54 protein-coding genes and 6 tRNA genes (2 of these 60 only partly in view) are annotated in these 56,392 nt (G+C 60.0%); 26 read left to right on the forward strand and 34 right to left on the reverse strand.

From position 1 onward, the window contains the following. Positions 1 to 16, reverse strand: the start of a protein-coding gene (locus LCH97_RS07985) for a response regulator transcription factor (RefSeq protein ID WP_227304872.1). It extends 614 nt beyond the left edge of the window; 16 of the gene's 630 nt are visible here — the first part of the coding sequence; the start codon lies at positions 14 to 16; the stop codon falls past the left edge of the window. Beyond that, the gene (locus LCH97_RS07990; protein ID WP_227304874.1) at positions 13 to 2,652 is read right to left on the reverse strand and encodes a PAS domain S-box protein; all 2,640 of its coding nucleotides are present in this window, start codon (positions 2,650 to 2,652) and stop codon (positions 13 to 15) included. Before LCH97_RS07990 ends, LCH97_RS07985 begins: the two co-directional genes overlap by 4 nt. Positions 2,653 to 2,732: 80 nt before the next feature. Here LCH97_RS07990 and LCH97_RS07995 point away from each other — a divergent pair, with 80 nt between their 5' ends. Further along, positions 2,733 to 3,896 (forward strand): ABC transporter substrate-binding protein, encoded by a 1,164-nt coding sequence (locus tag LCH97_RS07995; protein ID WP_227304876.1) that lies wholly within the window; start codon positions 2,733 to 2,735, stop codon positions 3,894 to 3,896. A 62-nt stretch (positions 3,897 to 3,958) separates the two neighbouring features. Here LCH97_RS07995 and LCH97_RS08000 read toward each other — a convergent pair whose 3' ends face one another. The 5 genes from LCH97_RS08000 to LCH97_RS08020 all read right to left on the reverse strand — a co-directional run bounded on the left by LCH97_RS08000 (position 3,959) and on the right by LCH97_RS08020 (position 5,239). After that, on the reverse strand, positions 3,959 to 4,630 hold the full coding sequence (locus LCH97_RS08000; RefSeq protein ID WP_227304879.1) for a GntR family transcriptional regulator: 672 nt from the start codon (positions 4,628 to 4,630) through the stop codon (positions 3,959 to 3,961). Positions 4,631 to 4,835: 205 nt separating this feature from the next. Beyond that, a tRNA-His gene (locus LCH97_RS08005) sits at positions 4,836 to 4,911 on the reverse strand. 46 nt (positions 4,912 to 4,957) lie between these two features. Next, positions 4,958 to 5,033: transfer RNA gene (locus LCH97_RS08010), tRNA-His, on the reverse strand. A 35-nt stretch (positions 5,034 to 5,068) separates the two neighbouring features. Beyond that, positions 5,069 to 5,145: transfer RNA gene (locus LCH97_RS08015), tRNA-Arg, on the reverse strand. 17 nt (positions 5,146 to 5,162) lie between these two features. Continuing rightward, a tRNA-Pro gene (locus tag LCH97_RS08020) sits at positions 5,163 to 5,239 on the reverse strand. A gap of 230 nt (positions 5,240 to 5,469) precedes the next feature. Between LCH97_RS08020 and folD the strand changes: the two genes are divergently transcribed. From folD to LCH97_RS08035, 3 genes are all read left to right on the forward strand, one after another. Further along, on the forward strand, positions 5,470 to 6,321 hold the full coding sequence (gene folD, locus LCH97_RS08025) for a bifunctional methylenetetrahydrofolate dehydrogenase/methenyltetrahydrofolate cyclohydrolase FolD (RefSeq protein ID WP_026107623.1): 852 nt from the start codon (positions 5,470 to 5,472) through the stop codon (positions 6,319 to 6,321). A 96-nt stretch (positions 6,322 to 6,417) separates the two neighbouring features. Further along, on the forward strand, positions 6,418 to 7,278 hold the full coding sequence (purU, locus tag LCH97_RS08030) for a formyltetrahydrofolate deformylase (protein ID WP_227304882.1): 861 nt from the start codon (positions 6,418 to 6,420) through the stop codon (positions 7,276 to 7,278). Between the two features lie 3 nt (positions 7,279 to 7,281). Next, positions 7,282 to 7,863: a hypothetical protein gene (locus LCH97_RS08035; protein WP_227304885.1), complete on the forward strand. Its 582-nt coding sequence runs from the start codon at positions 7,282 to 7,284 to the stop codon at positions 7,861 to 7,863. 467 nt (positions 7,864 to 8,330) lie between these two features. Here the strand turns inward: LCH97_RS08035 and LCH97_RS08040 are convergent, their stop codons facing one another. Next, positions 8,331 to 8,669, reverse strand: a complete 339-nt coding sequence (locus LCH97_RS08040; RefSeq protein ID WP_227304889.1) for a thioredoxin domain-containing protein — start codon at positions 8,667 to 8,669, stop codon at positions 8,331 to 8,333. 2 nt (positions 8,670 to 8,671) lie between these two features. Next, entirely contained in the window at positions 8,672 to 9,049 is a 378-nt protein-coding gene (locus LCH97_RS08045; RefSeq protein WP_017507019.1) for an NUDIX domain-containing protein, read from the reverse strand. A gap of 279 nt (positions 9,050 to 9,328) precedes the next feature. Between LCH97_RS08045 and LCH97_RS08050 the strand changes: the two genes are divergently transcribed. Continuing rightward, positions 9,329 to 10,606, forward strand: a complete 1,278-nt coding sequence (locus LCH97_RS08050) for a TIGR03862 family flavoprotein (protein ID WP_227304892.1) — start codon at positions 9,329 to 9,331, stop codon at positions 10,604 to 10,606. A 37-nt stretch (positions 10,607 to 10,643) separates the two neighbouring features. Here the strand turns inward: LCH97_RS08050 and LCH97_RS08055 are convergent, their stop codons facing one another. The 4 genes from LCH97_RS08055 to LCH97_RS08070 form a co-directional block, all read right to left on the reverse strand. After that, positions 10,644 to 11,432, reverse strand: a complete 789-nt coding sequence (locus LCH97_RS08055) for a transporter substrate-binding domain-containing protein (RefSeq protein ID WP_227304895.1) — start codon at positions 11,430 to 11,432, stop codon at positions 10,644 to 10,646. A 124-nt stretch (positions 11,433 to 11,556) separates the two neighbouring features. Then, positions 11,557 to 13,359 carry a methyl-accepting chemotaxis protein gene (locus LCH97_RS08060; protein WP_227304898.1) on the reverse strand — a complete coding sequence of 601 codons (1,803 nt, stop codon included), beginning with the start codon at positions 13,357 to 13,359 and terminating at the stop codon, positions 11,557 to 11,559. A gap of 111 nt (positions 13,360 to 13,470) precedes the next feature. After that, the gene (locus tag LCH97_RS08065; protein WP_227304901.1) at positions 13,471 to 14,085 is read right to left on the reverse strand and encodes a TPMT family class I SAM-dependent methyltransferase; all 615 of its coding nucleotides are present in this window, start codon (positions 14,083 to 14,085) and stop codon (positions 13,471 to 13,473) included. A 61-nt stretch (positions 14,086 to 14,146) separates the two neighbouring features. After that, positions 14,147 to 14,554 carry a DUF1289 domain-containing protein gene (locus tag LCH97_RS08070; protein WP_227304904.1) on the reverse strand — a complete coding sequence of 136 codons (408 nt, stop codon included), beginning with the start codon at positions 14,552 to 14,554 and terminating at the stop codon, positions 14,147 to 14,149. Between the two features lie 81 nt (positions 14,555 to 14,635). Here LCH97_RS08070 and LCH97_RS08075 point away from each other — a divergent pair, with 81 nt between their 5' ends. After that, positions 14,636 to 14,881, forward strand: a complete 246-nt coding sequence (locus tag LCH97_RS08075; protein ID WP_227304907.1) for a hypothetical protein — start codon at positions 14,636 to 14,638, stop codon at positions 14,879 to 14,881. A 474-nt stretch (positions 14,882 to 15,355) separates the two neighbouring features. On the opposite strand, the gene yfcF is transcribed toward LCH97_RS08075, so the two are convergent. Further along, entirely contained in the window at positions 15,356 to 15,730 is a 375-nt protein-coding gene (yfcF, locus tag LCH97_RS08080; RefSeq protein WP_227304910.1) for a glutathione transferase, read from the reverse strand. After that, positions 15,628 to 15,987 (reverse strand): glutathione S-transferase N-terminal domain-containing protein, encoded by a 360-nt coding sequence (locus LCH97_RS08085; RefSeq protein WP_227304914.1) that lies wholly within the window; start codon positions 15,985 to 15,987, stop codon positions 15,628 to 15,630. Before LCH97_RS08085 ends, yfcF begins: the two co-directional genes overlap by 103 nt. A gap of 120 nt (positions 15,988 to 16,107) precedes the next feature. Here LCH97_RS08085 and LCH97_RS08090 point away from each other — a divergent pair, with 120 nt between their 5' ends. Next, on the forward strand, positions 16,108 to 17,013 hold the full coding sequence (locus tag LCH97_RS08090; RefSeq protein WP_227304917.1) for a LysR substrate-binding domain-containing protein: 906 nt from the start codon (positions 16,108 to 16,110) through the stop codon (positions 17,011 to 17,013). A 53-nt stretch (positions 17,014 to 17,066) separates the two neighbouring features. Here the strand turns inward: LCH97_RS08090 and LCH97_RS08095 are convergent. The 10 genes from LCH97_RS08095 to LCH97_RS08140 all read right to left on the reverse strand — a co-directional run bounded on the left by LCH97_RS08095 (position 17,067) and on the right by LCH97_RS08140 (position 24,805). Beyond that, positions 17,067 to 17,143 (reverse strand) — tRNA-Pro (locus tag LCH97_RS08095). A gap of 30 nt (positions 17,144 to 17,173) precedes the next feature. Beyond that, positions 17,174 to 17,527 carry a MerR family transcriptional regulator gene (locus LCH97_RS08100; RefSeq protein WP_017507009.1) on the reverse strand — a complete coding sequence of 118 codons (354 nt, stop codon included), beginning with the start codon at positions 17,525 to 17,527 and terminating at the stop codon, positions 17,174 to 17,176. Further along, on the reverse strand, positions 17,508 to 17,810 hold the full coding sequence (locus LCH97_RS08105; protein ID WP_017507008.1) for an integration host factor subunit alpha: 303 nt from the start codon (positions 17,808 to 17,810) through the stop codon (positions 17,508 to 17,510). Before LCH97_RS08105 ends, LCH97_RS08100 begins: the two co-directional genes overlap by 20 nt. Positions 17,811 to 17,875: 65 nt before the next feature. Then, on the reverse strand, positions 17,876 to 20,236 hold the full coding sequence (gene pheT / locus LCH97_RS08110) for a phenylalanine--tRNA ligase subunit beta (RefSeq protein WP_227304920.1): 2,361 nt from the start codon (positions 20,234 to 20,236) through the stop codon (positions 17,876 to 17,878). A gap of 18 nt (positions 20,237 to 20,254) precedes the next feature. Next, positions 20,255 to 21,241 carry a phenylalanine--tRNA ligase subunit alpha gene (gene pheS / locus LCH97_RS08115; RefSeq protein WP_227304923.1) on the reverse strand — a complete coding sequence of 329 codons (987 nt, stop codon included), beginning with the start codon at positions 21,239 to 21,241 and terminating at the stop codon, positions 20,255 to 20,257. 120 nt (positions 21,242 to 21,361) lie between these two features. Continuing rightward, positions 21,362 to 21,718, reverse strand: a complete 357-nt coding sequence (gene rplT / locus LCH97_RS08120; RefSeq protein WP_017507005.1) for a 50S ribosomal protein L20 — start codon at positions 21,716 to 21,718, stop codon at positions 21,362 to 21,364. Between the two features lie 13 nt (positions 21,719 to 21,731). Further along, entirely contained in the window at positions 21,732 to 21,929 is a 198-nt protein-coding gene (rpmI, locus tag LCH97_RS08125) for a 50S ribosomal protein L35 (RefSeq protein WP_017507004.1), read from the reverse strand. 152 nt (positions 21,930 to 22,081) lie between these two features. Then, on the reverse strand, positions 22,082 to 22,606 hold the full coding sequence (gene infC / locus LCH97_RS08130) for a translation initiation factor IF-3 (protein WP_081600533.1): 525 nt from the start codon (positions 22,604 to 22,606) through the stop codon (positions 22,082 to 22,084). Positions 22,607 to 22,637: 31 nt separating this feature from the next. After that, positions 22,638 to 24,539 (reverse strand): threonine--tRNA ligase, encoded by a 1,902-nt coding sequence (gene thrS, locus LCH97_RS08135; protein WP_017507002.1) that lies wholly within the window; start codon positions 24,537 to 24,539, stop codon positions 22,638 to 22,640. Between the two features lie 189 nt (positions 24,540 to 24,728). Next, positions 24,729 to 24,805: transfer RNA gene (locus tag LCH97_RS08140), tRNA-Val, on the reverse strand. 124 nt (positions 24,806 to 24,929) lie between these two features. On the opposite strand from LCH97_RS08140, the gene tgt reads away from it, so the two are divergent. The 6 genes from tgt (at position 24,930) to mutL (ending at position 32,200) form a co-directional block, all read left to right on the forward strand. Then, positions 24,930 to 26,045 carry a tRNA guanosine(34) transglycosylase Tgt gene (gene tgt, locus LCH97_RS08145; protein ID WP_227304926.1) on the forward strand — a complete coding sequence of 372 codons (1,116 nt, stop codon included), beginning with the start codon at positions 24,930 to 24,932 and terminating at the stop codon, positions 26,043 to 26,045. Positions 26,046 to 26,191: 146 nt separating this feature from the next. Next, a complete protein-coding gene (gene yajC / locus LCH97_RS08150) occupies positions 26,192 to 26,509 on the forward strand; it encodes a preprotein translocase subunit YajC (protein ID WP_147684299.1) in 318 nt (105 codons plus the stop codon). Between the two features lie 42 nt (positions 26,510 to 26,551). Further along, a complete protein-coding gene (gene secD / locus LCH97_RS08155) occupies positions 26,552 to 28,399 on the forward strand; it encodes a protein translocase subunit SecD (RefSeq protein WP_227304928.1) in 1,848 nt (615 codons plus the stop codon). Positions 28,400 to 28,410: 11 nt separating this feature from the next. Then, positions 28,411 to 29,346 carry a protein translocase subunit SecF gene (secF, locus tag LCH97_RS08160; protein WP_227304931.1) on the forward strand — a complete coding sequence of 312 codons (936 nt, stop codon included), beginning with the start codon at positions 28,411 to 28,413 and terminating at the stop codon, positions 29,344 to 29,346. Between the two features lie 121 nt (positions 29,347 to 29,467). Then, a complete protein-coding gene (locus tag LCH97_RS08165) occupies positions 29,468 to 30,106 on the forward strand; it encodes a DedA family protein (RefSeq protein ID WP_227305290.1) in 639 nt (212 codons plus the stop codon). A 180-nt stretch (positions 30,107 to 30,286) separates the two neighbouring features. Next, positions 30,287 to 32,200 carry a DNA mismatch repair endonuclease MutL gene (gene mutL, locus LCH97_RS08170; protein WP_227304934.1) on the forward strand — a complete coding sequence of 638 codons (1,914 nt, stop codon included), beginning with the start codon at positions 30,287 to 30,289 and terminating at the stop codon, positions 32,198 to 32,200. A 60-nt stretch (positions 32,201 to 32,260) separates the two neighbouring features. Here mutL and LCH97_RS08175 read toward each other — a convergent pair whose 3' ends face one another. From LCH97_RS08175 to rpmB, 3 genes are all read right to left on the reverse strand, one after another. Then, a complete protein-coding gene (locus LCH97_RS08175; protein ID WP_227304937.1) occupies positions 32,261 to 32,503 on the reverse strand; it encodes a hypothetical protein in 243 nt (80 codons plus the stop codon). 202 nt (positions 32,504 to 32,705) lie between these two features. Beyond that, entirely contained in the window at positions 32,706 to 32,861 is a 156-nt protein-coding gene (gene rpmG, locus LCH97_RS08180; RefSeq protein ID WP_017506994.1) for a 50S ribosomal protein L33, read from the reverse strand. 29 nt (positions 32,862 to 32,890) lie between these two features. Continuing rightward, positions 32,891 to 33,124, reverse strand: a complete 234-nt coding sequence (rpmB, locus tag LCH97_RS08185; protein ID WP_026107616.1) for a 50S ribosomal protein L28 — start codon at positions 33,122 to 33,124, stop codon at positions 32,891 to 32,893. Between the two features lie 476 nt (positions 33,125 to 33,600). On the opposite strand from rpmB, the gene LCH97_RS08190 reads away from it, so the two are divergent. From LCH97_RS08190 to LCH97_RS08210, 5 genes are all read left to right on the forward strand, one after another. Next, the gene (locus LCH97_RS08190) at positions 33,601 to 35,241 is read left to right on the forward strand and encodes a CTP synthase (protein ID WP_017506992.1); all 1,641 of its coding nucleotides are present in this window, start codon (positions 33,601 to 33,603) and stop codon (positions 35,239 to 35,241) included. Between the two features lie 96 nt (positions 35,242 to 35,337). Beyond that, a complete protein-coding gene (kdsA, locus tag LCH97_RS08195) occupies positions 35,338 to 36,189 on the forward strand; it encodes a 3-deoxy-8-phosphooctulonate synthase (RefSeq protein ID WP_017506991.1) in 852 nt (283 codons plus the stop codon). A gap of 85 nt (positions 36,190 to 36,274) precedes the next feature. Further along, a complete protein-coding gene (gene eno / locus LCH97_RS08200; RefSeq protein WP_227304940.1) occupies positions 36,275 to 37,561 on the forward strand; it encodes a phosphopyruvate hydratase in 1,287 nt (428 codons plus the stop codon). A 2-nt stretch (positions 37,562 to 37,563) separates the two neighbouring features. After that, entirely contained in the window at positions 37,564 to 37,860 is a 297-nt protein-coding gene (gene ftsB / locus LCH97_RS08205) for a cell division protein FtsB (protein ID WP_227304943.1), read from the forward strand. Between the two features lie 75 nt (positions 37,861 to 37,935). After that, positions 37,936 to 39,735 (forward strand): diguanylate cyclase, encoded by a 1,800-nt coding sequence (locus tag LCH97_RS08210; protein ID WP_227304945.1) that lies wholly within the window; start codon positions 37,936 to 37,938, stop codon positions 39,733 to 39,735. Between the two features lie 83 nt (positions 39,736 to 39,818). Here LCH97_RS08210 and LCH97_RS08215 read toward each other — a convergent pair whose 3' ends face one another. Both LCH97_RS08215 and LCH97_RS08220 read right to left on the reverse strand, forming a co-directional pair. After that, positions 39,819 to 40,124: an RnfH family protein gene (locus tag LCH97_RS08215; RefSeq protein WP_227304948.1), complete on the reverse strand. Its 306-nt coding sequence runs from the start codon at positions 40,122 to 40,124 to the stop codon at positions 39,819 to 39,821. Then, on the reverse strand, positions 40,117 to 40,554 hold the full coding sequence (locus tag LCH97_RS08220; protein ID WP_017506986.1) for a type II toxin-antitoxin system RatA family toxin: 438 nt from the start codon (positions 40,552 to 40,554) through the stop codon (positions 40,117 to 40,119). Before LCH97_RS08220 ends, LCH97_RS08215 begins: the two co-directional genes overlap by 8 nt. A gap of 152 nt (positions 40,555 to 40,706) precedes the next feature. On the opposite strand from LCH97_RS08220, the gene smpB reads away from it, so the two are divergent. The 5 genes from smpB (at position 40,707) to LCH97_RS08245 (ending at position 46,817) form a co-directional block, all read left to right on the forward strand. Beyond that, positions 40,707 to 41,153, forward strand: a complete 447-nt coding sequence (gene smpB, locus LCH97_RS08225; RefSeq protein ID WP_017506985.1) for an SsrA-binding protein SmpB — start codon at positions 40,707 to 40,709, stop codon at positions 41,151 to 41,153. A 2-nt stretch (positions 41,154 to 41,155) separates the two neighbouring features. Next, a complete protein-coding gene (locus tag LCH97_RS08230; protein ID WP_227304951.1) occupies positions 41,156 to 41,497 on the forward strand; it encodes a hypothetical protein in 342 nt (113 codons plus the stop codon). A 59-nt stretch (positions 41,498 to 41,556) separates the two neighbouring features. Next, positions 41,557 to 43,134: a glutamine-hydrolyzing GMP synthase gene (gene guaA, locus LCH97_RS08235; protein WP_227304954.1), complete on the forward strand. Its 1,578-nt coding sequence runs from the start codon at positions 41,557 to 41,559 to the stop codon at positions 43,132 to 43,134. A gap of 96 nt (positions 43,135 to 43,230) precedes the next feature. Beyond that, on the forward strand, positions 43,231 to 44,571 hold the full coding sequence (locus LCH97_RS08240; RefSeq protein ID WP_227304957.1) for a leucine-rich repeat-containing protein kinase family protein: 1,341 nt from the start codon (positions 43,231 to 43,233) through the stop codon (positions 44,569 to 44,571). Positions 44,572 to 44,687: 116 nt separating this feature from the next. Further along, positions 44,688 to 46,817, forward strand: coding sequence for an ATP-binding protein (locus LCH97_RS08245; protein WP_227304961.1), 2,130 nt, complete (start codon positions 44,688 to 44,690; stop codon positions 46,815 to 46,817). 197 nt (positions 46,818 to 47,014) lie between these two features. Here the strand turns inward: LCH97_RS08245 and phhA are convergent, their stop codons facing one another. Then, complete coding sequence (gene phhA / locus LCH97_RS08250) at positions 47,015 to 47,905, reverse strand: phenylalanine 4-monooxygenase (RefSeq protein WP_227304964.1); 891 nt, start codon at positions 47,903 to 47,905, stop codon at positions 47,015 to 47,017. A 132-nt stretch (positions 47,906 to 48,037) separates the two neighbouring features. On the opposite strand from phhA, the gene LCH97_RS08255 reads away from it, so the two are divergent. Next, on the forward strand, positions 48,038 to 48,523 hold the full coding sequence (locus LCH97_RS08255) for an Lrp/AsnC family transcriptional regulator (RefSeq protein ID WP_038296625.1): 486 nt from the start codon (positions 48,038 to 48,040) through the stop codon (positions 48,521 to 48,523). A gap of 48 nt (positions 48,524 to 48,571) precedes the next feature. On the opposite strand, the gene LCH97_RS08260 is transcribed toward LCH97_RS08255, so the two are convergent. From LCH97_RS08260 to LCH97_RS08270, 3 genes are all read right to left on the reverse strand, one after another. Further along, positions 48,572 to 49,453 carry a DMT family transporter gene (locus LCH97_RS08260; protein WP_227304967.1) on the reverse strand — a complete coding sequence of 294 codons (882 nt, stop codon included), beginning with the start codon at positions 49,451 to 49,453 and terminating at the stop codon, positions 48,572 to 48,574. A gap of 63 nt (positions 49,454 to 49,516) precedes the next feature. Continuing rightward, entirely contained in the window at positions 49,517 to 52,150 is a 2,634-nt protein-coding gene (gene pepN, locus LCH97_RS08265; RefSeq protein ID WP_227304970.1) for an aminopeptidase N, read from the reverse strand. Between the two features lie 80 nt (positions 52,151 to 52,230). Then, a complete protein-coding gene (locus LCH97_RS08270) occupies positions 52,231 to 54,021 on the reverse strand; it encodes a M61 family metallopeptidase (protein WP_227304974.1) in 1,791 nt (596 codons plus the stop codon). Positions 54,022 to 54,443: 422 nt separating this feature from the next. Here LCH97_RS08270 and ccoN point away from each other — a divergent pair, with 422 nt between their 5' ends. Then, entirely contained in the window at positions 54,444 to 55,868 is a 1,425-nt protein-coding gene (ccoN, locus tag LCH97_RS08275) for a cytochrome-c oxidase, cbb3-type subunit I (RefSeq protein WP_017506976.1), read from the forward strand. Between the two features lie 18 nt (positions 55,869 to 55,886). After that, positions 55,887 to 56,392: the 5' portion of a cytochrome-c oxidase, cbb3-type subunit II gene (gene ccoO, locus LCH97_RS08280; protein ID WP_227304978.1), read on the forward strand. It continues 109 nt past the right edge of the window; the window shows 506 of its 615 coding nt (coding positions 1-506); the start codon lies at positions 55,887 to 55,889; its stop codon lies off the right edge, out of view.

The raw sequence follows: 56,392 nt of genomic DNA on the forward strand, positions 1-56,392 counted from the left end.
TCTTGGCTACGGTCATGGCTCAAACACCGGCAATGTGAAACGGAAAATAGTACCACCCAATGGGTGATCTTCCACTGAGAGTTGACCCTGATGGAACTCGACAATCGAGCGGCAAATATTCAGGCCCATGCCCATGCCGTCGCCCTTAGTGGTAAAGAATGCGTCGAATAGCTGCGACTTCAGCGCGTCCGGCACGCCATGGCCGCGGTCTACGATGGCCACCTCTATGCGCTTGCTGTGCTGGCGCTGCACGCTGATTTCCAGTTGGCGCTGGTCTGGCGGCAGCTGCTGCATGGCTTCCATGCCGTTTTTGATCAGGTTGAGCAGCACCTGCTCGATCAGGATAGGGTCCACATGCACCAGCGGCAAGTTGGCCGCCAGGTGCACATTGATGCTGCTGGCCAGGCGGCGCGCTTCGATTTCGGCAATCGCCAGTGCGGCATCGATGATCTCACCGACGTCGGCCGCTTTGCGCACCGGCTCGCTCTGCTTCACAAATTCGCGCACGCGGCGCACGATCTTGCCAGCACGCTCGGCCTGCGCCGTGATTTTTTCCATCACCGGGATCAGCGACGCCGGCGTGGCTTTGCCCTGGCGCAGCCGCTCGACACAGCCGGCCTGATAGTTGGCAATAGCCGATAGTGGCTGGTTCAGCTCGTGCGCCAGCGTAGACGCCATTTCGCCCATGGTAATCAGGCGCGAGGTCGCTTGCAGTTTCTGCATCTGCTCTTCGTAGCGCTGCTCGGCGTCATGCTGCTCGGTGATATCGGTCAGAATCAGCATCTGCACATTGTGGCCATCCACCCAGCGCACCGGGCGGCTGCGCAGCAGGTACCAGCGCCCCGGGTCATCCAGCCATAGTTCCTGGTCGGTATTGGCGTGCTGCAGCATCTGGCGCAGGCGCAGATCGCAGTATTCGTACTCGTGCTCTTCGCTGGCTGCGGCCAACCATTGCCGGTAACGCTTGTTGCAGAACAGCAGTTGCTGGCTATCGGGCCGCACCACGGCTACGGCCGCATCCAGGCCCTCGATCACCGCGATAAAGCGCTCGTTGGCCGCCTCCAGCGCCTGCTGTGCCTCGCGCTTGTCGGTCATGTCGGTAAGCGCCGCCATCCAGCCGGTATGAATGCCATCGGCGTCGATCAGCGGCGAAATCAGCATCTGTCCGTAGAATTTTTCGCCACTCTTGCGCTGCATCACCGACTCGAACAGCTGGTGGCTGTTATCGCCCGACAGTGTCTGGCGTAGCGCGTCGTAATTCAGCGGCGCCACATCGGGCGACCAGTAGGGGTAAGGCGGGCGCAGCCCGATCAGCTCGTCCTCGCCATAGCCGGTAATGCGGCAAAAAGCCGGGTTCACATAGCTGATCTGGCCATCCAGGTCGATGGCGCGTATGCCCACCACCAGAGAATCTTCCATGGCCTTGCGGAACATATACTCGTGGCGCAGCGCCTGTTCGGCCTGCTTCTCGGCGGTAATGTCACGGCCGGACAGATACAGCACCCCTGCATCCAGCAGCGGGCTCATGGCCCAGGCCAGCGACAGCACACGGCCATCGCGGCTTAACATGCGCGTTTCCACATAGCGGTCCACGCTGCCGGCTTCCAGTAGCTGGCGAATCAGCTGGCGCGTCGGCTCGCGCTGCTGCGGGTCGACATAGTTCAGAAAAGAGGTACCCTGCAGCTGCTCGGCGCTGTAACCCAGCCCCTGCACAAACGCCGGGTTCATGTGCAGCAAGGTGGTATCTTCACGCATCACCCCCAGCCACTCGCGCGACAGCTTGTACACCCTGTCGCGCTCGCGTTCTGCCTCGATACGGCGGCGGATATGCCGCGACAGGCTGAATAGCGACAGCAAGGTCAGCACGGACAAACCGGTAATCAGCCCCAGCTGGATCAGGCGGTTTTTGTTGACATCCCCCCGCACCGGACGCGCCACCAAAGCCAGCGACGTGCCGCCCAGGCGTATGCTCTGCATCACACCCAGCGGTGGCTGGCTTTGTGCATTTCGCGCCAGGTTCAGGCCTCCAGACTGCAGGGCCAGGTGATATTTTTCGGCAAACCATGACGGCGGCACGCGGCGCACAAACGCACCGGCCTGATAAATGCCGATAACCATGCCGCGAAATTGCGTATCGCGGTACACCGGCACCATCAGATCAAAACGCCAGTCCCCGCCCTCGCTCTGATACGGCTGGCTAAAGCGCGGGTGGCCATCGTTGCGTGCCGCCAGGTAGGCGTCCACGCGCTGGCCGGAAATACCTGCGCCGGCGGACAAGCCGGATTCCTCATACGGTGCCACCCAGCGCACGATATAGCTAGCGTCGGCCCACACCACCGCAGCCATCTCCGGTGTATTACCCAGAAACTGCGAGGCCTGCACCAGAAAGCCTTCCTCCCCCATCTCCTCGCGCCCGATATCGCGTGCGATTTGTGCCAGCTCGGCCTGATGCCCATCCAGGCGCAAACGCATGGTCTGCTCGGCCCACAGCGTATCTTTGGCCAGATCGGTACGTTGCTGGTCGCTTTCACGCGCGTCCAGCGTCCACAACATCACCGCCATGGTGAGGAAAAACAGCACGATGGTGCTGTTGGGCATCAGCCGGTAAACGGGGCTGCGCCGCAGCGAGGTATAAAAGCGGGAGGTACGCATGGGCAAGACAGGTTGGCCGCAAGGGTCGATGGAATGCGATAATAAGCGCCCCCTTGCGATAACGCTATCAGGAGCAGCCCGTGCGCCGTCTGTTAAGCCTTTGTCTGTTGATCATGGCCAGCACCCACGCGGCAGAGCCTATCCGCATCGGCCTGTCCGGCCCGTTCAGCGGCGGCTCCTCCCCCATGGGGCTGTCGATGCGCAATGGCATACGGCTTGCCGCACAGGAAATCAACAGCCAGGGCGGGCTGCTGGGGCGGCCAGTACAACTGATAGAGCGCGACGACCGTGGCCGGCCGGAGCTGGGCCTGCGCATCGCCAGCGAGCTGATAGACAAACAGCGGGTAGTGGCCAGCGTGGGCTTTGCCAATAGCGGCGTGGCGCTGGCATCGCAGATACGCTACCAGCAGGCGCGCATCCCGGCCATTACCGCGGTTGCCACCGCCCACATCATTACCCAGCAGTTCACCCCGCCGCGCCATGCGGCCAACTATGTTTTCCGCGTGGCCGCTTCGGACAGCATCCAGGCACCGCTCATCGTGCGCGAAGCGCTGCGCCGCGGCTTTAGCCGCGTAGCCGTACTGAACGACAGCAGCAACTACGGCCGCCTGGGCCAGCAGGACTTGCTGAAATCGCTGGCCCAAAAAGGGCTGCAACCGGTCAGCGTCAACCAGTTCAACAATGGCGAGCTGGACATGAGCGTTTACCTGAAACAGGCTCGGGCAGCCGGTGCACAGTGCATCCTGACCTATACCATTGGCCCGGAGCTGGCCCAGATCGCCAATACCCTGGCGCAAATGGAATGGCGGGTTCCCATCATCGGCAGCTGGACGCTATCGATGTCCAACTTCATCGATAATGCCGGCCCCAACGCCGTGGGCGCCCGCATGGTGCAAACCTTCATCCAGGACGGCAACACCCCGGCACGGCTACAGTTCATTAACCGCTATCTGCATGCCAATGGCGGCCTGCACATTCCTTCGCCCCCCTCGGCAGCGCAGGGCTACGACAGCATGCTGCTACTGGCTGCAGCCATCCGCCAAGCGGGCAGCACCGACGGCCCCGCCATCCGCCAAGCGCTGGAAAACCTGAAACAGCCGGTAGCTGGCCTGATTACCACCTATCGCAAACCTTTCTCGGCCACTGACCACGAAGCGATCGAGCTGGACGTACCCGTAATTGGCGAAGTACGCCAGCAGCAGGTGATGTACGCCTACCCGCAAGACCGGCAGCGCCAGCCCTGAAGCCACAGTAATAAAAAAGCACCGCCTAAGCGGTGCTTTTCTCAAACCGATTTGGCCGCAGCCTAGCGGCGCTCTTGCGTCAGCAGGTAGGACTCCAGCGCGTGGCCGGCAGACAGGATATGGAAGCGCAGAAACTCGGCCGCTTCATCAGCCGCACCCTTGCGGCACAGATCCAGTAGCTTGCTGTGCTCTTCGTGCGCGCGCTCCATGGTACGGGTGAACAGGATCTGCATGCGCGTGTAGCGGTCGGTCTTGTTATGCAGCTGCTCGATCAGCGCCATGGTATTGGGCCGTTTGGCTGCGCGGTATAGCGCCAGGTGAAAGCGCGAGTTCAGCTCGCCCCAGTGGCGGATGTCATTGGCAGCCAGCGCCTGCTCGAATTCGTTCAGCGTCGCTTCGGCTGCATCATGGTCGGCAGCCACCTGACAGGGAATGGCCGCGCGCAATACTTCGCTTTCCAGCATGGCGCGAATTTCCAGCAGCTCCAGCACGTCGTCCAGCGACAGCTTGGACACCAGCGCGCCCTTGTGGTCGATAATCTGGATCAGGCCTTCGGCCTCCAGCTGGCGCAGTGCTTCACGCACCGGCACGCGGCTGACGCCGTATTCGTTGGACAGAGCCTCCTGACGCAGCTGTTGTCCGTCGGCAAACTCGCCCGAAAGAATGCGCTGGCGCAAGGATTCGGTCACGGCACTGGTGAGGGTTTGTCGCTTGATGGGCTGCATAGTGGTCATGGTCACGCTCTGGCTATCGGATACATGCAAATGTATTCGATTATACGGTGAAATACGCGTGCGACAAGAGAATACAGAAAAGGGACATCGAATTAGCAGAAGTGCATAGCAAAACGGCACCAGGCGACCGTTCATGCGCAATAGAAGCCTGACCGGCGCAAACGGCAGGCAAAGAAAAACCCGGCCACGCGGACCGGGTTTATTCTGGGGTGGATGATGGGGCTCGAACCCACGACAACAGGAATCACAATCCTGGACTCTACCAACTGAGCTACATCCACCGCTGAGCGGTGTGTCTGACGCACATTGTGCGGCAAACCGAATTTTTGGGGTGGATGATGGGGCTCGAACCCACGACAACAGGAATCACAATCCTGGACTCTACCAACTGAGCTACATCCACCACAGATACTACATTTCTTACTACCACATCGCCACTGGCGCGCCCGACAGGAATCGAACCCGTAACCCCCGGCTTAGAAGGCCGGTGCTCTATCCGGTTGAGCTACGGGCGCTCTATCGGGTGTGGCTGTGGTCGGGGCGGTGGGATTCGAACTCACGACCCTCTGCTCCCAAAGCAGATGCGCTACCAGACTGCGCTACGCCCCGACGACAGGAAGCGAAATATACAGGGCTGGTTTATTGCTGTCAACACCCAATGCTAAAAAATTGCATAGTAGGGCGTAGTGCCCCCCCTGCTGCCGGCAAAACACGACAGCACCGGCTGCTGCAATGCAAAAAAGAATGACGCACAAGCCCTTGAAGCGATTGAGCAGATACCCCAAAAAATGAGAAAATCCGGCTTTCGTTCACTTCTAACCTTAATGGTGGATAGCAGCATGGCGGCACAACTCATCGACGGCAAGGCCGTTGCCGAAACCCTGATCAACCGCGTACGCGTGGGCGTGGATGCCCGCCTGGCTGCAGGCAAACGCGCCCCGGCCCTGGCAGTGATTCTGGTCGGCGACGACCCGGCTTCCGGTATTTACGTGAACAACAAGAAGCGCTCCTGCGAAAAGGCGGGCGTGCGCTCCCTGTCTTACGAGCTGCCGGGTAGCACCAGCCAGGAGGAACTGCTGGCCATCATCGACCAGCTGAACGCCGACGACAGCGTGGACGGCATCCTGGTGCAGCTGCCGCTGCCCAAGCAGATCGACCCGCAACTGGTGATCGAACGCATCAACCCCAAAAAGGACGTAGACGGCTTCCACCCCTACAATATGGGCCGCCTGGCGATCAAGATGCCCCAACTGCGCCCGTGCACCCCGCGCGGCGTGATGACGCTGCTGGAAGAGTACAACATCGACCCGAAAGGCAAGAATGTGGTGATCGTGGGCGCCTCCAATATCGTAGGCCGCCCACAAGCGCTGGAAATGCTGCTGGCGCGTGCCACTGTTACCGTGTGCCACAGCGCCACCGCCGACCTGGCCGGTGAAGTTGGCCGCGCTGACATCGTGGTAGCCGCCGTGGGCATCCCCAACTTCGTGAAGGCCGCCTGGCTGAAGCCGGGTGCCGTAGTAATCGATGTGGGTATCAACCGTCTGGATAGTGGCAAGATCTGCGGTGACGTTGAATTCGACGCTGCCCGCGAAGTGGCCAGCTACATCACCCCGGTTCCTGGCGGCGTTGGCCCGATGACCATTGCTACCCTGTTGCAGAACACGCTGGATTCGGCCAATCTCAACGCCTGACGCAGACACGAAACACGCACGCCGCCGTCTGCCGCTGCAGCCGGCGGCGTTTTTTATCTGCCCTGAAGACAAAACCTACAGACAAAGAGTCAAACCATGAGTAACCGCCATTCTGCCACCCTGCTGATCAGCTGCCCGGACAGCCACGGCCTGGTTGCAGCCATCGCCAATTTCCTGCTGACCTATAACGCCAACATCCTGCACGCCGACCAGCACCAGGACCCGGTGGAAAACCTGTTCCTGATGCGCGTGCAGTGGGACCTGAACGGCTTTACCCTGCCGATGGACAGCTTTGCCGCCGCCTTTGCGCCGATCGCCGAAAAGCACAATATGCAATGGCAGGTATCGCTGTCGGTACGCAAGCCACGCATGGCGATTTTTGTCTCCAAGTACGAACATTGCCTGGTCGACCTGCTGCACCGCTACAGCATCGGCGAGCTGGATTGCGATATCCCGCTGATTATCTCCAACCACGAAGACTGCCGCCGCCTGGCCGAATTCCACGGCATCCCTTACCACGTGATTGCCGTCACCAAAGACAATAAGGCCGAGGCAGAGGCGCACCAGTGGGCACTGCTTGAAGAAGCCGATGTCGACCTGATCGTGCTGGCGCGCTACATGCAGGTACTGTCGCAAAAGTTTGTCGAGCGCTACCCGCACCGCGTCATCAACATCCACCACAGCTTCCTGCCGGCCTTCGACGGTGCCAAACCTTACCACCGCGCCTTTGCCCGCGGCGTGAAGCTGATCGGCGCCACCAGCCACTACGTGACCGAAATCCTGGACGACGGCCCGATTATCGAGCAGGAAGTCACCCGCATCTCGCACCGCGACGATGTAGAAGACCTGATCCAGAAAGGCCGCGACCTGGAGCGCGTGGTGCTGTCCCGAGCTGTGCGCTGGCACCTGGAAAACCGCATCCTGGCCTACAACAACAAGACCGTGATTTTTGACTAAGCCATGAACCTGCCCCTGATCCACGACGCCATCGACCTGCTGCGCCTGCGCGTTGGCCGCCTGGAACAATACCAGTACCCGCTGGGCCAGCTCATGGGGGTGTTTACCGCACTCGGCATCATGTCGGCCGCGGCCGCCCACGCTGACGGTGCCAGTGGCGACCCGCTGGCACTCACGCTGTTCTTTTCGCTGTATACGCTGATGGAAACCTCGCTGTACGCCACCTTCATGCGCTGGTGGTTGCGGCGTGCCGGCTGTCGTATCGAGTTCCCCCTGATAGGGCTTGTTGCTGCGGCCAGCCTGATCAAGCTACTGGACCCGCTGGTAAGCTGGCTGCCAGATGATGTGGCGCAAGGCTTATCGTTAGTCATGGGGGCCGTGGCGCTGTATATCGTGGTGAAGGCACTAGCGCTCACCACCGGCGCCAGCGTGTTGCGCGTACTGGGCGGCACCCTGCTGTTTTCGCCTGTTGCCATCATCCTGATGGTAAACATGGTGACGGTAGCGGCCAGCATGGGCGTAGAAGTGTTCCCGCCCGAGGTGATGCAGACGGCCACACTCAAGGCTGGCGAAAGCGCCCCTTGAGTGTATTTGCTAGCAAAACAAAACGCTGCCACCAGGCAGTGTTTTGTTTTGCAAAGACCCGGCTCAGGGCTAATGCCAGTCAGTTAACGCTGACTGGCGTTTTTTGTTTAGGGTTTGTTGCATTGAAGTACGCTAGTGTGTCCTCTATGCGGGCGATGATTAAATGCCGGTTCCGCCCGGCAGACGGGAAAGGGGGCGGATTGCCGCCCCCTTTTCATTCCCCCGCAACCCGGGGCTGCTCGAAACCCCGTCCAAAATGGCACGCCCCAGGCGCCGCCGAACTCGCCCCTCGCTAACGGCTCGGGGCTCAAACAAATCGGCGTCTTGCGCGTGCGAATCTTCGATTCGCTCAGCACAACCCTGGGGCGCACCATTTTGACCAGCTCGCGCCAACGGGATAGGGCGCTTCACTCACGTCCTGCTACGTGAAAACCAAGCACATTCGCTTAACTGACTGGCATTACGGCTCAGGGCTCCTCTTGCGGGCTGGCCGCCAGCGCCTCGGCCAACGCTTGCTGCACCGCCTGCCCACTGAAGGCACTTTGCCACATGGCGTGAAACTGGCCATCTCGATAAAGTGCAAAAGCGGGCAGCTGAAACAACTCAAAGCGGTATGCCAGCGCCTGCGCCCGGGCAACGTCGGCATACCACAGCTGCACACCCAGGCCTGCCAGCCACGATGGCAGCTGTGCCTGCCAGCCACGGCAAGCACCACAATGCGGCTGGCCAAACATCACCAGGCTGACACCAGGCGTTGCGGCCAACGTGGCATCAAAGCTGAACTCGTCCAGCGCTTGCCAGGGCACGGCTAGTCCATTTTGGCGATATAACGCGCCAACTGCAAAATGGCGCGCACTGCGTCACTCTTCGGGCCCTCTTCACCACGCAGCTTGGCGTAGCGGCGCAAAATGGCGCGGGACTCCACGTGCACGTCCATCTCGCTATCCGGCGAGGTAATCAGCGTCATGCGCGCCCCGCCCTCCTGCATGCGCGGCTGGCCTTGGGCGATGCACAGGTACACCTTGTGGGCATTGTGCTGGGTAATATGATCGTACAGGTAGAGCATGGAATTGATACGCAAACCGGTCTGGTCGCGTACCTGGCGTAGCAGTGCTTGCGAGCGCAGCTCGCCGCGTTGCGACACCCCGCCAGGCAAGCTGAAACGCCCACCAGCAGAGGCCGTCATCAATACACCATCAGGAAGCTCGATAATTGCCGTGGCACGGCGGGGCAAGGTGGGAGAAAGGCGGGATTCAAAGCGGTTTTCACGCGTAAAACTCATAATATGCAGATACAGCCCAATAGATGAAAGAACAAAAGAAACAACAAAATAGCGTGGCTTCATTTTAATCAAGCACTTGCCAGGCAGCAAATACCGTCCGCATCAAAGCGCGGCCAACGGTTGGTTTTTCTGCTGCTTTCGGTAACAATCGCACGCCCAGCCTAAAACTATGCGGATTACCCCATGACCTCCTCACCCGTTTCTACAAGCACACATCACCGCATCGCCGTGATTGGCGGCGGCCCTGCCGGCCTGATGGCCGCCGAAATGCTACTGGCAGCGGGCGTACAGGTTGACGTGTTTGATGCCATGCCCTCGCCAGGGCGAAAATTCCTGCTGGCAGGCGTAGGCGGCATGAACATTACCCACAGTGAAGCGCCAGCGGACTTCTACCGCCGTTACGGCCCGCGCGAGGCTGCGCTGGCACCCATGCTGGACGCGTTCAATGCCGATGCCCTGCGTGACTGGGTACACGGCCTGGGGATCGAAACCTTTGTCGGCAGCTCGGGCAAGGTATTCCCGCGCGAGATGAAAGCCGCCCCGCTACTGCGTGCCTGGCTGGCGCGCCTGCGCGAGGCCGGCATGCAGCTGCACGTGCGCCACCGCTGGGAGGGCTGGCTTCTCGATGGCAGCCTGCGCTTTAGCACCCCGACAGGGGAAACACATTGGCAAGGCAGTGCCGTTGTGCTGGCATTGGGCGGTGGCAGCTGGGCCAAACTGGGTTCCGATGGGCGCTGGCTACCCTTGCTCAGCGAAAAAGGCGTGGACACCCGGCCACTGGCACCATCGAACTGCGGCTTCGACCGCCCATGGAGCGAACACTTTGCCAGCAAGTTTGCCGGCCAGGCGCTTAAGGGGGTAACCCTGCAGTTTGCCGATGCATGCGGCCAACCCAGCCAGCGACGGGGCGAGTTTGTCGTCACCGCCAGCGGGGTGGAAGGCAACCTGATCTACGCCTACAGCGCAGCCATCCGCGACGCCATCGCCCGCGACGGCCAGGCCACCATCACGCTGGACTTGTTACCGGACCGCAGCCTGGAACGCCTGCTGGGCGAGCTGCAGCGCGGCCGTGGTGCCGCCTCGCTGGCTAACCATCTGCGCAAACAGTGCGGGCTGGATGGCGTAAAGGCGGGCTTGCTGCGTGAGCTGCTGGATAAAGACAGCTTTAACGATATGGTCACACTGGCACAAGCCATCAAGGCCTTACCACTCACCTTGCACGCCGCGCGCCCCATCGACGAAGCCATCAGCACCGCGGGGGGCGTACGCTTCGAGGCCATGGACGAATACGGCATGCTCAAAGCCCTGCCTGGCGTATTCTGCGCCGGGGAAATGCTGGACTGGGAAGCGCCAACCGGCGGCTACCTGCTGACTGCCTGCTTTGCCAGCGGCCGCGCTGCGGCGCTAGGGGCACTGAACTGGCTGCAGGCAAACCAGAAAGGCGAAGCAAGCCGCGGCTGAGTGCCGATGCCTATGGGCTTGCACTGACAAGGCAGCATCATGGTGGTGAAGACAAGTGAATCTGCACACGCTTGTCCAAGGCCAGCTCGGAGAGTGCCGTGCCGTAGTACTGGCGGAATAGCTTTTGCCGTAAGCCGCTTTGTTCGGCCTGCTGCATAGCCAATTGCAGCTTTGCGTGTAACTGTGGCATGGCGGGTGAGACATAAAAGTAAAAATCTTGCGGGTAAATCAGCACGATCCCAGGCAAAGGTACCAGGCCTGCACGCAAGTCATGCTCCGCGGCGACCTCGATACTGCCACGCGGAAAGTAATGTACCCCGCGTTTGCCACTAGCCACCTGACGGTATAACTCGCCCACAGAAAAGCGCTGCTGCATCGCCGGCAAGCCATTGTGCTGCCAGATGGTGGCATCCGCCCAGCCAAATGCCATCGCAGCCACACGCCGGCTACGCCGCAAATCGGCCAGCGTACGCATACTGGCATAGTCAGCCACATCGGCTGGCGGCACCATCAAAATACGCCAGCCTATCATGCCGCCAGTCAGACCCTGGCTTACGCGCAGAAATCGTTTGTCGCGCTCGGGCGTACGCAAGAACCAGTGCACGCCAAGCCGCCCTTGCACCAGCATCTGTTCGATACGCGCATTGGGCATATCTGGCACGGGCTTCAACCTAGCCGACACACCGCTGTCAGCCAGCGCTGCCACCAGCAAGTTATGATAATAAGCTTGCCCCTGGCCTGTCCGTGTCGCCACGGTTAGCGACAGCTCATCAGCCACCGCCGTGGCCATCAAGCCAAAGACCAACAATACGCCATACCACCGCATCCATCGCCCTCCTCTGCCTGCTAGCAATATAGCCTGCTATCAGGCAGAGGAGGCTTTTAATGGATACGCCAGCATGACAAAGCCCCCCGCGCCTTGCGGCACGAGGGGTTTATCGCGTCACCGCTCAGTTCTTGGTGACAAACAGGGAGCTAGGGTCAAAGCCGACACGAATCGCGCCCCAGTGACGCTCGTTTATCATCACCGGCAAGGCAATTTCAGACAGGATCTCGCCGGTGTCACGCATATAGGTTTGCAGCAGGAATGGCTGCTTACTGCGCGCCGATTTCAAACCGGTAGGATCGTTGAAAATGCGTTTATCGCGGCTACCCACCAGGTCTTGCTGGGGGTCGCCCGTTTGCGGCTTGGAATAAAAACTGTTGTGCGTGGGCGCGTAGCCATTGTTATCCACCAGCAGGCAGAAACGCCCGCCAGTAACATTCTGCACGACGCGGTCGTACACCTTCTGCAATGGCAACTCCAGTTTGGTGTCGTACTGGGTGTGATACTTGGGCGGGTTGGTACCCGCGATAGGCTGGTAGCGCTGGTCGAAAATATCACAACCGTCTTGCTGCGCCTGCTGCAGCAGCTGCACCAGCTCGACGCAAGCATGGCGTGCCTGGCTGATGGTTTCATCCAGAATGCCTTCGCCCAGCACAAAGCGCGCCACCAGCTCCTGCACCTCTTCTGCAGCACGGGACAGGGCCACAGAGTCTTGCTCGGACTGCTTCAGGCTAGAGGAAACCGAGTGGCTCAGCGTGCTGATTTCGCTGACGTTGGCTGCAATCTGCTGGTTGGAGCTGGCAAACTCGCCCATGGTGGTGGCAATCTGCCCCATGCGGCTGGCGGTACTTTCGAAATCGCCCATCATACGGCCGAAGTGGTGCGAAGAACGATCCACCACCTCGCGAGCCTGCGCGGTATCTCGCGTAATGACAGAGGTTTCGTCCTTGGTGTTTTGCACCAGGCTCAGCATGCCGTCGATATTGCCGCTGATCTCGTCCGTTGCCACTTTTACCCGCTCGGCGAGCTTGCGCACTTCGTCGGCCACCACGGCAAAACCACGACCAGCCTCACCCGCCCGGGCGGCCTCGATCGCGGCATTCAAGGCCAGCAGGTTGGTTTGTTCGGACACATCCTTGATCAGGTCGGCAATGGTCTTGATGCTGGCGGAGCGGCTATTGAGCTCGTCCACCGTGCCATTGAAGGTATTTACGCGCTGGCTGACACCACCGATCTTTTGCGCCGCATCCTGCAGCTCGGCATAGGACGCCTTGGCCACATCCAGATTATGCAGCGTGGTAGCGGAAATCTGCTGGGTATCGCCCGAGACCTGGATAACCCCTTGCGTGGAACGGGCGCTGGCATCGCTCACCTGCCCTGCCAAGGCAGCCTGCTGCGTAGCATGGCTCACCGAGGCACTGATGTGCTTGCGAGTGCGTGCCGAATCCATGGCAATGCGCATCGTCATGGTGCGTACATTGCTGATGATTTCACGCATCTTTTGCAGAAAATCGTTGTAAGACAACGACAAATCGCGAATTTCGTCGTAAGTGATGGTCGGAATCTCGCGCGACAGATCGCCCTCGCCCGCACCGATTTCGCGGAAAATCGTAATGATCATCTTCAGCGGACGTACGATCAGATAGCGCAAGTACCACACCATGAAAGCAATAAATACCAGCGACACCGTCCAGATAGCCAGCGACCAGTAAATGGTACGATCCAGCAGCGCATGCACCTGCTGCAAGTTCTCGGGCCCCAGCGGCTGCGCACTCACCAGACTACGAATTTCTTCAAGCGAATTATAGACATAGGCAATGAGCACCAGCTGGAACAGGCTGATGAAGAAGAAGCTGCAAAGCTTTTTGGTGAGAGAATTCCAGAAGGTTTTCTCGATCAGGAAATACGTCTTCCAGAACCATTCCATCACATGCTCTCCTCTTGCGTTTTTATTTAGGCTCTTCGCGTGCGACACCACTAATCTATACATGTTATCTATAAATTAGCGCAATGACTATTCAGTAGCTGTTGATAGTAATCAAGCCAACGGCAGCTTTCGCCACTCTAGCCAGTGTTCATCAGGGTGGAATACCGACAGCGAGCCAGAAATCCTCTCCTGCTTTTGCAGCATAAAGTATGGGCCCAGAGACTGCTGCAAATTGAACAAAGAGGTACCAAAAGGTGGCCCTTTGGCTTGATCGCGCAAAAAGAAGTAACCTGCCAGCACGCCGCCAGCCGGTATCAGCGACGCCATACGCTGCGCATAACGTGCGGCCAACGCAGGTGGCAGAGCACATAGAAAGGCTCGTTCGTACACCCAGTCCCACGTACCGGACACGGTATCGGCAAAAAAGTCGGCTTCGATGATGCGGGATGCCAGTGCCGGGCAAGCAGCCTGCGCGCGCGCTACTGCGGCCGGGCTGAAATCCAGCGCTAGCGCATCACAGCCTTGTGCAACCAGCTGCTGCAACTCGTAGGCGCTGCCACAGCCGGGGATGAGCACGCGTCGAACCGGGCCATCAGCCAGCAAAGTGCTGGCGTGCTCGACAAACCCCGCCGGCAAGCCCGCACTATCCCACGGGGTGACATTACTCTGGTAGCGGGTTTCCCAGAAATCGGCCTTGCTGCTGTCCTGTGCCATATCGCATTCCATGATTGATCCGAACGAACATAGCACTCGGCAAAGTGATACCTCAATCTAAATCTGTCATCTACTAGCAAGGCTTCACCAGCCAGGCCTGCAGCTGCTGCGGCCAACTATCGAGTGATACCTCCAGCATCAATTCACGATCGCCATGGGTCAAAGGCAGCAAGCGTCTGTCGCCGTCCAGATACGGCTGCCCCAGCAAGAGTTCGCCACCATCACGCAGGGTAAATCTGGCCGATTCGCTGCCATCATGCGGCAATATCTCCAGATGGCCATGCAAGGGGCGCACCACAGCCAGCCATACCTTGCGTATGGACAGGCAAGCCCAGCAATGGGCTTTTTCTGCCTGGCTGAGCTCCCCCCAGAAACTGATCTCGCAAAAGGTTCGCGCACAGCCACGGCATACATCGTCGCCGATGGCCGTGGAACAAATGCCGATGCACGGCGTATCAGGCTGCTGGCTTAATGATGACATGTAACAATAAATTCATGTTTCTTGACGTATAACGCCATATGATTGATAAATAAATGTAACTAATAATTCACACGCACACACATGCAACGCGACGAATCCCTGATCTACAGCATCCTCAGAATGCTGCGCAGCCGCGCCCCCGGCAGCCTGGAAGAAAACCGCATCGTCAGCACGCTAGGGCAGGCATCCCCAGGACGCATCGCCCACATCCGCGAGCAGCTGCAATACCTGCATAGTACCGGCATGCTCAAGCGCATTCTGGTCGCTAAAAACCGCACCGCCTACCAGCTGGATTGGCCAGGCTACGACTATCTGGATGGCGCCTGAATCCCGATGCAAACATGCTGCCGTCGGCAACATAGCAGAAAGCAGCCAGACCAGCCAAACTACCAGCACTGCCGGCCCATAGGCAGCCAATAGTCATGCCGTGGGCAAGAGCGCGGCATACACCGGCTGCGTCTTGGGGTGGATCACCAGACCTGGTGCACTACCTGCACGCCCTACTTCAAAGTCAACGCTCCTGCAGTACGAGCGCTAGCCGCCTCCCCACCTGCACCAAGCCACATGTAATAGCCCGGCCGGCACAAAAAGGCTGCGCCGGCCAAGCGCAAAGCCGGCAACCAGCCCGTTAAATCTGGCACAGCCAGCCCGATGCGGCCAACATGGCAAAGCAGACCGCCTCTTTGCCCCAACCCAAGGCAGCCCCACGGCCACTCTTGCATGGCTGCCCCGCCCAGCCCAAAGCTGGGGCCTGGGCTTAGCGCCCCCAATAGTAAAGCGCCACCAGCGCACCCGATTGCATCAGTTCGCCGCCTGCTGCTGCAGCGCTAGCCAGGCTTGTACCGACGGGCGCTGCCATTGTTGGCGCGCATAGTCGGCCAGCGCTGGCGGTACAGGGTCGCCGTTATTGACCAAGCGCAGCAGCATCAGCGCCAGGTCAGTATCGGCAATACACCATTCACCGAACAGGTTGGCCGCACCGGGCGCCAGACAAGCTTCTGCCACTCGAACCAGTTTCGCTGCCGCCTGCTGCCCGGCGCTATCCAGCGGCACTGCAGATGGGCGCAGGAATACTACTTCAGTTGTGCGCTGTTGGCGCAGAGGCAGCAAGTCGCTACGCAACCAGGCCTGCAACTGGCGAGCACGCGCACGCCGCTGTTCGTCTTGCGGATACACCGCGGCATACGCTGGCGCCGGGTAGCGCGTCTCCAGGTACTCGGCAATGGCGCGGACAAGCGAAAATCGCCCTCTACCAGCAAAGGCACCCGCGCAGTGAGCGATGCGGCAGCGTAATCGGGCTGCAGGTTGGCACCACCATCCAGATCTACGCCGTGACACTGAAACGGCAGCCCCTTTTCGTGCAGCACCACGAACACAGACATGGCGTAAGGGCTAAGAAAACGGCTATCAACATACAGTTCTAAATCATTCATATACGCTCCGGGCCGCAGTGCGGTAAGCAAGGCTAATCAAAACAACACCAGACCAGTCTAAATGACAGCATTCATGCTGAAAATCGATCATTTTTGGCCACTTACGTTAGCATTACTTACATGAAAACCCTTCCGCCGCTCGCTGCCCTACGCACTTTCGAAGCCGTGGCACGCCTGGGCAGTGTCAGCCGCGCCGCTAACGAGCTGTGTATTACCCACTCAGCCGTGAGCCAGCAGCTGAAACTGCTGGAAAACCAGCTGGCTGCGCCGCTATTCAGCAAGGTTGGCCGCAAGCTGCAGCTAAGCGAAGCCGGGCGTACGTATGCGCTGAAAGTAAGAGTCACGCTGGCCGAGCTGGCGGATGCCACTCGCCAGTTACAGCAGCAGACAGCCCAACAGGAACTGGTGCTCGCCGTCTTGCCCTCGTTCGCTCAGCAGTGGCTGCTACCGCGCTTGCCCGGTTTCCGGCAGCGCTACCCGCAATACAGCCTCACGCTGCACGCCAGTCTGGATATCCAGCCGCTGGCCTATGGCCAGATTGATATGGGTATCCGCATGGGCCGCGGCGGCTGGCAAGGCCTGCAACAGGAACAACTGCTGCAGGAACATCTAGTCGTGGTGGCCGCACCGCACTTCCGCCACGGCCAACTACCCGCTAGCGCCGAAGAAATCGTTACCAGCCCCATCGTACATACCGTGGAGTCTTGGCACAGCTGGTGCCAGCAAGCACACGTCACCGAGCCACCACCCGGCACACTCTGGATCAACGACAGCAACCTGCTACTGGCCGCCGTGCTGCAAGGAGAAGGGCTGGCGCTGATGCGACACAGCCTGATCGCACGCCATCTGGCGGATGGCAGGCTATGCCAGCTCAGCCCGATAACCGTGCCCCACCCGTCGGCACTCTGGCTGGTCTGGCCACAACACCCGCAACTCAGCCAGAAACAGGCCGACTTCCGCCACTGGCTACACAGCGAAATGGCTACTTACCGGCAAGGGCTGCCTGCAGGCTTGCAGGACAGCTAGAAACCAAAAAAGCCACCCGCTATGCGGATGGCTTTTTTGCTGAATTGGTTCTTTGGTCGGGGCGAGAAGATTCGAACTTCCGACCCCCTGCACCCCATGCAGGTGCGCTACCAGGCTGCGCTACGCCCCGACTAAAGAGGTAAAAATTATAGAGTCATTCTCACTCTTTGCCAAGCGAAATATCCAGCCAGTCTACAATCGACTGTAGCTCGGTACGTACTTGCTGGGCTGTCAGCGGTGCCTGCTCGGCACTGCCACCCTGCAAGCGCTGGCGCGCGCCCTGCAGGGTAAAGCCATCGTCGTACAGCAGATCGCGAATCTTGCGCACCAGCAGCACTTCACCGTGCTGGTAATAGCGGCGGTTGCCACGGCGCTTCACATTGCGCAGCTCGGAAAACTCCTGCTCCCAGTAACGCAACACGTGCTGTTTGACGCCGGTCAGCTCGCTGACCTCACCGATCGTGAAATAGCGCTTGGCCGGAATCGCCGGCAGCTCAGCCTTGTTTGTCGGCATGATGTTGTTCAACCATTCCCTTGAGTTTCTGACTTGCATGGAAAGTTACCACGCGTCGGGCGGTGATGGGAATCTCTTCCCCGGTTTTCGGGTTACGGCCGGGGCGCTGCGGCTTGTCGCGCAGCTGGAAATTACCGAAACCGGACAACTTTACGCTGGTACCGGTTTCCAGGGTGGCGCGGATCTCTTCAAAAAAAGACTCCACCATGTCCTTGGCTTCGCGCTTGTTCAGGCCCACCTTGTCAAACAGCAGATCGGCCAACTCGGCTTTGGTCAAAGTCATGACAATTCCTCACTACAACATCAGATAAAACGCCACCCGCCCTGCGGGTGGCCTACAGAGATAAATCAGGCGCGCAATACGGCACCGGCAGCCTGGGCGGCAGCCAGCATCGCAGCCACGGCCTGCTCGACTTCGTCATCCACCAAGGTGCGGTCGGCAGCTTGCAGCACAATGCGGAACGCCAGGCTCTTCTTGCCGTCGTCCACGCCCTTGCCACGGTACACGTCGAACAGCGCCAGCTCACGCACAAAGGCACTGGCGGCAGCTTTCATCGCCAGCTGGATGGCGGCAGCGCTTACGTCTTCCGCCACCACCAGCGCCAGGTCGCGGCGTACCGGCTGGAACTTGCTGACCGGCGCCAGCTGCACGCGGCCAACCTGCTCGACGGCTTCTACTGCCAGCTCGAACAATACCGGTGCATTGGTCAGGCCATAAGCTTGTACCCACTGCGGGTGCAGCTCGCCCAGCACGCCGACCACGGCGCCACCAAGCAGCACCTCGGCGCAGCGGCCCGGATGGAATGCAGGATGCGCGGCCTTGCGGTATTCCGCCACGCGCGGGTACAGCAGGGCTTCCACATCGGCCTTGATGTCATAGAAATCGACGCGCTCGGCCTTGCTGGCCCACTGCTCATCCACACGGCCGCCGTGCGCCAGACCTGCCACCACTTCGGGTTGCTGTACGCTGCCGTCAGCCTGTTTGTGGAACACACGGGCAATTTCGAATACGCGCACACGGCTGTGTTTGCGGTTCAGGTTGGCCGCAAGCGTGTCCACCAGGCCACCAATCAGGCTGGAGCGCATCACGCTCATCTGGCTGGCGATCGGGTTGATCAGGCGTACCGGATTAGTATTACCGGCAAAGTCGCGCTCCCATTTTTCTTCCACAAAGGCGTAGCTGACGATTTCCTGGAAATCGCGGCCAGCCAGCAGGCGGCGCACTTCGCTGCGCACGCGCAGGCCTTCCGGCTGCGGCAGCATGGTTTGCGCGGCCACCGGCGCATCGGCAGGAATATTGTCGTAGCCGTATACGCGGGCGATTTCTTCGATCAGGTCTTCTTCGATCTCGACATCGAAACGGAAGCTCGGCGCGCTCACCACAAAGCCGGCTTCGTTTTGTTCGAAAGCCAGGCCCAGGCGGGTAAAGATGGCAGCGATCTGCTCGGCAGCCAGCGCCACACCCAGTACACGGGCAACGCGGGCGGTGCGTACTGTTACGCTGCTACGTTGCGGCAGCGTGCCCACGGTTTCGGTCAGCGGGCCGGCTTCGCCACCGCAGATTTCCAGCACCAGCGCAGTCGCGCGCTCGATGGCTTCGGTCTGCAGGGCAAAATCCACACCGCGCTCGTAGCGGTAGCTGGAGTCGGAGCCGAAGCCCAGTGCGCGCGCTTTGCCGGCGATGGCTTCAGGCTGGAAGAAGGCGCTTTCCAGGAAGATGTCGCGGCTGGCGGTGGTCACGCCACTGTCGAGGCCGCCCATGATGCCGGCGATGGCCAGCGGCTGCTGGTCGTCGGCAATCACCATCAGGTCAGGTGTCAGCGCCACTTCTTTTTCGTTCAGGCACACCAGCTTCTCGCCTTCGGCAGCCATGCGCACGGTGATGCCACCGTTGATCTTGCCCAGATCGAAGGCGTGCATCGGCTGACCCTGCTCCAGCAGGATGTAGTTGGTGATATCGACGATGGCGGAAATGGAACGCAGGCCGGAACGCTCCAGACGGCGCTTCATCCAGTCTGGCGTCGGCGCGGCAGCGTTAACGTTTTTCACCACGCGGCCAACGTAGCGGCCGCACGGCGCGTTATCGGCAATAGCGACGGCCAGTTTGCTGTCGATTTGCGGCGCTACGGCGGCGATGTTCCAGGCGGCCAGCGGGCTACCGGTCAGCGCGGCCACTTCGCGGGCGATACCGCGGATAGACAGGCAATCGGCGCGGTTCGGCGTGATCTTCAGCGTGAACAGGCTGTCGTCCAGGCCCAGGTAGTCGCGAATATTCTGGCCTACCGGCGCGTCGGCCGGCAGCAGCATCAGGCCGTCGACGTCTTCCGGTACACCCAGCTCTTTGCCGGAGCACAGCATGCCGCCGGATTCGACGCCACGCATCTTGGTTGGCTTGATCTTGAAATCGCCGGGCAGGATGGCGCCTGGCAGTGCGCATGGCACCTTCACGCCCACGGCCACGTTTGGCGCACCGCACACGATCTGCACCAGCTCGCCAGTGCCCACGTCAACCTTGGTCACACGCAGGCGGTCGGCGTTTTCGTGCTTTTCACATTCTTTGACTTCGCCCACTACCACGCCGGTAAAGGCCGGGGCAGCGGCAACAACGTCTTCTACTTCCAGGCCTGCCATGGTCAGCAGGTAGGACAGCTCATCTGTGCTCAGCGACGGGTTAACGCGGCTGCGCAGCCATTGTTCGGAAAATTGCATGTGGTCTCTCCGTCGCGATCAGTTGAATTGTTTCAGGAACGTCAGATCGTTCTCGAAGAACAAACGCAGGTCGTTCACGCCATAACGCAGCATGGCAAAACGGTCCAGGCCGATACCGAAGGCAAAACCGGTGTATTTTTCCGGGTCGATGCCGACATTGCGCAGCACATTCGGGTGCACCATGCCGCTACCGCCCACTTCCAGCCAGCGGCCTTGTTCGTCCAGCACGTCAATCTCGGCCGAAGTCTCGGTGAACGGGAAGAAAGACGGACGGAAACGCACCTGCATGTCGTCACGCTCGAAGAAGCGGCGCAGGAACTCGGTAATGGTGGCTTTCAGGTCGGCAAAGCTCACGTTCTGGTCGATCCACAGGCCTTCCATCTGGTGGAACATCGGCGAGTGGGTGGCATCGGAGTCCACACGGTACACACGGCCGGGCGCCACGATCTTGATTGGCGGCTGGTGGTCCAGCATGTAGCGTACCTGGATCGGGCTGGTATGCGTACGCAGCACGTCGCCACCTTCCACGTAGAAGGTGTCCTGCATGGCGCGGGCGGGGTGGTTTTCCGGGATGTTCAGCGCCTGGAAGTTGTGGAAATCGGTTTCGATTTCCGGGCCGTCGGCCACTTCAAAACCCATGGTGGCAAACAGGCTGGTAATGCGTTCCAGCGTGAGGGTCACCGGGTGCAGGCCAGCCGGGGTGGTACCACGGCCAGGCAGGGTGACATCCAGCGATTCTGCGGCCAACTGCGCCGCCAGCTTGGCAGCGTTAAAACCATCACGCACTTCGTTATGGCGGGTCTCGAAAGCCTGCTTGGCGGCGTTGATGGTAGCGCCGGCGGTCTTGCGCTCGTCGGGCGACAGTTTGCCCAGCTGTTTCAGAAGCTCGGTCAGCGCGCCACTTTTACCTAGAAAGCGGGCCTTGACCTGTTCCAGTTCAACGAGATCGGTAACAGCATCGAGTGCTGCCAGACCTTCCTTGAGAATCACGTCAACATTGCTCATGGGTCGCACCAGTATGCGTAAGAAAACTGACCGGAGCGCAGCCGCTCGAATCAGCATTCTTCATGGGGAGTAAACCGAAAAAAAAGGGAGGCATCAGCCTCCCTTTTTAGTGTCCTGCGATTAAGCGAGGGCGGCTTTCGCTTTTTCAACGATCAGCGCAAATGCCGGCTTATCGAACACGGCCAGATCGGCCAGGACCTTACGGTCGATTTCGATCAGCGCTTTTTTCAGGCCGTTCATGAATTTGCTGTATGGCAGGCCGTTTTCACGAGCAGCTGCGTTGATACGGGCAATCCACAGTTGACGGAACTGACGCTTTTTCTGACGACGGTCGCGGTATGCATATTGACCGGCTTTCATCACCGCCTGTTTGGCGATGCGATAGACGTTCTTGCGACGGCCGCGATAGCCTTTCGCCAGGGCGAGGATTTTCTTGTGACGAGCACGTGCGGTTACACCGCGTTTTACGCGTGGCATTCTTCAGGTCTCCTTAAGCGTAAGGCATCATGGCGCGTACAGAAGCCATGTTGGTAGCGTGAACCATGGTGGTACCACGCAGTTGACGTTTGCTCTTGGTGGTTTTCTTAGTCAGGATGTGACGTTTGAAAGCCATGGAGCGCTTAACGCCACCATTGCCCAGCACTTTGAGACGCTTTTTCGCGCTCGATTTGGTTTTCATCTTCGGCATGGAAATCTCCTGCTGAATTTCATTAGATTAGACACAGGGTGGCCACCGGCACTTGAAACCACTGCGTCACGCTTTTGTTGCAAGCTGTTTCCGGCTTACAAAATCAACACGGCAGGCGAACCTGCCGTGTTGAAGTCGATGATTATAACCGATTATTTCTTTTTCGGGGCAATCATCATTACCATCTGGCGACCTTCCAGTTTCGGGAACTGCTCGACAGTCCCTACTTCTGCCAGATCCGCCTCGACACGCTTGAGCAGTGCCAGGCCGATATCCTGGTGAGCCATTTCACGACCGCGGAAACGCAGCGTGATTTTGGCCTTGTCGCCTTCAGTCAGGAAGCGGATCAGGCTACGCAGCTTGACGTTGTAGTCGCCATCGTCCGTACCAGGGCGGAACTTGATTTCCTTAACCTGGATCTGTTTCTGCTTCAGCTTGGCTTCATGCTTCTTTTTGGACTGTTGGTATTTGAACTTACCGTAGTCCATCAGTTTGCACACAGGCGGCTGGGCTGTCGGGGAAATCTCGACCAGATCAACTTCGCGCTCTTCGGCCATCGCCAGTGCTTCACGCACGGTCACGATACCAAGTTGTTCGCCTTCTTCACCTACCAAGCGGATTTCACGGCCGGTAATTTCACCGTTGATCCGTGGTTCACGTTCCTGAGCTATAGCAATTACTCCTAAAGAAATTCATCGTATCCGTGCGTTAAGCCTGCGCCATGGCAGCATCAAGATGCTGGATGAACGCGTCGATTGGCATCTGGCCCAGGTCTTCGCCCCGGGCGCGCACGGCAACCAGCCCGCCTTCCATTTCTTTATCGCCGATAACGATCTGATACGGAAGCTTTTGCAAGCTGTGCTCGCGGATTTTATAGCCGATCTTTTCGTTTCTCAAGTCAAGATCAACGCGGTAGCCATGTTTACGCAATGTCGCGGCAACATTCGTGGCGTATTCGGCCTGCGAACCGGTGATATTCATCACCACCATCTGCACCGGCGCCAGCCACAACGGGAAAGCACCTGCATGATTTTCGATCAGGATGCCGATAAAGCGCTCCAGCGAACCCAGCACTGCGCGGTGCAGCATTACCGGGCGTTTGCGGCTGTTGTCGTCGGACACGTATTCGGCGTCCAGGCGCTCTGGCAGCACGTAATCGAGCTGCAGGGTACCACACTGCCATGAGCGGCCCAGCGCGTCCTTGATGTGGTATTCGATTTTCGGGCCATAGAACGCGCCTTCGCCTGGCAGCTCTTCCCACTCGATACCGCAGGCGCGCAGTGCTTCGCGCAGGCCTTCTTCGGCACGGTTCCAGGTTTCCAGGTCGCCGGCGTATTTCTCCGGGCGCAGCGACAGCTTCACCGACACCTTGTCAAAACCGAAGCGCTGGTACACCGACATGGTCAGCTCGTTAAACGCCTTGGCTTCGCTGATGATCTGGTCTTCGGTACAGAAAATGTGCGCATCGTCCTGCACAAAGCCGCGTACGCGCATGATGCCGTGCAGCGCGCCGGACGGCTCGTTACGGTGGCAGGCGCCAAATTCGGCCAGGCGCATCGGCAGGTCGCGGTAAGAACGCAGGCCGCTATTGAACACCTGCACGTGGCCCGGGCAGTTCATCGGCTTCACGGCGTAGTCGCGTTTTTCCGACTCGGTGGTGAACATGCCTTCGCGGTAGTTTTCCCAGTGGCCGGATTTTTCCCACATCACGCGATCCATCACCATCGGGGTGCGGATTTCCTGATAGCCGGCTGCGGCCAAGGTTTTACGCATGTACTGCTCGATGCTTTGCCACAGCGCCCAGCCTTTGGGGTGCCAGAACACCATGCCCGGTGCTTCGTCCTGCAGATGGAACAGGTCCAGTTGCTTGCCCAGCTTGCGGTGGTCGCGCTTCTCGGCCTCTTCCAACATGTGCAGGTACTGTTCCAGGTCTTCTTTCTTGGTCCAGGCGGTACCGTAGATACGCTGCAGCATTTCGTTATTGCTGTCGCCACGCCAGTAGGCGCCGGCCACCTTCATCAGCTTGAATACTTTCAGCTTGCCGGTAGACGGTACGTGCGGGCCACGACACAGGTCGGTGAACTCGCCTTCGCGATACAGGCTCAGCACCTGGTCGGCCGGGATGGACGCGATGATCTCGGCTTTATACGCCTCGCCGATACCCTTGAAGTAGGCCACCGCCTCGTCACGCGACAGCTCGTAGCGCTCCACCGGAATGTCTTTCTTGGCCAGCTCCTGCATCTTTTTCTCGATGGCCACCAGGTCTTCCGGGGTAAACGGGCGCTTGTAGGCAAAATCGTAGTAGAAGCCGTTTTCGATTTCCGGGCCTATGGTCACCTGGGCTTCCGGGAACAGCTCTTTTACCGCGTAGGCCAGCAAGTGGGCGGTAGAGTGGCGGATGATAGACAGGCCGTCCGCATCTTTCTCTGTAATGATGGCCAGGTCAGCGTTGGCCGCAATACGGTAGGAGGTATCAACCAGTTGGCCGTCCACGCGACCAGCCAGCGCCGCACGCGCAAGACCGGTACCGATGGACGCAGCCACTTCGTACACCGTTACCGGCTGGTCGAAGGAACGGATGGAACCGTCGGGCAGGCGAATGTCAGGCATAGCAACTCCAGCTTAATCAGAAGGTGGACAGACGAAAACCAAAAAAAAAGTGCGGCTCGAGCCGCACTTTTTCGTTTGCATGGAGTATCCCTTTACTGTGTAAAAGGCCCCCGTACTGGCTCGGAATTATCTCGAGGTACGGGTGGTGGTAGTTCGTTTGAACATGGCAATACTCCAATACATAAATTCTGGTAGGCACGATCGGATTCGAACCAACGACCCCCACCATGTCAAGGTGGTGCTCTAACCAACTGAGCTACGTGCCTGTTGTCAGGAATAAAGATATTAGCGGCTAAAGCCCGCGCTGGCAAGCAAACAGCGGGCAATCGCTGCCAGCGGGGTGTATACTGGCGGGCTAATTTTCAGATTCAGATGAATGATATCAAGCACATGCTGAAGTTTACCCTGCACAAGACCTCGGGCGGCGCACGCCGCGGTACGCTGGAACTGAACCACGGTACGGTAGAAACACCGGTATTCCAGCCCGTAGGCACCTACGGCTCGGTGAAGGCCATGAGCCCGCACGAGCTGCTGGACATCAAAGCCCAGATCATTCTGGGCAATACCTTCCACCTGTGGCTGCGCCCGGGCCTGGACATCATTGAAAAATTTGGCGGCCTGCACGAGTTCATTGGCTGGGACAAACCCATTCTGACCGACTCCGGCGGCTTCCAGGTATTCAGCCTGGGCGCGCTGAACAAGATTACCGAAGAAGGCGTCACCTTCCAGAGCCCGGTCAACGGCGACAAGCTGTTCCTGTCGCCGGAAAAGTCGATGGAAATCCAGAAAGTGCTGAACTCGGACATCGTGATGATCTTCGACGAATGCACCCCGGGCCAGGTAGACCACGCCACCGCCGCCAAATCCATGCGCATGAGCCTGCGCTGGGCCGAGCGCTCGCGCCGCGCCTTCGACGACCTGAAAAACCCGAACGCGCTGTTCGGTATCGTGCAGGGCAACCTGTACCGCGACCTGCGCCAGGAGTCGCTGGAAGGCCTGATGAATATCGGCTTTGACGGCATCGCCATTGGTGGCTTGTCGGTAGGCGAGCCCAAGCCAGAGATGTACCGCATGCTGACCGAGCTGAAAGACATGCTGCCGGCCGAGAAGCCCCACTACCTGATGGGCGTGGGCACACCGGAAGACCTGGTACACGGCGTAGCCAACGGTATCGACATGTTCGACTGCGTGATGCCGACTCGCAATGCGCGCAATGGCTGGATCTTTACCCAATGGGGCGATATCAAGATCAAGAATGCGCGTTACAAGGACGACAAGAAGCCGCTGGACGAACAGTGCGAATGCTACGCCTGCCGCCACTTCAGCCGTGCCTACCTGCACCACCTGCACCGCACCGGCGAAATCCTGGGCGCGCGCCTCAATACCATTCACAACCTGCACTACTACCAGGTGCTGATGCAGGAGATGCGCGACGCTATCGACGCCGACCGTTTCGAGGACTGGAAAGCCAGCTTCCACGAACGCCGTGCACGCGGCGTGAACTAGGCTAGCGAACTGACCGGGTTGGCCGCAGTCATACGCTGTTTGCGGCCAACCTTTAGCACGGTTGGAAAGTAGCCCGCCCGTGGCTACAATGCCCCACTTGCCAAAATCATCAACCCACTCGCAACTCGATAAATAGGGAGACCCGAATGTTTATCCCCCAGGCTTTCGCCAACACCGGCAGCGCAGCATTTGACATCATGCAGTTCCTGCCGATGATCGTGATCTTCATTCTGTTCTGGTTCCTGCTGGTTCGCCCGCAGCAAAAGAAAATGAAAGAACACCAGAAAATGCTGTCCGAGATCGTGAAGGGCGACGAAGTCGTAACCCAGGGTGGCATTATCGGCCGCGTGACCAAATGCGGTGACCAGTACCTGACCGTGGAAATCGCCAACGGCGTGGAAATCAACGTTCAGCGCGGCGCCGTCGGTGCCAAGCTGGAAAAAGGCACGATCAAGTCCCTGTAACCCCCGGGCCGCCCTGGCGGCCCTTTTCCTGTCAAGCCTTCCATGAACCGCTTCCCGATCTGGAAATACCTACTGATTGCGCTGGTGCTGATCACCGCCACGATCTACACCCTGCCCAATTTCTTTGGCGAAACGCCAGCGGTCCAGATTTCCAGCACGCGCCAGTCCACCCCGGTAGACACCGCGCTGATGGCCCGCATCGAAACCACCCTGAAGCAGCAAGGCATTGCCCCGCAAGGCATCTTTCTGGACGGCACCAGCCTGAAAGTGCGCTTCAAGGACCCGGACACCCAAATCAAGGCACGCGATGCCATCCAGCAAGCGCTGGGTGACACCTACATCATCGCCCTGAACCTGCTGCCCGCCTCGCCCGAATGGCTGACCCGCCTGCACGCCAACCCGATGTTCCTGGGCCTGGACTTACGCGGTGGCGTGCACTTCCTGCTGGAAGTGGACATGAAGGCTGCCGTGGAAAAAACCATGGAACGCTACGCCGGTGACGTACGCCGCGAGCTGAAGGCCGCCAAGATCCGCTACGGCACCATCAAGCGCCAGGGCGATACCACGCTGGAAGTACAACTGCGCGATGCCGAAACCCTGAAAGCGGCGGCCGACAAACTGGCACGCACGCTGCCGTCGGTCACGTTCAATAGCGACGAAGCCAATTTCCGCCTGACGCTGACGCTGAAGCCGGAAGAAATCACCCGTATCCAGGGTGATGCCGTGAAGCAGAACATCACCACCCTGCACAACCGCGTCAACGAACTGGGCGTGGCGGAGCCGGTGATCCAGCAAGCCGGCCCTAGCCGTATTGTGGTGCAGCTGCCGGGCGTACAGGACACCGCCAAAGCCAAGGACATCCTGGGCCGTACCGCCACACTGCAGGTACGCATGGTGGAAGACGACCAGGGCAAGGTAGCCGAAGCACTGGCCGGCAATACGCCAGCCGGCTACGAGCTGCTGGACGAAGCCACCTCGCGCGGCACCAGCAAGATCCTGCTGAAAAAAGATGTCGAGCTCACCGGCGACAACATCAACTCGGCCCAGCCTGGCTTTGACCAGAACGGTGGCGCGTCGGTAGACATCGGCCTGGATAGCACCGGCGCCGAGATTTTCCGCACGCTGACCGCCGAAAACATCGGCAAGCGCATGGCGATGGTTTTGGTGGAGAAAAACCGTAGCGAAGTGGTGACCGCCCCCGTGATCCGCAGTGAAATCGGCGGTGGTCGCGTACAGATCTCCGGCAGCATGAACCCGGCCGAAGCCAACGACGTGGCCCTGCTGCTGCGCGCCGGCTCGCTGGCGGCGCCGATGAACATCATCGAAGAACGCACCATCGGCCCGAGCCTGGGCAAAGAAAACATCGAGAAGGGCTTCCACTCCACACTGTGGGGTTTCGCAGCCATCGCGGTGTTCATGGCGGCTTACTACGGTGTGTTCGGTGTGATCTCGGTAATCTCGCTGGCGGCCAACCTGTTCATGCTGGTGGCGCTGCTGTCCATGCTGCAGGCCACGCTGACCCTGCCGGGTATCGCCGCGATCGCGCTGACACTGGGTATGGCCATCGACGCCAACGTGCTGATCAACGAACGTATCCGCGAAGAACTGCGTAACGGCGTACCGCCACAGTCGGCCATCCAGGCCGGTTACGGCCACGCCTGGGCCACCATTCTGGATTCGAACGTGACCACGCTGATTGCCGGCCTGGCGCTGCTGATCTTTGGCTCCGGCCCGGTACGCGGCTTTGCCGTGGTGCACTGCCTGGGCATCATGACCTCCATGTTCTCTGCGGTACTGGTATCGCGCGCCGTGGTTAACCTGTGGTATGGCCGCCGCCGCCGTCTGACCTCCGTGTCTATCGGCCAGGTTTGGAAGCCGGAAAACAAATAAGGATCTGAGAGATGGAGTTTTTCCGCATCAAACGGGATATCCCGTTCATGAGCTACGGTAAGCTCACCACCACTATTTCGCTGGTGACCTTCATCCTGGCGGTGGTGTTCCTGTTTACCAAGGGCCTGAACCTGTCGGTGGAGTTCACCGGCGGTACCGTGATGGAAGTGCAGTACCAGCAAGCGGCCAACCTGGGCGATATCCGCCACCGCGTGGAAGCGCTGAAGGTCGGCGAGGTGCAGGTACAGAGCCTGGGCACCAGCCGCGACGTACTGATCCGCCTGCCTAGCAAGGCGGGCGTGAGCTCGGCCAAGCTGTCCGAGCAGGTAATGGGCCTGCTGAAAGCCGGCGACGCCAGCGTACAGCTGCGCAAGGTGGAGTTTGTCGGCCCTAGCGTAGGCGAAGAGCTGGTCAGCAGCGGCCTCACCGCCATCCTGCTGGTGTGCGTGGGTATCGTGATTTACCTGGCCATCCGCTTTGAATGGCGCCTGGCGCTGTCGGCCATTATTGCCAACATGCACGACGTGGTGATCATCCTGGGCTGCTTTGCGCTGTTCCAGTGGGAGTTCAGCCTGACCGTGCTGGCCGGCGTGCTGGCGGTGCTGGGTTACTCGGTGAACGAGTCGGTGGTGGTGTTTGACCGTATCCGCGAAAACTTCCGCCGCCCGGCCATGCGTGGCAAGAGCACGGCAGCCGTGATCGACAACGCCATTACCGCCACCATGAGCCGTACCTTCATCACCCACGGCTCCACCGAAACCATGGTGCTGTCCATGCTGCTGTTCGGCGGCCCGGCACTGCACGGCTTTGCCATGGCGCTGACCATCGGCATCGTGTTCGGTATCTACTCGTCGGTACTGGTGGCCAGCCCGCTGGCACTGGCACTGGGTACCACGCGCGAGCACATGGTGAAAGTGGTCAAACCGAAAGAAGAAGCGGTGGTATAAGCGCCCCCGCTTACCGTGATACCAGGTTGGCCGCAGATGCGGCCAACCTTTTTACGGTGTCTTGCAAAGCCGGGTTGCCTCAGCCCTGCCCTGCCAGCCACTGCCAAACAAGACCATGGAACTGATTACTTTCCTGATCGACTTCATCCTGCACATCGACACCCATCTGGCCACACTCGTTGCCAATTATGGGCCGTGGATTTATTTCATCCTGTTCCTGATCGTATTCTGCGAAACCGGCCTGGTGGTCACCCCCTTCCTGCCGGGTGACTCGCTGCTGTTCGTGGCCGGCGCTCTGGCCGCCATGGGCCAGATGAACGTGCACCTGCTGGTGGCCCTGCTGATTGTGGCAGCCATTCTGGGCGATGGCGTCAATTACACCATTGGCCGCCACGCCGGCATGAAGCTGTTTGCACGCTTTCCGCGCCTGCTCAAGCAGTCCTACCTGGACAAAACGCACGCTTTTTACGAAAAACACGGCGGTAAAACCATCATCTTTGCCCGCTTTGTGCCCATCGTGCGCACCTTTGCGCCGTTCGTGGCCGGCATCGGCCGCATGGAGTACCGCCAGTTCCTGAGCTACAACGTGATCGGCGCCTTGCTGTGGGTGATCGGTTTTACCTACGCCGGCTTCTTCTTCGGCAATATGCCCTTTGTACGCAAGAATCTGGAGTACCTGATCTTTGGCATCATCATTGTCTCCATGCTGCCAGGCATTATCGAAGTGATACGCCACCGCCGCGCGGCAAGTAAAAGCTGATTTTTAGCCACAAAAGCACGGAAACACGCCTAGGGGCTGGCCAGTAGCGCACCAGCCGCGGGGCACACACGATACGGCTTTCGTGTTGTTTCACGGTTTTCGTCGAGCAAAAGAGCTTGCCGTGGCTTTCGTGGCCAGAATGTTTTTGATTTTTCCGTTGCCAACCTAGAGCTTCAGCGCATGAAACGCATCCAGAAACTGCCCGACCACCTGGTCAACCAGATTGCCGCTGGCGAAGTGGTCGAGCGCCCGGCCTCGGCCCTGAAAGAAATGCTGGAAAACAGCCTGGACGCTGGCGCCAGCAAAATTACCGTGGACCTGGCACAGGGCGGCATCAAGCTGATTCGCGTTACCGACAACGGCAACGGCATTGCTGCTGATGACCTGCCGCTGGCGCTGGATCGCCACGCCACCAGCAAGATCGCCAGCCTGGACGACCTGGAAAGCGTGTCCACCCTGGGCTTTCGCGGCGAGGGGCTGGCCAGCGTGGCTTCTGTGTCGCGCCTGACGCTCACCAGCCGCCCGCACGACGCCGAACACGCGCATCAGATTATTGCCATCGATGGCACCCTGCACCCGGTAGAACCAGCCGCGCACCCGGCCGGCACCAGCGTGGAAGTGGTAGACCTGTACTTCAACACCCCGGCACGGCGCAAATTCCTGAAGAGTGACAACACCGAATACGCCCATTGCGCCGCCACCTTCGAGCGCATCGCCCTGGCGCACCCACAGGTAGAATTTACCCTGCGCCACAACGGCAAGGTGGTATGGCGCCTGCCGCAGCAAACCGTGGCCGAGCGCGTCGGCGCCCTGCTCGGCAAAGACTTTGTCGAGGCAGCCCTGCCACTGGATACCCAGGCCGCCGGCTTGGGTCTGACCGGCTTTGTGGCCAGCCCGACCTACTCGAAAGCCAGCCGTGACGCGCAGTATTTCTTCGTCAACGGCCGTTTTGTGCGTGACAAAACCGCGCAGCACGCCCTGCGCCAGGCCTACCGCGATGTACTGCACCACGAGCGCCACCCGGCCTACGCGCTGTTTTTCACGCTAGACCCGGCCGGCGTAGACGTGAACGTGCACCCTACCAAGATCGAGGTGCGCTTTCGCGAAAGCCAGGCTATCCACCAGTTTCTGTTCCACAGCGTGCACCGCGCCCTGGCCAGCACCACCGCGGGCGCCAGCCCGGCAGTACAGCTGCACGAGCAGCCTGTGGCCGAGTCTGGCGCCACGGCCACAACGGCAGCCGCTTTCGCACCGCCACACCACACCCCGCAGCAAGCCAGCCTGCTGCCGGCACGCCCGTCGGCTAACGTTGGCCGCACACCGCTACCGCAAACCTACCACTACGAGCAGCAAAGCATCCCGCTGCATGTAGCGCGCGAGGCTATTGGCGTATACGACAAGCAGTTTGCCGGCCTGCGTGACGAAGAGCGGCAGCAGCCTGCCATCAGCCAGGCACTCGCCCCCACCACAGCCAGCCCGACCGTCACGCTACCCGCAGCCAGTGAAGGCATCCCGCCACTGGGTTTTGCCCTGGCGCAGCTGCACGGTGTGTACATTCTGAGCCAGTGCGAAGACGGTCTGATCGTGGTGGACATGCACGCCGCGCACGAGCGCATCGTATACGAACGCCTGAAAACAGCACTGGAAGCCGATGCCATCCCCATGCAGCCGCTGCTGCTGCCGGTGTCGTTTGCCGCAGACCGTTTCGAGGTAGCCACGGTAGAAGAAAGCGCAGAGGACATGAAACGCCTTGGCGTCGAGCTGGCCGTACTCTCGCCCACCCAGATTGCCGTGCGCGGCATGCCGGTATGGCTAAAGGAAGGTAATGCTGTCGAGCTGGCTCGCGCCGTTTTGAAAGACGTACGCGAGCACGGCCTGACACAAGTCATGACCGAGCGCCGCAACGAACTGCTGGCTACCATGGCCTGCCACGGCGCGGTACGCGCCAACCGGCAGCTGACCTTGCCGGAAATGAATGCCCTGCTGCGCGACATGGAAGCCACCGAGCGCTCCGGCCAATGCAACCACGGCCGCCCGACCTGGAGCCGCCTGGGCATGCGCGACCTGGACGCCCTATTCATGCGCGGCCAGTAAAGCCACCATGAAAAAAGCCTGGCATACGCCAGGCTTTTTTCATGACACAACAGCAGCCGCTCAAGGTGCCGGCGTACACACCATACCGGTGGGGCAAGCCGCAGGCTCGGGCGTGCCGCTACCGGCATTGGCCACCGCTTTCACGCCTGCCGCCGTCACATCTACCGCCGTGCCCACCACGGTAGCCCCTACCGATACTGCAGTCGAAGCCACAGACACGGCAGCACCCGCCACCGACACCACAGCACAACCCGACACCGCCCCAGCTACGGCCAACAAGGCCACCATCCCAAGCAAACGCATGCCATTCCCCCTATTCAGGCTGGCAGTATAAATGACAACAGAACAAATACCTGCACCACACTACCGAATAGGGGCAAGAAACAGCGTGCATGGCTATCGAATCTCCACACAAGCACCCGGAAAAAACAAACCCCCAGCCTAGGCCGGGGGTTTGTTATCAACAGGTGCTCTCCCGAAGGAGCGCCACCGTAAAGAAGCCAAATTATTTCAGTTTGGTTTCTTTGTACAGAACATGCTTGCGGGCAACGGGATCAAACTTTTTGATCTCCATTTTTTCCGGCATGGTGCGCTTGTTCTTGGTGGTGGTGTAGAAATGACCAGTACCTGCAGTCGATTCCAGTTTGATCTTGTCGCGCATGGCTAATCCTTAAGCTTCGGTCGAGTTAATTACAGTTCGCCGCGAGCACGCAGGTCGGCCAGAACTGCATCAATGCCTACCTTGTCAATAGTACGCAGAGCAGCGTTGGAGATACGCAGACGTACCCAACGGTTTTCGCTCTCTACCCAGAACTTGCGATACTGCAGGTTCGGCAGAAAACGACGCTTAGTTTTGTTATTGGCGTGGGACACATTGTTCCCGGTCATCGGACGCTTGCCGGTGACTTTGCAAACACGCGCCATGGTTAATCACTCCCAAAAGCCGGTAAAAGAAAGACTTATACCATATTAAGAGGCCCGGATACAAGCACCTGCCACGGCAATTACATGCTGCAGCGGTAAGCTGTTGCCAGAACCCCAACCCAAAGTGAGGCGGATGATACCGCATTGCCGCCGTTCACGCAGCAAAAAACTGCAAGCAAACCGCAGCCCGCCGCCGGCAAACGGCAAGACAAAAAGGCAAAACAAGCAAAGACTTACCCTGCCCAACCTTGCTACAGCATGACTGCAGCAACACACTCGCCCTGCCGGCCTCCCCTTTGCTGGCGCTACTGCGTGCAGCTTCTATACTGCCGCCAAGCCTGCCGGCCGCCAACCACCCTCTGCTTCGCATGGAAACCGGCACGACAGTCGAATAGATTGCGATGAAGGCGCCTTGCCCCATTCAAAAAAAGGTCGCTTTCGGTTAAAATCCCGGATTCTCATAGAGCCGTAATCCCATGACCAAGTACATCTTCGTTACCGGTGGCGTGGTGTCCTCCTTAGGCAAGGGCATCGCCGCCGCGTCCATCGCCGCCATTCTTGAGTCCCGCGGGCTCAAAGTCACCATGCTGAAGCTGGATCCGTATATCAACGTCGATCCGGGCACCATGAGCCCTTTCCAGCACGGTGAGGTTTTCGTCACCGAAGACGGCGCCGAGACCGACCTCGACCTTGGCCATTACGAGCGCTTCATCCACGCCAAGATGAAGAAAAGCAATAACTTCACCACTGGCCAGATTTACGAATCCGTCATCACCAAGGAGCGCCGTGGCGACTACCTGGGTGGTACCGTGCAGGTGATCCCGCACATTACCGACGAGATCAAGCTGAAAGTGCGCGAAGGCGCTGGCGACGTTGACGTCGCCATCGTGGAAATCGGCGGTACCGTGGGCGATATCGAGTCGCTGCCGTTCCTGGAAGCCATCCGCCAGATGCGCTCCAACCTCGGCCGCAAGAACACCCTGTTCGTGCACCTGTCCTACGTGCCGTACATTGCTACCGCTGGCGAGATCAAGACCAAGCCGACGCAGCACTCGGTAAAAGAGATGCGCGAAATCGGCATCCAGCCGGACATCCTGCTGTGCCGCATGGACCGCGAGCTGCCGGAAGACGAAAAGCGCAAGATCGCGCTGTTCTGCAACGTGGAAGAAAACGCCGTTATCGGCTGCTACGACGCAGACTCCATCTACAAAGTGCCTGCCATGCTGCACGCACAGGGTATCGACGACATCATCGCCGAGCAGCTGCAGCTGGACCTGCCTGCGGCCAACCTGTCGGTATGGAAAGGCATCATCGACGCCATCGAGAACCCGGACCACGCTGTCAACATCGCCATGGTCGGCAAGTATGTTGACCTGACCGAGTCGTACAAGTCGCTGTCCGAAGCGCTGAAGCACGCTGGCGTGCACACCCGCACCAACGTCAACATCATCTATGTCGATTCCGAAGAGATCGAGCGCGACGGCGCCGAGTCGCTGAAAGACATGGACGCCATCCTGGTACCGGGCGGCTTTGGCAAGCGCGGCGTGGAAGGCAAGATCAAGGCCGTGAAGTTTGCCCGCGAAAACAATATCCCTTACCTGGGTATCTGTCTGGGCATGCAGATCGCGCTGATCGAATACGCGCGTGACGTAGCCGGCATGCAGGGCGCCAACTCCACCGAGTTCGACCTGGAAACCGACTACCCGGTTGTTGCGCTGATCGACGAGTGGGTGAACCACGACGGCAAGATCGAAAAACGCGACGAGAACTCCAATATGGGCGGCACCATGCGCCTGGGCAGCCAGCAGTGTGACCTTACCGCAGGTTCGCTGGCCGCACGCGTGTACGGCAATACCGAGATCACCGAGCGCCACCGTCACCGCTACGAAGTGAACAACCACTACGTACAGCGCCTGTCGGAAGCCGGCCTGACCATCAGCGGCGTGTCCGCCGGTCACGAGAAACTGGTAGAGACCATCGAGCTGGCCAACCACCGCTGGTTCTTCGCCTGCCAGTTCCACCCGGAATTCACCTCTACCCCGCGTGATGGCCACCCGCTGTTCATTGCCTACGTGAAGGCAGCACTGGCTCATCAGCAGGACAAAGCCAAGGCTTGATAAGCGTTTTGCCTTATTCAGCCTGTTAACGGTTGGCCGCAGCTCATGCAGACCCCTGCAGGACTTGCGGCCAACCTTGCCTTGAAAGGACACACCATGAAACTCGCCGGTTTTGAAGCAGGTCTGGACCAGCCGCTGTTCCTGATTGCTGGCCCCTGCGTGATCGAAAGCGAACAGCTGGCCCTGGATACGGCTGGCCAGCTGAAGGAAATCACCAGCGCGCTGGGCATCAACTTCATCTACAAATCCAGCTTTGACAAAGCCAACCGCTCGTCCGGCAAATCCTTTCGGGGCTTTGGCATGGAAGAAGGCCTGCGCATTCTGGACAATGTACGCAGCCAGATCGGCGTGCCCATCCTGACCGATGTGCACACCGAAGAACAGGTACCGCACGTGGCCGCCGTGGTGGACGTACTGCAAACGCCAGCCTTTCTGGCGCGCCAGACCGATTTCATCCGCGCCGTAGCCGTGTGCGGCAAGCCGGTGAACATCAAAAAAGGCCAGTTCATGGCGCCTGGCGACATGAAACACGTGATCGACAAAGCGCGCGAAGCCGCACTGGAAGCCGGCCTGAACGCCGACAACTTCATGGCTTGCGAACGTGGCGCGTCGTTCGGCTACAACAATCTGGTATCCGACATGCGCAGTCTGGCCATCATGCGCGAAACCGGCTGCCCGGTGGTGTTTGACGCCACCCACTCGGTACAGCTGCCCGGCGGCCAGGGCACCAGCTCCGGCGGCCAGCGCGAATTCGTCCCGGTGCTGGCGCGCGCTGCCATTGCCACCGGCGTAGCCGGCCTGTTCATGGAAACCCACCCGGACCCGGCCTGCGCCAAGTCCGACGGCCCCAACGCCTGGCCACTGGGCCGCATGAAAGAACTGCTGGCCACGCTGCAAGCGATCGATGCCCTGGTAAAGGGCCAGCCCTTCGCAGAACAATCGCTGTAACAGGTTGACTCCACGGCCAACCTGCCCCAAGGTTGGCCGCACCGTATCCGGTTTGACTAACCTTGACACCCTGAAGGAAACACTCATGAGTGCGATCATCGACGTGATTGCCCGCGAAATCCTGGACTCGCGCGGTAACCCCACTGTTGAAGCTGATGTATTGCTGGAATCCGGCGTGATGGGCCGTGCTGCCGTACCGTCCGGCGCCTCCACTGGCGAGAAAGAAGCGCTGGAACTGCGTGACGGCGACAAAGGCCGCTACCTGGGCAAGGGCGTGCTGAAAGCGGTTGAAAACATCAACACCGAAATCTGCGAAGCCATCATCGGCCTGGACGCCTCTGACCAAGCCTTCATCGACAAGACCCTGATCGAGCTGGACGGCACCGAAACCAAAGCACGCCTGGGCGCTAACGCCATGCTGGCCGTGTCCATGGCTGTAGCCCGCGCAGCCGCAGAAGACGCCGGCCTGCCGCTGTACCGCTACCTGGGTGGCGCTGGCCCAATGGCGCTGCCGGTACCGATGATGAACGTGATCAACGGTGGTGCACACGCCAACAACACCCTGGATATCCAGGAGTTCATGATCGTGCCGGTAGGCTCCGCTACTTTCCGCGAAGCCCTGCGCTGTGGCGCCGAGATCTTCCACGCGCTGAAAAAGCTGTGTGATAGCAAAGGTTACGCCACCACTGTGGGCGACGAAGGCGGCTTTGCCCCTAACCTGACCAGCCACGAAGAAGCCATCAAGCTGATTCTGGAAGCCATCGACGCCGCCGGTTATGTAGCCGGCCAGGACGTGATGCTGGCCCTGGACTGCGCTTCCAGCGAGTTCTACAAAGACGGCAAGTACCACCTGACCGCCGAAGGCCTGGCACTGAGCTCCGAACAGTTCGCAGACTACCTGGAAACCCTGGCCAACAACTACCCGATCATTTCCATCGAAGATGGCATGAGCGAGCACGACTGGGCTGGCTGGAAAGTACTGACCGACCGCCTGGGCGACCGTATCCAGCTGGTAGGTGACGACCTGTTCGTGACTAACCCGTCCATCCTGGCCAAAGGCATTGAAGGCGGCCTGGCCAACTCGCTGCTGGTAAAAGTAAACCAGATCGGTACCCTGTCCGAAACACTGAAAGCGGTTGATCTGGCCAAGCGTTCCCGCTATACCAGCGTGATGAGCCACCGCTCCGGCGAAACCGAAGACAGCACCATCGCCGACCTGGCCGTGGCCACCAACTGCATGCAGATCAAGACCGGCTCGCTGTCGCGCTCCGACCGCATGGCCAAGTACAACCAGCTGCTGCGTATCGAAGAAGAGCTGGGTGATGCCGCCTACTACCCGGGCAGCAACGCCTTTTACCACCTGAAGAAATAATCATGCGCCGCCTGACCCTGATGCTGATCATCTTGCTTTCTGCTTTGCAATGGCCGTTATGGCTGGGCAAAGGCAGCTGGCTCAGGGTCTGGCAGCTTGATAAACAGGTTGAAGAACAGCGTGCGGCCAACCAGCTGCTGGTGCGCCGCAACGCTGCTCTGGATGCAGAAGTGCGTGATCTGAAGCAAGGAACCGCCGCAATTGAGGAGCGTGCACGCAATGAGCTTGGCATGATCCGCAAAGGTGAGGTATTTTTCCAGCTTCTTGATACGGCCAATGCACCACCCGCGCAGCAATAGCGTATATTGACGCGCCACAGGCCACTACCGATAACGATATAAATGGCAGGCTACAAAGGCTACAGGGTCTGGTCTATGACGACACACAATCCCATCGATACCGCACGGGAAACCCTCAAACAGCTCACCATGCGCAAGCTGTTGCCCACACCGGACAACTTCGAGCGCGTCTACTGCGAAATCGCTCAAGTACCGCAGGAAACCCGCAAGAACAAGCTGGCCGAGCTGATACTACGTGCCTTTGAAAACCTGCCTTCCGCAGATTCCAGCTACAAGATCGCCCTCACCAAGCTGCGCAAAGCCATCGAAGATGAAAAGTGGGAGCTTATTCCGCAGCTGGTCATGGATTTATCTACCCTGCACCAGCGCAGCCGCGAAGTCACCCAGAGCTGGGGCCAGCTGGTGCTGGACCTGATCCGCGCCTGGGAAACCCGCACACCCGATATGGGCCAGCGCTACAAACAGTCGGCGCTGGAACGGGTCATTGCCACCTTTGGCAATGCGCCTGACGAGCTCAACGAAAAACTGGTCAACCTCGCCAAAACCTGGCTACAGTCTGGCAGCAACAACAGCGTCGGCATAGAAGTTGCCGGCCTGGAGAGCGACACCGACACCGCAGCAGCCGACACGCTGCCCGCCGCGACAGGCAACGTCGTGATCGCCAGCAGCCAGTGGCGCGCCTGGATGGAAGTGCTGCAATACGCGCTGAAGTTCGGCATAGAGCCGCGTCTGGTGCACTACCCGGAAATGATGCCGCTGTTCGACGAAGTACAGCAGGCGTTGCAACACATTGAAGCTGATGACGAGATCGGCAGTTTCTTCCCGCGTTTGCGTGCCTTCCTGATCCGCCTGGAGCTGATCTCGCAGGATGACAAGCGCCTGGTATCCGGCCTGTCCGGCCTGATGCAGCTGATGCTGCAAAATGTGGCCGAGCTGAACCGCTCCGACAGCTACCTGGTGGGCCAGATCGCCAGCCTGCAGCAAATCCTGTCGCAACCCAATATCTCGATCCAGCACATCTACCAGCTGGAATCCAGCCTGAAAGAGGTTATCCACAAACAGGGTAATCTGCGCCACTCGCTGGACGAAGCCACCAGCTCGCTGCGCGCCCTGCTGGATACCTTCCTGGACAAGCTGTCGCTGATGACCGACCACACCGGTGATTTCCATCAGCGCATCAGCAGCCATAGCGACCGCATCAAGAGCTCGCAGAATGCCAGCGAGCTCACCGGCATCCTGCAAGACCTGCTGTCCGACACCGCCAATATGCAAGACAGCCTCAAGCAGTCGCACAGCGAACTGCTGGCCGCCAAGCAGGATGTGCAGTCGGCACAAAGCCGTATCGGCGAGCTGGAAAAAGCGCTGGAAGCCGCCAGCGCAAAAGTGAAGGAAGACCAGCTCACCGGTGCCTTCAACCGCCGTGGACTGGAAGAACACTTCGACCGCGAAATCCACCGCGCCGAACGCAGCGGCCAACCCTTGTCGGTAGCCTTGATCGACGTAGACAACTTCAAGCAACTGAACGACCGCTACGGCCACCTGACCGGTGACGACGTACTGAAGTACCTGGTGGACATGATGCACCACAGCCTGCGCACGTCCGATATCGTGGGCCGCTTTGGTGGCGAAGAGTTCGTAGTGATCCTGCCGGACACGCCGGTAAACGAAGCCGTGGAGCTGGTGCAACGGCTGCAGCGCGAGCTCACCAAGAACTTTTTCCTGGCCAACCAGGACAAGCTGGTGGTGACCTTCAGTGCCGGCGTGGCGCTGTGGCACCGTGGCGAACAGGATTGCGATGTGATCGAGCGCGCCGACCGCGCCATGTACCAGGCCAAGCTGGCGGGCAAAAACCGTACGCTATCGGCCGAAAACTAAGCCAGACCTACCCAAGCAAAACGGCGCCACGGCGCCGTTTTGCTTTATCTGCGGCCAACCGTTGGCCGTGCCCTGCAAGTGGGCTAGTCGCCACCCTTTTTCATGGCCAGGCCGGCTTCGGCACGCTGTCTGCGCACCGCTTTCGGGTCGGCCTGCAGCGGGCGGTAGATCTCTACCCTGTCGCCCTCGCGCAGCACGGTATCCACCTTGATCGCCTTGCTGAAAATACCCAGCTTGAGGTTGGCCATATCGATGTCGGCAAACTCTGCGGCCAACCCCGAAGCCTGCACCGCCTGCAGCGCATTACTGCCTGCGGCCAACGTCAGGCGAACAATTTTCTGGCGCGCCGGCAGCGCGTAGGCCACCTCTACTGCAATGCGCTCAGTCATCGCCGTACACCCGGTCGGCTTCCTTGATGAACGCGTCTACCAGCGTACCGGAAATGTGGCCAAACACCGGGCCGATGATGGTTTCCAGCAATTTGCTGGAAAACTCGTAACTCAGGCGAAACTCTACCTTGCACCCCACCTCGCCCAGCGGATGAAAGTGCCAGCGCCCTTCCAGAAACTTGAACGGCCCATCCACCAGCTGCATCAGGATGGTAGACGGCGGCTGGTTCACGTTACGCGTGGTGAAATGCTGCTTCACTCTCAGGTAATCGATATGCAGGCTGGCCACCAGGGTGTCGCCCTCGCGCGAGTGCTCCTCGCCCCTGGCACACCACGGCAAAAAGCGCGGGTACTGGCTGACTTCGTCCACCAGACGGAACATCTGCTCGGGCGTATGCGCCACCAGCACGTTTTTTTCGACGACTTGCATGGTTCAACCGGCAAAAGAAAGGTGGAAGGTTACACAATGCCCGCCCCTGCGGGCAAGCCGCCAGGACAAGCCCCTGAATTTTCGGCACTTTGGCGAAAGCACCGAATCTGCTAGAATGTGCGATTCCCTGCAAACCTCTTTATCTGGCAGCCATGAGCATTATCGACAACCGCAAGGCCTTCCACGACTACTTTATCGAGGAACAACTCGAAGCCGGTCTGGTACTGGAAGGCTGGGAGGTCAAAGCAATTCGCGCCGGGCGCGTACAGCTGAAAGAAAGCTACGTCATTTACCGTAACGGCGCTTTCTACCTGTTTGGCTGCCACATCACCCCGCTGCAATCCGCCTCTACCCACATCAAACCCGACCCGGTGCGCGACCGTAAACTGCTACTGAAACAAGAGCAGATCAGCCGCCTGATCGGCAAGGTGGAACGCGCCGGCTACACCATGGTGGCGCTGAACCTGCACTTCAGCAAAGGCAATATCAAGGCCGATATCGGCCTAGCCAAAGGCAAGAAGCAGCACGACAAGCGTGAAACCGAAAAAGAACGCGAATGGCAGCGCGAAAAACAGCGCCTGATCCGCAACAAGGGCTAACCATGAAATCCAGCGCCTTCCAGCCGCTTATCCTCATCGTCCTGGGCCTGCTGTGGTTCCTGAAAAGCAGCGCCCTGCTGCCCGACACCACTACCCTGCTGGCCCTGCTGCTGGCCGCCAGCGGCGTCGTCTTGCTGGTAGTAGATGGCCTGACCAAATCCACTGTCGTTACCGCCCCCATGCTGATGTATGCCGGCGTAGCGGTTTACCTGTTTGACGAAGACAAGCTGCGCCTGAGCCACATGCTGTCGCTGGGCATGATCCTGCTGGGCTTGCTGATGCTGATCGCCCGCAGCGAACGCATACCGGAAAGACGCCAGCGCCGCGTGGCCGGTAACGACTAAAGTAAACGTATTCCAAGCATTACTGGCTACCTGCCAGTTTTTTACCTTCAAGGACAGTCATGGACAAAATCCTCATCCTCGATTTCGGCTCCCAGGTCACCCAGCTGATCGCGCGCCGTGTACGTGAAGCGCATGTTTACTGCGAGCTGCACCCGTTCGACATGCCCATAGACGAGATCCGTGCCTTCGCCCCGAAAGCCATCATTCTCTCCGGTGGCCCCAACTCGGTGTACGAGTCCGACTACCAGGCCGACCCGGCCGTATTTGAGCTGGGCGTGCCCGTACTGGGCATCTGCTACGGCATGCAGTTCATGGCCCAGACCCTGGGCGGCAAAGTAGAAGCTGGCGACAAGCGCGAGTTCGGCTACGCCCAGATCCAGGCCCGCCACCACTCCAAGCTGCTGGAAGGCCTGCAAGACCACGTAGACGACGCCGGCAACGGCTTCCTGGACGTGTGGATGAGCCACGGCGATAAAGTCACCGCGCTGCCAGCCGGCTTTAACGTGATTGCCGAAACCCCGTCCTGCCCGATCGCCGCCATGGCCGACGAAGCACGTGGTTTCTACGCCGTACAGTTCCACCCGGAAGTGACCCACACCAAGCGCGGCACCGAAATGCTGCACCGCTTTGTACTGCATGTGGCCAACGCCAAGCCTAGCTGGACCATGCCGAACTACATCGAAGAAGCGGTACAGAAAATCCGCGACCAGGTGGGCAACGAAGAAGTCATCCTTGGCCTGTCCGGCGGCGTGGACTCGTCCGTAGCCGCGGCACTGATCCACCGCGCCATCGGCGACCAGCTCACCTGCGTTTTCGTTGACCACGGCCTGCTGCGCCTGAACGAAGGCAAGATGGTAATGGAAATGTTCGCGCAGAACCTGGGCGTGAAAGTGATCCACGTCGATGCGACCGAACAGTTCATGAGCAAACTGGCCGGCGAAGCCGACCCGGAGAAAAAGCGCAAAATCATCGGCGGTGAATTCGTCGAAGTATTCCAGCGCGAATCCGGCAAGCTCACCAACGCCAAATGGCTGGCACAAGGCACTATCTACCCGGACGTGATCGAATCTGCTGGCGCCAAAACCGGCAAGGCACACGCCATCAAGAGCCACCACAACGTGGGCGGCCTGCCGGACGACATGAACCTGAAGCTGCTGGAACCGCTGCGCGACCTGTTCAAGGACGAAGTGCGCCAGCTGGGCGTGGCCCTGGGCCTGCCGCACGACATGGTTTACCGCCACCCGTTCCCGGGCCCGGGCCTGGGCGTGCGCATTCTGGGTGAAGTGAAAATGGAATACGCCGACCTGCTGCGCCGCGCCGATGCCATCTTCATCGAAGAGCTGCGTAACACCATCGACGAAAAAACCGGCAAAAACTGGTATGAACTCACCAGCCAGGCCTTTGCCGTATTCCTGCCGGTGAAATCGGTAGGCGTGATGGGCGATGGCCGCACCTACGACTACGTATGCGCCCTGCGTGCCGTGGTCACCAGCGACTTCATGACCGCCCACTGGGCCGAGCTGCCATACAGCCTGCTGGGCCGCGTGTCCAACCGCATCATCAACGAAGTACGCGGCCTGAACCGCGTGGTTTACGATGTATCGGGCAAACCGCCGGCAACCATCGAGTGGGAATAAGCCCTTGCGGCCAACCTTGAGGTTGGCCGCAACACCAGCCCGACTCACCCAGCCCGCCCGATGGCGGGCTTTGTCTTGCCCTGATACAGGCTACCCATGCACACACTCGAACAGCTGCGCAGCGGCGCACTGGCCGGCATTACCCGGCTAAGCCTGCGCGCCGGGCTTAACACCTTCCCTCCCGAAATTTATAGCCTGGCCGACAGCCTAGAAATTCTGGACTTGTCCGATAATCAGCTTTACACGCTGCCGGACGATTTGCCACGACTACACAAACTGCGGGTAATCTTCTGCTCGAACAACCCCTTTACCACCTTGCCTGTGGTGCTGGGGCGCTGCCCCGCACTCACCATGATAGGTTTCAAATCCTGCCGTATCGAGCAGGTGCCCGCGGCGGCATTACCTGCAGGCCTGCGCTGGTTGATACTCACCGACAACTGCCTTGAAGCCTTACCCGATGCGCTAGGCCAGTGCACACAGCTGGAAAAACTGATGCTGGCAGGTAACCGCTTGCGTAGCCTGCCAGACACCCTGGCGCAGTGCCGGCAACTGGCGTTGCTGCGTATTGCGGCCAACAAGCTGGGCGGCCTGCCGGACTGGCTTGCCTCTTTGCCAAAACTGGCGTGGCTAGCCTACGCTGGCAACCCGTTTTGCCTACAGCTGGAGCAAGATGCCAGCCAGGCAGACGAGCTGAGCGATATCCCTTGGCACCAGTTGCAAGTGGGCGCACTACTGGGTGAAGGTGCCTCCGGCCACATTTACCAGGCCGGTCTGGCAGACCCGCTCACCCCCGGCGAACAAACGAGCGTCGCGCTCAAGCTGTTTAAAGGCGGTATTACCAGCGATGGCTTGCCGCGGTGCGAAATGGCCGCGGCGCTGCAGGCAGGGCAACATACCGGTCTGATTCCGCTACTGGGGCGGCTGCGTGGCCACCCTCAAATGCGCGAAGGCCTGGTAATGGCACAAATAGACGAAGGCTTTGACAACCTGGCGCAGCCCCCTAGCCTGGCCAGCTGTACGCGAGACGTCTACCCTGCCGATCGCGGCTTCTCCTTACCTGTTGTACTGCGTATCGCCAGCACGATCGCGGCGGTAGCACGGCACCTGCATCAGCGCGGCATACTGCACGGCGACCTGTATGGCCATAATGTGCTGTACCGCCAGGATGGCTGCACACTGCTCAGCGATTTCGGTGCGGCATCATTCTATGACCCGGACAAGGCAATAGCAGTGGCACTGCAACAGATAGAAGTACGGGCTTTTGGCTATCTGTTACAGGAACTGCTGGCACACTGCCCGGCAGAATACGTGGCTCAGCCTGCCCGGAGCGCACTAGCTACACTGCAAGCCGCCTGCCTGGCCACGGTGCCTTCTCAACGCCCGCTGTTTACCGACATTGCCCCGAGACTGGAGGCCATCTGTGCAATGCCGCTGTAACAGTGTCAAGCAAACCCGACAAATCGTGCGCCAGATCAAGGGTGCCTTGCCAGCTATGTCGATAAGCTATAGCGTTACGGCTGCATAGCAAAAGCCATCTGCATACAGGAGCAGTCTTGCCCACCCCCAGCCCAGCCACCCATAGCCTTACCAGACAGCTCCAGCGCGCCATTCTGGTATTGTTGCTGCCCCTTCTGCTGACTGCAGGGGTGGCCGTATGGGGCTATCGGCACGTGGTGCAGCTACTGGCCAGCCAGCCGGATACCAAGCAGCTGGCCGCACTGCAGACACTGCTGGAGCAAGGCAGCGCCGTCCTCTGGCTAGTGGTGCTAGCCGGCCTGCTGCTAACGGTGATCGTGGCCTACTACTACGTGGAGCGCGTGCTGGGCAGCCGCCTGCGCCGCCTGGCTCGTGCCATGCAGCAAATGCAGCAGGGTGAGCCTGGCCAGGCGCTGGACGATACGCACCCGGACGAGCTAGGCAGCATGGCGCAGTCACTGGATGCGTTTCGCCAGGTGATGCTGCAGCTGAACGAAAAAACCGACGCCCTGCACCTTGCCAAAGAAGCCTCAGAAGCGGCCACCCGCGCCAAAAGCGATTTTCTGGCCAATATGAGCCACGAAATCCGCACGCCCTTAACCGCTGTGCTGGGCTATACCCACCTGACGCTGGATAGCAAACTGCAGCCCGAGCAACGGGAAAACCTGCAGAAAGTGGATGCGGCGGCCAAGACACTGCTGGGCGTCATCAACGATATCCTGGACTTTTCCAAAATCGAGGCCGGCAAGCTGGTACTGGAAAACGTCAGCTTCGCCCTGGACGATGTGATCCGGAATCTGGAAGACATCATCCGCATGCAGGCAGCACAGAAGAAGCTGATGCTGACACTGGACATCGACCCGGGCATTCCGCCATGGCTGCGTGGCGACCCATTGCGACTGGGGCAGATACTGCTCAACCTCAGCAATAATGCGCTGAAGTTTACCGAGCATGGCCAGGTGCGCATTGCCATCCATGGCCAGCCCGGCCCCGGCCAGGATTACACACTGCACTGCGCCGTCAGCGACACCGGCATCGGCATGACACCGGCCCAGGTCGACCGGCTATTCCAGTCATTCAGCCAGGCCGATACCTCCACCACCCGCCGCTTTGGCGGCTCTGGCCTGGGTTTGGTGATCTGCCGCCAGCTGGTGCAGCTGATGCAGGGTGATATTCGCGTCACCAGCGTGCCAGGCGAGGGCTCGACTTTCCGTTTCAGCATACGCCTGCAGCCCGGTGAGCCGCCGGCCAACCCTGCGGACGCGCAACTGGCGCCAAGCTTGATACACGACCAGGCGCTAGCTGGGCTATACCTACTATTGGCGGAAGACAATGAGCTGCTGCAGGAATTTGAATGCCACCTGCTGCGCTCGCTTGGTGCCCGGGTAGAGGCGGTCAGCAATGGCCAGCAAGCCATTGCCGCGGCACTGCACCCGAACAAACGCTTTGATGCCATTCTGATGGATATCCAGATGCCGCAAGTAGACGGCCTGCTGGCCACGCGCCATATCCGCCAGCAATACAGCGCCAGCCAGCTACCCATCATTGCCATGACAGCCCACGCCATGGAAAGTGAACGGCAACGCTCGCTGGATGCCGGGATGAATGACCATCTGAGCAAGCCGATCAATCCTGAAGCACTGGTGACGACCCTGCTACGCTGGGTTGCACCCAAGGCCACCGCAAAAGGCAAAGCCATGCCAATGACGGAAAGCCCCCCTACCCTGCCCGACCTGCCCGGTTTCGACCTGCAAGCGGCGCAGCAGCAGCTGGGCGGCAAAACCAGCTTGCTATACAAGCTGCTGCTACGCATGCGTCAGGATTATGCCCAGGCAGCGTTGCAGATTCAGGCAACGCTGGCGGCAGGTCAGCCACAAGAAGCCATGCGCCTGGCGCACTCGCTGAAGGGCGTAGCAGCCACGCTGCACATTGCGCAACTGCAAAAAGCCGCCGCGTCGGTGGAGCTTGCCCTGGCCAATGGCGATACCGAAGGGGCGGGCATACTGATGCCGGCCCTGCTGCGCGCCATGGAAGAAACCAATGCCAGCCTGGCGCTACTGCCAGGCGAACAGCCGGCACAAAATATAGAAGCCCCCCCCCGCTGGCAGCCTGCCCCTGGTTGCGCTGCAGACACTGGACCAGCTACTGCGCGAGCGCAATATCCGCGCCAAACGCGTCTACCACGACATAGCCGGCCAGCTGGATAGCTACGATACGGCGGCCAACCAGCGACTGGCCACGGCACTGCAGGCACTAGACTTCATCAGTGCCCGCCACCAGATGCTGTACTGGCTACAGCAAGCCGGCGCGCCCGTAGACGAACCCGTCCGCTAGTTGGCCGCAATAAAAGCAACACCCCCTGCAGCCTGGCCGCAGGGGGTGTTGCTTTTAGCCGGGCCGACGCCTAGACGTCTTCGGTATCCAGCCAGCCTTCGCGGTTACCCACGGTGTATACCTTGTCCGCTGCGTCGATATCGCCAGCACCCAGTACCTGGGCAGCCTCCACTTGCGGGTAGATCGGCGTGAAATCCGGCGCGGTGGCATCGAACAGCTGCTGGAAGCTGTCGATCACAAAGTAGGTCTTCTGGAAGGTATCGATGCGGTAGCGGGTACGCATGATGCGCTGCAGATCGAAACCCACGCGGTTAGGGCTGGCGCTATCCAGGCTGTACACCGACTCCGACTTGCTGGATACGATGCCGGCACCGTAGATGCGCATGCCCTGCGGTGTATTGATCAGGCCGAACTCCACCGTGTACCAGTACAGGCGCGCCAGCAGCGGCAGGTAGCCCAGGCCCTTGGCCTTCATGCCGCCACGGCCGTAGGCCTGCAGGTAGTCGGCAAACACCGGGTTGGCCAGCAGCGGCACGTGGCCGAACAGGTCGTGGAACACGTCCGGCTCTTGCAGGTAGTCCAGCTGGTGCGGCTCGCGCAGCCACCAGGTGACCGGGAAGCGGCGGTTGGCCAAGTGCTCGAAAAATACGTCGTCGGGGATCAGGCCCGGCACGGCCACGATCTGCCAGCCGGTGGCGGCGGCCAGCTTTTCGTTCAGGCGGTTGAAATCGGGTACGCGGTCGGCGTCGATGGTGAGCAGGTCGAGGCCTTGCAGAAATTCGTCACAGACGCGGCCCGGCAGCAGTGCGCACTGGCGCTGGTACAGCGTGGCCCAGGTGCGGTGGTCGTCGTCGCTGTAGCGGTCCAGCGGCTGTGGCAGGGTAAAGTCGGCGCCATGGCTCAGGCCGGCGTTCTTGCGCACCGTGATGTCCGGTACGGTAAAGGTGTTCATCTCCATCATTTTTCTCTTGTGTGTGCGGCAGGTGCCAGTACCACAAGTGTAGAAGCAGCAGCGTGCGCGTTGGCCGCATCATTTGCTTGCCAGCGGCTTTTTTCGCATACTTGCCGCACCAAATCGACGGAAATGCACGATATGCGCAAACTGGAGTTTGACCGCTTTGACTTCCAGATTCTGGAGGCCCTGCAGCGCGACGCGCGCGCCACCCACCAGAAGCTGGCGCAGGAGGTGGCGCTGTCGGCGTCGCAGATAGGCCGCCGCATCCAGCGCCTGGAAGAAGCCGGGGTGATCCAGGGCTACCACATCAGCCTGCGCCCCGACCTGCTGAACCTGTCGGTTACCGCCTTTGCCAGTGTTAGCCTGGAGCGGCACGGCGAGGCGTCGATCCGCGAATTTGCCGCCGCCATCGCCAACCTGCCAGAAATTCTGGAGTGCTACGCGGTGGCCGGCGAGGCCGATTACTGGCTGCGCATCGTGGTGGCCGACCTGCCGTCGCTATCGCGTTTTGTGATGAACAAGCTGATGACGCTGCCGCTGGTACGCAGCGTGAAGTCCACGGTGGCACTGGAGCCGATCAAGCACAGCCAGCGCCTGCCCTTGCAGCAGGCAATGGGCGACTAGGGTTGGCCGCAAGCCGTTGCGGCCAACCTTGCCAGCAAGCAAACCGGCTTAGCGCCGCTTTAGCGCCTGCCACGAGATCAGGACCAGCGCGCTGCCGATCAGCAGCATGCCGGCGGCCTCCGACGGCGACGGCAGCTCGTCCAGAATCAGCCACGCCATGCCCACCGCCACAGCGGGAATAGCCAGGATACTGAGCCCGGCCATGCCGGCGCTCAGGCGCGACAGCAGCATCATCCACATCAGCCAGCCCAGGCCGCCGGCCAGCACGCCGGAAAACAGCAGCACGCCCAGCAGCGGCCAACCCCATACCGGCTCGCCGCCCGGAAACACCGGCAGCAACACCAGCAAGGGCAGTGTGCCCCACACCATCTGCCACAAGGTCAGCGCCAAGGTGTCTACCTGGTGCTGCGCGCGCAGGCGCTTGGCGATGATGGCCGAGCTGGCCCACACCAGGCCGCCGGTAATGGCCAGCAGGTCGGACAGCCAGCTGCCGTGCAGGTCCCATGGCTCCAGAATGGCCAGCAAACCGATAAAGGCCATCACCACGCCCAGCCACTGGCTGCGTGCCAGCTTTTCGTGCAGGAACACCCGCGCCAGTAGCAGCGTCCAGAATGGCATGGTGTAACACAGCACCGATACCTTGCCGGCACCGCCTGCGACTAGCGCCAGGTTGGTGAACAACACGAAGCCGGCGGTCTGCGTTAGCCCCAGCCAGAAGGTTGGCCGCCACGGTGTGGGGCGAAAACTGCCGCCACGCAGGCGCAGCACCACGGCCAGCGTGGCAATGGCAAATATGGTACGGAACAGGCCAAGCTGAAATGCGCTGGCGTAAGCCAGCCCCAGTTTGGTGACCACCCAGTTGGTTCCCCAGAAGAACCACAGGGCCAGCAGCATGGCAGCGCTGGTAACAGGCGAAGCGGAAGCGAACATGGTAGCAGGCAAAGAAAAAGCCGGTGCATGCACCGGCTTGGGGCAAAACAACAGTATACCTGCTTATGCCGACAGGTTCTTCGATACGATTTCGTAAACGTCCTTGGACAAACCATCCTTGGCCAGAATACGTTGCAGCTCGCGCGTCATCAGCACCTGACGCTGTGCTTCCAGCTTCTGGCGACGGTTGAACAGCGACACGATACGGCTGGCTACTTGCGGGTTGATGGCATCCAGCGCCAGCACCTGGTCGGCCAGGAAGGCGTAACCGGAGCCGTCCGCCGCGTGGAAATGCTGCATATTGCGGCCAAAGCTGCCCAGCAGCGCACGCGCCTTGTTCGGGTTTTTCAGGGTAAAGGCCGGGTGGCTCATGCCGGCTTTCACATGCTCGAGCGCGCCTGGCAGCTGGCTGCTGCCAACCAGGCTGAAGAACTTGTCCATTACCAGTGCGTCACCCTGCCAGCGGCTGGCAAACGACAGGTAGCAGTTTTCACGCTCGGCCACGTCACGGTCGCGCAACGCCAGCATGGCACCCATCTGGTCAGTCATATTGTCCGCTTCCAGGCACTGCTTTTCGGCGGCCTCCAGCGGCCAGGCATCCTGCAGGCGGGTCAGCATGGCCAGCGCCAGGTTTTTCAGGCTGCGGCGGCCACCATCGGCCGGCTGGTAGCGCTGGGTCTGGTTCAGGTCGTAGGCTTCGTGCCACTCGCCACGCAGCGCCTGCGCCAAGCCATTGAGCACGAATTCGCGTACGGTATGGATGTGGCCAGGGTCGGCAACATCTACCATTTCCAGAATATCGGCTTCGGATGGCAGGCTCAGCATCAGTGCCTTGAACGCGGGGTCGGCGGCGTGGTCTTTCAGTACCGCGCGCAGCGCGTCGACAAAGCCCGTCGGCAGCTGCAGTGTGCGGCCGGCAGCCTGGTCGGCCAGCAGGGCTTTCAACAGGCGCTCGGCGTAGGCCTGGCCAGCTTCCCAGCGGGCGAAAGCGTCGCTGTCGTTGGCCATCAGGAACGACAGCTCGTCGTCACGCCAGTCAAACTGCAGACGTACCGGCGCGGAGAAGCCACGCAGCAGCGATGGCACCGGCAGCTCCGGCACGTTCACAAAGGTAAAGCTTTGCTCGGCAGCACGGACGTCCAGCACACGGGTCGTCGCCCCGGCGTCGGCCTCGCCGGCCAGCTGCAATGGCAGGTCCTGGCCGTCTCGGCCCAGCAGGCCGACGGCCAGCGGAATGTGGTACGGCTGCTTGCCGCTCTGGCCCGGGGTGTCGGGGCAGCTTTGCTTGACGTGCAGGGTGTAGCTGCGCGCTACCGTGTCGTACTCGCCGCTAAGCTGCAGCAGCGGGGTACCGGCCTGGCTGTACCACAGCGCAAACTGGCTAAAGTCCACACCATTGGCGTCTGCCATGGCGGCGCGGAAATCATCGCAGGTCACGGCCTGGCCATCGTGGCGCTGGAAGTACAGCTTCATGCCCTGCTGGAAGCCTTCTTCCCCCAGCAGGGTGTGGTACATGCGTACCACCTCAGAACCCTTTTCGTACACCGTCATGGTGTAGAAATTGTTCATCTCGATGTAGCTGTCCGGGCGGATGGCGTGCGCAGTAGGGCCGGCGTCTTCCGGGAACTGCAGCTGGCGCAGCTTTTTCACGTCTTCGATACGCTTCACCGGGCGGCTGTGCAGGTCGGAGCTGAACTCCTGGTCGCGGAACACGGTGAGGCCTTCTTTCAGGCTGAGCTGGAACCAGTCGCGGCAGGTCACGCGGTTGCCGGTCCAGTTGTGGAAGTACTCGTGGCCGATGATGGCTTCCACGCGCTCGAAGTCGGCGTCGGTGGCGGTGTCCTGGCGCGCCAGCACGGCCGAGGTGTTAAAGATATTGAGGCCCTTGTTTTCCATGGCGCCCATATTGAAGTCGCCAACGGCCACGATCATGTAGATGTCCAGGTCGTACTCCAGACCAAAGCGGGTTTCGTCCCACTGCATGGAGCGCTTCACTGCGCCCATGGCGAAATCCACCTTGTCCTGGTCGGCCGGCACGGTCCAGATTTCCAGTGCCACCTTGCGGCCGCTGGCGGTGGTGTAGCTGTCTTTCAGCGCCACCAGCTTGCCGGCCACCAGCGCAAACAGGTAGGCCGGCTTACGGTACGGGTCTACCCATTTAACCCAGTGGCGCTTTTTGTCGGCCTGACCTTCGCCCACCTTGTTGCCGTTGGACAGCAGTACCGGGTACTTCTGCTTGTCGGCAATGATGGTGGTGCTGAACTTGGCCATCACGTCCGGGCGGTCCGGATAGTAGGTAATCTTGCGGAAGCCTTCCGGCTCGCACTGGGTATACAGGTTGCCGCTGGAGCCATACAGGCCATTGAGGCTGGTATTGGCTACCGGGTCGATTTCGGTTTCGATATCCAGGATAAAGCTGTCCGGCACATCGAAAATCTCCAGGCCTTCGGCGTGCTGGCGGTAGGCACCTGGCTGCAGCTGGTCACCATCCAGTACCACCGACAGCAGCGTGGCGCTGCCATCCAGCTGCAGTACGTTGGCCGCAGTGGATTCCGGGTTGCGGTGAATCACCATGCGGGAGCGTACACGGGTTTGCGTGTCTTCCAGTACGTCGAATGTCAGGTCTACCTTGTCTACCAGATAGGCTGGCGGCAGGTAATCCTGGCGATATTTGATCTGTGGCTGTTGTTGGCTCATGAACGGGCATCCTCAGTAGGCTTGCAAGGCGGGTCGGCGCGCGCCGCCTCCTTGTCTTTATCAACGCAAAGCGTCCCTGGTTATTGTTTGATCCACGCGGCGGCACCGGGTGCCAGGCTCAGGCGGCAAGTGTCGGCTTGCGTGGCTTGCAGTGTGACTTTGTAGGTAGCCAGCTCGTCACGGCGGAAGGCGTGTACTTTGACGGCATCGCCTACTTGGTGGCGGGCGATGGCTTTATCAAGATCGCTGGCTTTCAGGCCGTTTACCGCCACGATGACGTCCCCGCCGGACAGGCCCGCGGCCTGAGCGGCACCGCCATCGAGCACCTGCAGCAGACGCACGCCCAGCGTATCGGCAGCCGCTTTCACGCCAAAGGTTGGCCGCACTGCGGCAGGCTGGATGCTGTCTACGACGCTGCCGCTATCTGCGGGGCTATCGGATGGCACCATCTGCAGACTGACCCCCTGGGTAGCCAGCAGTTCAGCCAGCGGCAGGTCTTGCGTACTACGGATAGCTTTATCGAAGAACTGGCCCAGTTTCAGGCCGGTGGCTTGCTCGGCTACCTGCTCCCACTCGCCCTCGGCCAAGCCCTGGCCGTCGGCCAGCCATTTTTGCCATAGCGCCAGCATCACGGTATCCAGGCTCTTGGCGCCGCCGGTTTCGTGGCGGATGTGCAGGTCCAGCGCCAGCGCGGCCAGCGAACCCTTGGTGTAGTAGCTGACAATGCTGTTGGGGCTGTTTTCGTCCTGGCGGTAATACTTGGTCCACGCATCGAAGCTGGAGTCGGCCAGGGTCTGCTTGGTACGGCCATTGCCGCGCATGACGCCGGTAATGGTTTTGGCCAGCAGGCCCAGGTAGCGTTTTTCGTCAATCAGGCCACTGCGCACCAGCGCCAGATCGTCGTAATACGAGGTAATGCCCTCGAACGCCCACAGCAGCGTGGTGTGGCCTTCACGGTTCAGGTCGTAAGGGGTGAACACGGCCGGCTTCATGCGCTTCACGTTCCAGCTGTGGAAATACTCGTGGCTGATCAAGCCCAACAGGCGCAGGTAGCCGTCGCCGATCTCGCCCTCAGCCAGGCCCGGCGCCGGCAGGTCGTCGCGGTTGGCCACCAGCGCGGTAGAGGCGCGGTGCTCCAGGCCGCCGTAGATGTCGGCGCCGACAAACAGCATGAACACGTAGCGGTCGAACGGGGCGGGCTCGCCAAAGAAGCGGATCTGCCACTCGCAAATACGCTTGGTATCGGCAGCCAGGCGCTTGAGGTCTGCCTGGCAGACGCCAGAAACCACAAACTCGTGCGGCACGCCGCAGGCCTTGAATGTGATGCGCTGGAAACGGCCCAGCTCTACCGGGTGGTCGATCAGCTCGTCGTAGTTGGCCGCACGGTAGCGGCCGAAACCGCTCTTTTTGTGCACGTCGAGCGCGGGCAAGCTGGTGGCCACTTGCCAGTCAGACAAAGCTTTGCTGGCCGGGGCATCGATATCGACAGTGCAAGGATCATTTTCGAAGCCATCTGCCGACAGGAAAACACTGGTGCCGTTATAGAAACCGCGGTTGGCATCGAGATAGGCCCCGCGCACCGACAAATCGTAGGCGTACACCTGGTAGCGCACGGTCAGTTCGCCCTTCACCGGGGCGGCCTGCCAGCTGTGCTTGTCCAGCTTGGTCAGGGCTACCGCCTTTTTGCCGCTGCTGGCGCTGATCTGCACGATATGGCGGGCAAACTCGCGCACCATATAGCTGCCCGGTATCCAGGCTGGCAGGCGCAGTACTTGCCCGACGGCGGCAGGCTGGGCAACGGTGACGGTCACCTCGAAAAGGTGGGCTTGCGGGTCGAGTACGCAAAGGCGGTAGCTAACAGAGGAAGACATAGTGCTGAAACCGTTCTGTGGCAGAAAGATGCTGGATTCTAGCACCGGCTGTACAAAACCACCCCTGACCTTCAGTCTTGATCTTCATCAATAGCAGTACTACCGATGACAATATAATCCACATCTGTCAAAAGGCTAAAAAGGCCAAAAAGCCAGCATGGGCGGGGGAAACAGTACACAGCCCCGCGTTCTTGACTGGTGGCTGGTGCCTGAATTGATTAGAATAGCCTGTTGAATACGCGGGTGTATTAAAGCACTTGTTCTTGCCTGGCAAGGCAGTGGTGCAAAGCGGGGCGCACCAGCTACAGGGGTTTTGATCAACACCCAAGAACTTGATACACCTCCCCAGTTTTGGGCTGGTACACAAAATTCAAGTCACCAGTTTTACACGTTCTAGTTCGCAACCTTGGAGAAAACCCTAAATGGATACGCAATCCACTTATAACTATAAGGTGGTGCGCCAGTTCTCGATAATGACCGTGGTTTGGGGCATTGTCGGGATGCTGGTTGGCGTCATTATTGCGGCCCAGCTGGTGTGGCCGGAGCTCAACTTTGGGCCCTGGTTCCACTACGGCCGTCTGCGCCCCCTGCACACCAACGCCGTGATCTTTGCATTCGGCGGCTGCGCGCTGTTTGCCACGTCTTACTACGTGGTGCAGCGTACCTGTAACGTTCGCCTGATTTCCGACAAGCTGGCTGCGTTTACCTTCTGGGGTTGGCAACTGGTTATCGTACTGGCCGCCATCACCCTGCCGCTGGGCATTACCGCCGGTAAGGAATACGCCGAGCTGGAATGGCCTATCGACATCCTGATCACCGTGATCTGGGTGGTATACGCCATTGTGTTCTTCGGTACCCTGGCCATCCGCAAGGTGAAGCACATCTACGTAGCCAACTGGTTCTACGGTGCCTTCATCCTGGCCGTAGCCCTGCTGCACGTCGTAAACAGCCTGGCTATCCCGGTATCGCTGACCAAGTCCTACTCCATTTACGCCGGCGCAGTGGATGCCATGGTGCAATGGTGGTACGGCCACAACGCCGTAGGCTTCTTCCTGACTGCCGCCTTCCTGGGCATGATGTACTACTTCGTTCCGAAGCAGGCTGGCCGTCCGGTGTACTCCTACCGTCTGTCCGTGGTGCACTTCTGGGCGCTGATCTTCACCTACATGTGGGCCGGCCCTCACCACCTGCACTACACCGCCCTGCCTGACTGGACCCAGTCGCTGGGTATGGCGTTCTCGCTGGTACTGCTGGCACCAAGCTGGGGCGGCATGATCAACGGCATCATGACCCTGTCCGGCGCGTGGCACAAACTGCGTACCGACCCGGTACTGAAGTTCCTGGTGGTATCGCTGTCCTTCTACGGTATGTCCACCTTCGAAGGCCCGATGATGTCCATCAAAACCGTTAACGCCCTGTCGCACTACACCGACTGGACCGTTGGCCACGTGCACTCCGGTGCCCTGGGCTGGGTTGCCTTCATCTCTATCGGTTCCATGTACTACCTGCTGCCGCGCCTGTTCGGCCGTGACAGCATGCACAGCGTGAAACTGATCGAAGCTCACTTCTGGCTGGCTACCGTTGGCGTGGTGCTGTACATCGCCTCCCTGTGGATTGCCGGTGTGATGCAAGGCCTGATGTGGCGCGCACTGAACGCCGACGGCACCCTCACCTACTCGTTTGTAGAAGCCGTTAAAGCGTCCTACCCGTACCTGTTTGTCCGCTTCCTGGGTGGTTTCCTGTTCCTGTCCGGTATGTTGCTGATGGCTTACAACACCTTCCGTACCGTAGCAGCAGGTCGTCCGGTAGATGCCAAGATCCCGGCAGTTACCGCGCACGCGCACTAAGGGAGCCAAGGAAACATCATGGAAAAGATCCAGAAACTGATTGAAGAAAACGTAGCGTATCTGATCGTGCTGACCCTGCTGGTTATCAGTGTGGCCGCCCTGATCGAGATCGTACCGTTGATGTTCCAGAAGTCCACCACCCAGCCTGTAGCCGGTGTGAAGCCTTACACCGCCCTGCAGCTGACCGGTCGTGACATCTATATCCGCGAAGGCTGCTACACCTGCCACTCGCAGATGATTCGTCCGTTCCGTGCGGAAACCGAGCGCTATGGCCACTACTCCGTAGCCGGCGAATCGGTATACGACCACCCGTTCCAGTGGGGCTCCAAACGTACTGGCCCGGATCTGGCCCGTGTAGGTGGCCGTTACTCCGACGAATGGCACCGTGTTCACCTGACCAACCCGCGTGACGTGGTACCAGAGTCCAACATGCCTGCCTTCCCGTGGCTGGCTCGCAACCTGGCCGATGCTGACGGCGTAGCTGCCAAGATGACCGCCCTGCGCAAGGTTGGCGTGCCATACAC

It is taken from the genome of Vogesella sp. XCS3 (genome assembly GCF_020616155.1).
Lineage (GTDB): Bacteria > Pseudomonadota > Gammaproteobacteria > Burkholderiales > Chromobacteriaceae > Vogesella.

Bases quoted from the DNA above. Each gene is read 5' to 3' on its own strand.
- phhA (WP_227304964.1), bottom strand. From the start codon at position 47,905: ATGATGGAGATGAACACCTTTACCGTACCGGACATCACGGTGCGCAAG.
- smpB (WP_017506985.1), top strand. From the start codon at position 40,707: ATGAGCATTATCGACAACCGCAAGGCCTTCCACGACTACTTTATCGAG.
- LCH97_RS08045 (WP_017507019.1), bottom strand. From the start codon at position 9,049: ATGACGGCCTCTGCTGGTGGGCGTTTCAGCTTGCCTGGCGGGGTGTCG.
- LCH97_RS08090 (WP_227304917.1), top strand. From the start codon at position 16,108: ATGAAAACCCTTCCGCCGCTCGCTGCCCTACGCACTTTCGAAGCCGTG.
- LCH97_RS08085 (WP_227304914.1), bottom strand. From the start codon at position 15,987: ATGAATGATTTAGAACTGTATGTTGATAGCCGTTTTCTTAGCCCTTAC.
- LCH97_RS08260 (WP_227304967.1), bottom strand. From the start codon at position 49,453: ATGTTCGCTTCCGCTTCGCCTGTTACCAGCGCTGCCATGCTGCTGGCC.
- LCH97_RS08000 (WP_227304879.1), bottom strand. From the start codon at position 4,630: ATGACCACTATGCAGCCCATCAAGCGACAAACCCTCACCAGTGCCGTG.
- pheT (WP_227304920.1), bottom strand. From the start codon at position 20,236: ATGCAATTTTCCGAACAATGGCTGCGCAGCCGCGTTAACCCGTCGCTG.
- pheS (WP_227304923.1), bottom strand. From the start codon at position 21,241: ATGAGCAATGTTGACGTGATTCTCAAGGAAGGTCTGGCAGCACTCGAT.
- rplT (WP_017507005.1), bottom strand. From the start codon at position 21,718: ATGCCACGCGTAAAACGCGGTGTAACCGCACGTGCTCGTCACAAGAAA.
- pepN (WP_227304970.1), bottom strand. From the start codon at position 52,150: ATGAGCCAACAACAGCCACAGATCAAATATCGCCAGGATTACCTGCCG.
- yajC (WP_147684299.1), top strand. From the start codon at position 26,192: ATGTTTATCCCCCAGGCTTTCGCCAACACCGGCAGCGCAGCATTTGAC.
- LCH97_RS08075 (WP_227304907.1), top strand. From the start codon at position 14,636: ATGCAACGCGACGAATCCCTGATCTACAGCATCCTCAGAATGCTGCGC.
- LCH97_RS08190 (WP_017506992.1), top strand. From the start codon at position 33,601: ATGACCAAGTACATCTTCGTTACCGGTGGCGTGGTGTCCTCCTTAGGC.
- LCH97_RS08230 (WP_227304951.1), top strand. From the start codon at position 41,156: ATGAAATCCAGCGCCTTCCAGCCGCTTATCCTCATCGTCCTGGGCCTG.
- LCH97_RS08035 (WP_227304885.1), top strand. From the start codon at position 7,282: ATGAACCTGCCCCTGATCCACGACGCCATCGACCTGCTGCGCCTGCGC.
- rpmG (WP_017506994.1), bottom strand. From the start codon at position 32,861: ATGCGCGACAAGATCAAACTGGAATCGACTGCAGGTACTGGTCATTTC.
- purU (WP_227304882.1), top strand. From the start codon at position 6,418: ATGAGTAACCGCCATTCTGCCACCCTGCTGATCAGCTGCCCGGACAGC.
- LCH97_RS07990 (WP_227304874.1), bottom strand. From the start codon at position 2,652: ATGCGTACCTCCCGCTTTTATACCTCGCTGCGGCGCAGCCCCGTTTAC.
- LCH97_RS08240 (WP_227304957.1), top strand. From the start codon at position 43,231: ATGCACACACTCGAACAGCTGCGCAGCGGCGCACTGGCCGGCATTACC.
- LCH97_RS08100 (WP_017507009.1), bottom strand. From the start codon at position 17,527: ATGCCGACAAACAAGGCTGAGCTGCCGGCGATTCCGGCCAAGCGCTAT.
- LCH97_RS08270 (WP_227304974.1), bottom strand. From the start codon at position 54,021: ATGTCTTCCTCTGTTAGCTACCGCCTTTGCGTACTCGACCCGCAAGCC.
- LCH97_RS08060 (WP_227304898.1), bottom strand. From the start codon at position 13,359: ATGGAATGGTTCTGGAAGACGTATTTCCTGATCGAGAAAACCTTCTGG.
- folD (WP_026107623.1), top strand. From the start codon at position 5,470: ATGGCGGCACAACTCATCGACGGCAAGGCCGTTGCCGAAACCCTGATC.
- LCH97_RS08070 (WP_227304904.1), bottom strand. From the start codon at position 14,554: ATGTCATCATTAAGCCAGCAGCCTGATACGCCGTGCATCGGCATTTGT.
- ccoN (WP_017506976.1), top strand. From the start codon at position 54,444: ATGGATACGCAATCCACTTATAACTATAAGGTGGTGCGCCAGTTCTCG.
- tgt (WP_227304926.1), top strand. From the start codon at position 24,930: ATGCTGAAGTTTACCCTGCACAAGACCTCGGGCGGCGCACGCCGCGGT.
- LCH97_RS08065 (WP_227304901.1), bottom strand. From the start codon at position 14,085: ATGGAATGCGATATGGCACAGGACAGCAGCAAGGCCGATTTCTGGGAA.
- mutL (WP_227304934.1), top strand. From the start codon at position 30,287: ATGAAACGCATCCAGAAACTGCCCGACCACCTGGTCAACCAGATTGCC.
- secD (WP_227304928.1), top strand. From the start codon at position 26,552: ATGAACCGCTTCCCGATCTGGAAATACCTACTGATTGCGCTGGTGCTG.
- LCH97_RS08220 (WP_017506986.1), bottom strand. From the start codon at position 40,554: ATGCAAGTCGTCGAAAAAAACGTGCTGGTGGCGCATACGCCCGAGCAG.
- rpmI (WP_017507004.1), bottom strand. From the start codon at position 21,929: ATGCCGAAGATGAAAACCAAATCGAGCGCGAAAAAGCGTCTCAAAGTG.
- LCH97_RS08255 (WP_038296625.1), top strand. From the start codon at position 48,038: ATGCGCAAACTGGAGTTTGACCGCTTTGACTTCCAGATTCTGGAGGCC.
- kdsA (WP_017506991.1), top strand. From the start codon at position 35,338: ATGAAACTCGCCGGTTTTGAAGCAGGTCTGGACCAGCCGCTGTTCCTG.
- secF (WP_227304931.1), top strand. From the start codon at position 28,411: ATGGAGTTTTTCCGCATCAAACGGGATATCCCGTTCATGAGCTACGGT.
- LCH97_RS08055 (WP_227304895.1), bottom strand. From the start codon at position 11,432: ATGCGGTGGTATGGCGTATTGTTGGTCTTTGGCTTGATGGCCACGGCG.
- rpmB (WP_026107616.1), bottom strand. From the start codon at position 33,124: ATGGCGCGTGTTTGCAAAGTCACCGGCAAGCGTCCGATGACCGGGAAC.
- eno (WP_227304940.1), top strand. From the start codon at position 36,275: ATGAGTGCGATCATCGACGTGATTGCCCGCGAAATCCTGGACTCGCGC.
- LCH97_RS08175 (WP_227304937.1), bottom strand. From the start codon at position 32,503: ATGCGTTTGCTTGGGATGGTGGCCTTGTTGGCCGTAGCTGGGGCGGTG.
- LCH97_RS08105 (WP_017507008.1), bottom strand. From the start codon at position 17,810: ATGACTTTGACCAAAGCCGAGTTGGCCGATCTGCTGTTTGACAAGGTG.
- LCH97_RS08210 (WP_227304945.1), top strand. From the start codon at position 37,936: ATGACGACACACAATCCCATCGATACCGCACGGGAAACCCTCAAACAG.
- ftsB (WP_227304943.1), top strand. From the start codon at position 37,564: ATGCGCCGCCTGACCCTGATGCTGATCATCTTGCTTTCTGCTTTGCAA.
- guaA (WP_227304954.1), top strand. From the start codon at position 41,557: ATGGACAAAATCCTCATCCTCGATTTCGGCTCCCAGGTCACCCAGCTG.
- LCH97_RS08215 (WP_227304948.1), bottom strand. From the start codon at position 40,124: ATGACTGAGCGCATTGCAGTAGAGGTGGCCTACGCGCTGCCGGCGCGC.
- thrS (WP_017507002.1), bottom strand. From the start codon at position 24,539: ATGCCTGACATTCGCCTGCCCGACGGTTCCATCCGTTCCTTCGACCAG.
- LCH97_RS08050 (WP_227304892.1), top strand. From the start codon at position 9,329: ATGACCTCCTCACCCGTTTCTACAAGCACACATCACCGCATCGCCGTG.